The organism is Agrobacterium tumefaciens (assembly GCA_025559845.1).
Classification (GTDB): domain Bacteria; phylum Pseudomonadota; class Alphaproteobacteria; order Rhizobiales; family Rhizobiaceae; genus Agrobacterium.
In genome coordinates, this window is record CP048470.1 from 920,001 (window position 1) to 977,671 (window position 57,671).

Below are 57,671 nucleotides of genomic sequence, written 5' to 3' on the forward strand. Positions count from 1 at the left end.
CGCGCGCCGACATGGGCAACAATGCCACAGAAGCCGCCCGCCGTGGCGTTCGCCTTCTCGCACCCAATATTGCCGCGCGTCCCTCGGATCGCTCCATCATGGAAGTCTCGACCGTCATTCATGACGGCGACAAGGAAGTGGTCCGCAAGGTACCCTTCTCGCATGTCAAAATCCCGCTCGCGTCGAATTACGCGAAACAGGACGACTATCCGGCTTTTGACCCGCTCAATATCTTCGCAAGCAATGATGACAATGGCGCAGCCATTCCGCCTGCCAGCCGTACTGGCACGATCTACGGGTCCGAAGTGGAATCCGAGGTCAGCCTTAAGACGGTCGCCTTCCCGACGCAGCATTCCAAATATGCTTTTGCAGGGTCATTGAGTTTTGATGAGGTTGAAGAAGCGGTCCGTTCGAATGGTTCGATCCTAACGGACGGAAACGAGCAGCTTGCGGCTCTCTATTATATCGACCCGCGTCGTTTCGACGATGACGAAGGTGATGTCGACATTACGGCTGGACTTGCGGCACGCGTCGTAGAGCAGAACATGTCGGTGTCGACACCACAATCACCCTCCGCGCCAATCAAGGAATATGCCGACGACGTCATTCCCGCGCGCCAGGCCGAGTCCATCCAGGATGCTCTGTTCGGGGCCGGTTATTCGAAAGCGCAGGCTTCCGAAATCGCCGGTCTGCTTGCACCCGAAATTAGGTCGCAGAACGTTGAGAGCGGTGATGTGCTGCGTGTGGGCGTTCTGCAAGAGGATGAAAAGAGCGATATAGTCCGTGTCAGCCTTTATCGAAAAGGCCGACACATGGTCACCATGGCCGTCGACGACAAGAAGCGCTTCATCAAGGCAAGCGAACCCCCAAAACTTGATGCCGTTGCGACGGCTTTCGACAGCACCCCTGCCCCGGCTGCCGGGCGCGATCTGCCGAGCGTTTATGATGGCGTATATCGCGCCGCGCTTGCCTATGGCATGAACCAGAGCATGGTCTCGCAGCTCGTCAAGCTTCTTGCCAGCAGCGTCGATTTCCAGGCGCAGCTCAAGCCGACAGATACGCTGGAAGCCTTTTTCTCCGTTGAAGACACGGATGGCAAAGCAACCGACAAATCCGAGCTTCTTTATGTGAATGCCAAGTTCGGTGATAACGAGACACGGTTTTACCGTTTTCAGAACCCTGACGACAACAGCGTCGACTATTTCGATGAAAACGGGAAGAGCATCCGACAGTTTCTGTTGCGCAACCCGGTTCCGAATGGCCGCATGACCTCGGGTTTCGGCATGCGCCGTCACCCCGTTCTGAAGTTCAGCCGTATGCATACCGGCACGGACTGGGCTGCACCGCGCGGCACACCGATCATCGCAACCGGCAACGGTGTGGTGGAAAAAGCAGGTTGGGCTTCCGGTTATGGAAACCAGACCCTTTTGCGTCACGCCAATGGTTACGTGTCCTCCTACAATCATCAGAGCGCGATTGCTCGCGGGGTGACCGAAGGCGCGAAAGTGAGGCAGGGGCAGGTGATCGGTTATGTTGGCTCCACCGGCCTTTCGACCGGCGCGCACCTGCACTATGAGCTTATCGTCAACGGCACCAAGGTCGATGCGATGAAGGTTCGCCTCCCCGGCGGCAAGTCGCTCTCGGGCGACGCACTGGCTAGGTTCTCCGATGAGAGAAAGCGGATCGACAATCTTCTCAACATCGAGGACAAACCCAATCAGGTGGCTAGCCGCTAACGGCTTAATCTGTCGGACGACGTCCTGAATGAAAAAGGGCTCCGTCTCCGGAGCCCTTTTCGTTTTATGCCGCGTCAGCGGTATCGGCTTCAACCTGGTCCTTCAACGGTTTAACCTTGAAGAGCAGGCGATCCGTGCCGGACGTAACCTTGACGCGAGAACCGTCAGGAATTTCTCCGCCGAGGATCATCTCGGCAAGCCTGTCCTGGACAGCCTTCTGGATCACCCGCTTCAGCGGCCGCGCGCCGTAAGCAGGGTCATAACCCTTGTTGGCAAGCCAATTGCGGGCATCCTCGTCCAGTTGCAGATCGATCTTGCGCTCGCCAAGCAGCGACAGAAGACGCTTAAGCTGGATATCCACGATGGCACCCATTTCATCACGCCGCAGGCGATGGAAGAGGATGATATCGTCGATGCGGTTCAGGAACTCAGGCCGGAAATGGGACCGAACGCGTTCCATCACCAACTCGCGGACGGAGTCTACATCGTCATTGTCGCCCATCTGTGTCATGAATTCAGAACCAAGGTTCGAGGTCATGATGATGATGGTGTTCTTGAAATCGACAGTACGGCCCTGACCATCGGTTAGACGGCCATCGTCCAGTACCTGCAACAGAACGTTGAACACGTCCGGATGCGCTTTTTCGATCTCGTCAAACAGAACGACCTGATAGGGTCTGCGACGAATGGCTTCCGTCAGCGCTCCGCCTTCCTCGTAGCCGACATAGCCTGGAGGTGCGCCGATCAGCCGTGCAACGGAGTGCTTCTCCATATATTCCGACATATCCAGGCGAACCATCGCGGTTTCGTCGTCAAACAGGAAGCGAGCCAGAGCCTTAGTCAGCTCGGTCTTTCCCACACCGGTTGGTCCAAGGAAGATGAAGGAGCCGATCGGACGATTAGGATCCTGGAGACCGGCACGCGAACGGCGAACGGCCTTGGAAACGGCCTGAACAGCTTCACCCTGCCCGACAACCGACTGCGCGAGTTCATCTTCCATCCGAAGAAGCTTTTCACGCTGACCTTCCAGCATCTTGTCGACCGGAATGCCGGTCCAGCGAGAAACGACGTGGGCGATATTATCCGCCGTCACCACTTCCTGCACCATCGAACCAGCACCGTTGGCGTCACGGGTTTCCGCTGCCGACAGTTCCTTCTCGAGACCCGGAATGATGCCGTACGTCAACTCGCCAGCGCGCTGGAACTGGCCATTGCGCTGAGCGATCGCCAAGTCGTTACGAGCCTCTTCCAGGCGCTTCTTCAGATCAGCCGCGTGGCCGAGCTTCTGTTTTTCGGCCTGCCAACGGGCAGTCAAGGCGTCAGCTTTTTCTTCCGTGTCGGCGAGTTCATCCTCGAGCTTTCTCAGACGATCCGCAGACGATTGGTCAGTCTCCTGCTTCAGCGCCTCGCGCTCGATCTTCAGCTGGATGATGCGGCGATCAAGCTCATCGAGTTCTTCTGGCTTGGAATCCACCTGCATACGCAGACGCGATGCAGCCTCATCCATAAGGTCGATAGCCTTGTCCGGCAGGAATCGATCGGTGATGTAGCGGTTCGAAAGCGTAGCAGCGGCGACAAGAGCCGAATCCGAGATGCGGACCTTGTGATGCTGCTCGTATTTTTCCTTCAGGCCGCGCAAAATCGAAATCGTATCCTCGACCGTCGGCTCGTCAACCATGACCGGCTGGAAACGACGGGCAAGTGCCGGATCTTTCTCAACATGCTTGCGATACTCATCAAGTGTGGTCGCACCAACGCAATGAAGTTCACCGCGTGCTAGAGCAGGCTTCAGAAGGTTAGACGCATCCATCGCGCCATCTGCCTTGCCTGCACCCACAAGCGTGTGCATCTCGTCGATGAAAAGGATGATCCCACCATTTTCCGCCTGAACTTCGTTCAGGACAGCTTTCAGGCGCTCCTCGAACTCACCGCGATATTTCGCACCAGCAATCAATGCGCCCATGTCGAGCGCCATCAATTTCTTGTCCTTCAGGCTTTCCGGTACGTCGCCGTTGACGATACGCAACGCGAGACCTTCCGCAATCGCCGTTTTACCGACGCCGGGTTCACCGATCAGCACAGGATTGTTCTTTGTGCGGCGCGACAAGACCTGAATGGTGCGGCGAATTTCATCGTCGCGACCGATCACCGGGTCAAGCTTGCCTTCGCGTGCTTCTTCCGTCAGGTCGCGGGCGAACTTCTTCAACGCGTCAAAGCCCTGTTCGGCATTGGCGCTGTCGGCCGTCCGTCCCTTGCGGATTTCATTGATCACCTGGTTGAGAGCCTGCGCGGTAACACCTGCCTTTTTCAAAGAGGCAGAGGTCGATGCGGAACTTTCAATCGCGAGAGCCTGCAACAGTCGCTCGACGGTAACAAAGCTGTCATTGGCTTTCTTCGCCAGGTCTTCAGCAGTGGAGAAAACCTTCGCAAGCGGCGCAGTCAACGAGAGACCACCGTTGCCGCCGGACACTTTCGGCAATTTCGCAAGTGCGGCGTCGTTGGCAAGACGTGCTTCCTTAGCACTGCCGCCAGTCCGCTCGATCAACGAGGCCGCCATTCCCTGCTCGTCATCAAGCAGAACTTTCAAGACGTGCTCAGCGGAAAATTGCTGATGGTTTTCGGCAAGCGCAAATGTCTGCGCAGATTGCAGGAAACCACGAACACGTTCGGAATACTTCTCAATATTCATACTGTAACCTCCATATACCGGCCTGCCCGCATTCGGCACAGTTCCGGGTGCTTGGGTTGAGGCTCCCTTCAAGGCAAGCCCCGCTACGAGCGATGCGTTTCATGTGATTTCGCACCCTCGCCTCGTCTGCGAACCAAGCGCAACGATCATGAGACGCCGGTTCTTTCGAGAGAGATATGGGAGGCAATTTCTCCGGTTTAAAGGGGATAAAACATGCGCTGCGGAATTTTTCGGAAGACCCAAAACCTTCGGCAAAGCCTGCCCCCCAACGAATGGGTGTACGCCGATAGGGATCGCCCATCCAAACAACAAAAACAAAAAACTCCGGCAAGCCGGAGTTTTTCGATCGTATAGCTCTTTGGAAGACGTGCTTACTCCGCAGCGCTTTCCAACGTCGCCGGAGCAGCTTCTTCGCCAGCCGGCGCTTCTGCACCTTCAGCATTTTCATCTGCAGCGGCACGACGCGGACGACGCTGGCGTGGAGCAGCCGAACGACGGCTTTTCGTCGCGCGCTCTGCAGCCGGAGCTGCAGTTGCTTCAGCCTGCTGCTGCTCTTCCTCGACGGCAACCTCTAGAGGCGTACCCTCAATGACCGGCTGCGGTGCGGAGCTGGCGTCATAAACAGGCGCCGCTGCCTCTGCGGAAACCACCTGACGTTCCTGGCGCTCGCGGCGATCTGGCCGTTCGCGACGGTTCGGGCGCTGCTCGTTACGTTCGGTCCGCTCCTGGCGCTCCGGCTGCTCTTGGCGCTGAGCGCGTTCGGGCTGCTCGGATTGCTGTGAAGGCACGATTACAACGACGTCTTCGCCATCGTTCACATCCTCGTCGTCCGTATCGGCAGGGTTGTAGTCGGCTCGATCATCGCGCTGGAAGCGTTCCTGCATCTGCGCCTGTGCGGCGGCAATGATGCGGTTGTAGTGCTCAGCGTGCTGCAAATAGTTTTCAGCGATAACGCGATCACCGGAACTCTGTGCGTCGCGTGCAAGAGCCGCATATTTTTCCGCTATGTGCTGGGCGGTACCACGGATTTTAACATCAGGGCCGGAACTGTCATAAGTCCTGGTGAGCGGGTTCCCGCCTTTGCGGTTGAAGTTGTTGTTACCGCCACCATTGTTATTATTGTTGTTGTTATTTCCACGCCCCCGGCCGCGCTTGTTTTGCTGTCCTGGCCTCATCAATTGCTCACCTGAATTCTGTTTTGCTGACAATCTGGTTGTTTTCATGCAATTCCAAACACCAAATGCTTGCGCACTTTTCTTGAAATTGCTCCATCACGCGCCTTGCCGGACATAGCTCCGGCCGAAAACCTCGCGTATGACGCCCGACCGCGCAAATGCTGCACCGAGCCGCCTGCGAACAAAGTTTACTGATTCACATGCCGGAAACGCCCAGCCTCTCAGGGCTCTTAGAAGAACCCGCTTCGGGACTGACCAATACCCTGACGAATCTTTGTTCGTCCTCAGCCACCCGGCATGTGGCCGCAAACTAGCCCGCTTCATGCGGAAATCCAAGTCTTTTCTTTTGCTCTGCAAAATATCCTTGCAAAAAATCCGCAGACATATCGCGATTGACTATCTCCGGAAGGTCAAAACTCTGTCGTTACCGCCATAATCCTTGACGGCCTCGAGAAGAGTGAAGCCGTGCGATGTGAATATAGCGGAAACATCAAGCCTCTGATCGAACCCGATCTCTACACCGACAACACCGTTTTCCACAAGAAAACGACCCGCATCGGCAGCAATAAGGCGGTACGGGGCAAGGCCGTCCTGACCTCCGTCAAGCGCCGCCAAGGGATCGTGATAACGAACTTCCCGGTCAAGCTTTGTGACGACATCACTACGTATATAGGGTGGATTCGACACAATTATGTCGAAGCCACCAGAAATATTTTCAAACCAGTCGCTTCTTACCGCTTCAAAACGATCGGCAACACCAAGCCGCACCGCATTTTTGCTGGCCGTAGCGAGAGCATCAGCGGATATATCACTGCCAATGCCGCTGGCTGCGGGACATTCCTTCAAAAGCGTGAGGCAAATTGCCCCTGTGCCCGTTCCAAGATCGATGAGACGAGCATTGCCTTTTCGCGACGTCATGCGCCGCAAATGCTCAAGGAGCGTATCGACGAGAATTTCCGTGTCGGGCCTTGGCTCCAAGGTTTCTCTGGAAAGCAGAAAATCAAGTCCGTAAAACTCGCGATGACCAAGAATACGATGCACAGGCTCACCTGATGCACGGCGCTCGATCATTGCTGCAATCCGCTCGGCCTCATCCGCACCGACCAGACGTCCTGCCTTCAGAACGAAATCGGTCAAAGAAAATCCGATCGCTTCGCCGATCAGCATGCGTGCATCGAGCAGTGCATCGTTGACACCCGCATCTTCGAGCCGCCGCTTTGCCGCGGCGACCGCGTTTTCAACCGTGCAAGCGGAAGCGCGGCTCACTGCTGCTCGCCAAGCTGAGCAAGCTGGCCGGCCTGATAGTCAGCAATCAAGGCATCAACCACCTCGTCAATCTCTCCCTCTATCATTCGATCAAGCTTATAGAGTGTGAGATTGATGCGGTGATCCGTAACGCGACCCTGAGGGAAATTGTAGGTGCGGATGCGCTCCGATCGATCTCCGGAACCAACCTGGCTTTTACGATCGGCAGAACGCTCGCTATCGGCTTTTTGACGCTCTATGTCGTAAAGTCGCGAACGCAACACCTGCATCGCCTTGGCACGGTTCTGGTGTTGGGACTTTTCCGAACTGGTTACGATAAGTCCGGTTGGAATATGGGTAATGCGAACTGCGGAGTCAGTCGTATTGACGTGCTGACCGCCCGCACCCGACGCTCGCATGGTGTCGATGCGAATATCTTCAGGGCGGATTTCGATGTCAATATCTTCAGCTTCCGGCAGAACCGCAACAGTTGCTGCAGACGTGTGAATACGCCCGCTTGCTTCGGTCTCAGGCACGCGCTGAACACGGTGCACGCCAGATTCGAACTTCAGCTTTGAAAACACACCGCGCCCACTGATGGTCGCAATGATTTCCTTGTACCCGCCAGCTTCGCCCTCGCTGGCGGAAAGCACTTCAACCTTCCAACCCTTCGATGCGGCAAAGCGTTCATACATACGAAACAGGTCACCGGCGAAGAGAGCAGCTTCTGAACCACCCGTACCCGCGCGGATTTCGAGGATCGCGCTTTTTTCATCTGCTGCGTCCTTGGGGAGCAGCAGAATCTGCATTTCTTTTTCGATTTCTTCGATCCGGGCTTCAACGTCCGGAAGCTCCATTTCGGCGAGATCGCGCATTTCACGGTCAGTCGTCTTGTCGGCAAGCAAAGCTTCAAGATCGGCTGCTTCCGCGACTGCCTTTTCGTAGTCGCGGATCTTTTTGACGACGGGCTGAAGTTCGGAATATTCCGACGCCAGCTTCACATAGACATCTGCCGCCGGGCCAGCCGACATGCGCGCTTCGATTTCATCGAAACGCCTTTCCAATTCGCGCATTTTTTCGACGGGAAGCTTCGCCACCAGTCACTCCGATATGGTTTGTATCTTTATCAAATAGGGATGGAATGGGTCGCTGCAAAACGCAGCAGCACATCGCGCATACCTTCCAGCGACTTGTGATCGTCCAGGGCCGCATTCATCTCTTCGGCGAGATGCCCCGCGTCGAGACCCAGCAGCATGGCCTTCACAGGACCGATTGCGGTTGGCGACATGGATACCGAACGGAAACCAAGGCCGATCAAAGCCATTGCCGACAGCGGTTTTCCTGCCATTTCGCCACACAACGTCACCGACGTGTTGTGGCGCTCTCCTGCCCTGACGATATCCCGCAGAATCCGCAGGAACGGCTTGCCGAGAATGTCGAACCTGTCGGACACCCGGGCATTGCCGCGGTCCACCGCCATCGAGAACTGGAACAGATCGTTCGAGCCGACGGAGACGAAATCCACTTCCTGCATCAGTTCATCGAGCTGCCACATCAGTGACGGCACTTCGAGCATGGCGCCGAACTGCAGCTTCTTGGGGAGTGCATGGCTAAACTTCGACAGGTGCTGGACCTCTTTCTGGAAGAGATCACGCGCCGCGCGAATTTCAGAAACCTCTGTCACCATCGGCAACATCATGCGCAGCTCGGCACCCGCCGCAGCACGCAAAAGTGCGCGCATCTGCGTGCGCATCAGCCCTGGCCGATCCAGTGAGAGGCGGATCGCCCGCCAACCGAGCGCCGGATTTTCCTCTTCCTGGCCGCGCATATAGGAGACCACCTTGTCGCCGCCGATATCCAGCGTGCGGAAGGTAACCGGCCTGCCCTTGGCCTGACGCAACACAGAACGGTAGAAGGCTTCCTGCTCTTCCCCCTTCGGCATGTTCGACGCAATCATAAACTGCAGTTCTGTTCGGAACAGACCTATCCCGTCCGCACCGGATTCCTCAAGCTGCGGCAGGTCCACCAATAGACCGGCATTCATCTTGAGATTGACCTTCTGGCCGTCCTTTGTGACAGGTTCAACATTGCGAAGCGCGCGGAATTGCTCCTGCCGGCGGGCGCGCAAACGGACCTTTTCTTCATAGGCGCGCTGCAGATCCGCCATCGGGCGAAGATGCACCTGACCGTCCTCACCATCGATGATTATCGGGTCATTATTTTCAGCAAGCGCCACGACGCCCGCAGCCTGCCCGATGATGGGAATCCCCATGGCTCGGGCGACGATAACGACGTGGCTGGTCACAGCACCGTCTTCGAGCACGAGGCCGCGCAACTTCTCGCGCGGATAATCCAGCAGTTCGGCAGCGCCCATCGCACGCGCCAGAACGATGGCATCCAGCGGAAAGTCCTGCTCTGAACTTCGACCACCATAGCCAATCAACTGGCGAAGCAGACGATTGGCGAGGTCATCGAAATCGTGCATGCGTTCGCGAAGATAGGGGTCTGTCAGGCGCATCATGCGCGCCTTCGTGTCACTCTGAACCTTCTCGACCGCTGCTTCCGCCGTCAGACCGTTGCGGATTGCCTCTTCCATCCGCCGCACCCAACCTTGGTCGTGGGCAAACATGCGATAGGTTTCGAGAACTTCGCGATGTTCGCCCTCTGTGGGCACATCACGCCGCTGCAACATGTCGTCAATAGAGATCCGCAACGAACCAATAGCATCGGCCAGGCGGCGGATCTCAGTGTCAGCATCTTCATTGAGGAGATTGGTAACGACGATTCTCGGATCATGCAGCACGACGTGACCAAGACCAATGCCTTCGCCATATGCATCGCCATCGATGGAGACGGCGCGCGTCAAATCCAGCTCGACACCGGGACGGGTGATCTTCTTCAATTCACCGCTCGCCACTATTTCCGCAATAAGCATCGCGGTTGTCTCAAGCGCTTCAACTTCATCCTCCCGGTACGTTCGGCTGGCCTTGTTCTGGACCACAAGAACGCCAAGAGTGCGACCGGATCGCAAAATCGGCACGCCGAGGAAAGAATGATAAATTTCCTCTCCGGTTTCAGGCAGATAGCGGAAGGCTGGGTGTGCCTGGGCATCGGAAAGATTAAGGGGTTGGGCTGAAGCTGCGATGGTGCCGACAAGACCCTGCCCCATTTTGAGCTGGGCGAGATGGACGGCATCCTTGTTCAATCCCTCGGTGGCGTAAAGTTCGAGAACGCCATCGGAGCGAAGCACGTAGACCGAGCAAACCTCCGCCACCATATTGCTGGCAATCTGACGGACGATCTGGTCCAGACGCTCCTGCGGCTCAAGGTGCTCCGCCATCATTTCGCGCAGCCGCTTGAGCAGGACACGTGGACCTGCGGACAGGTCTCTCATCGCGTTTGCTCCCCGACTGTTTCGAACCGGCTTTCACACATCCGGGAATCGAAACGTCTTTTTAAAATTTATAGCGCGAGAAGCGCGCCCCGCAAGGGACGCGTTTTCGTGATACGCCACATCGGAAGAACGCGGCTCCGAAAAACGGAGCATCGGGTACCGACGTCTTATATCAGTTCTTATCGAGACCGTAGGCAGAATGCAAAGTGCGAACCGCCAGTTCGGCATAGGCACCATCGATCAAAATCGAAATCTTGATTTCGGAGGTGGTGATAGCCTTGATGTTGATGTTCTTCTCGGCAAGTGCCTTGAAGGCGCTTGCTGCAACACCAGCGTGGCTACGCATGCCGATACCGATAACGGAGACCTTCGCAAGTCCAGTCTCGTTCTGGGCAACATCAAAACCGATGGTGGTCTTGTTGTCTTCAAGAACCTTGAGCGCCTTGGCAACGTCGCCCGACGGGACCGTAAAGGTCATGTCAGTGCGCGAACCATCTTCCGAAATGTTCTGAACGATCATGTCGACGTTGATGTGCGCCTCGGCAAGCGGTCCGAAAATCGCGGCGGAAACACCCGGGCGGTCTGCCACGCGGCGCAGCGAAATCTGTGCTTCATCCTTGGCATAGGCAATGCCGGTTACGACTTCCTGTTCCACGATTTCATCCTCGTCACAAATCAAAGTACCGGGCGGGTTGATGAGGTCGCCCATGCCCGGTGCATCGGGATCCTCGAAACTGGAGCGCACAAAGGTACGAACCTTGTGTACCATCGCAAGCTCGACCGAACGCACCTGAAGAACCTTCGCACCGAGAGATGCCATTTCGAGCATTTCTTCGAAAGCAACTTTCTTCAGGCGACGCGCCTTCGGCACGATGCGGGGATCTGTGGTGTAGACACCATCCACATCCGTATAGATATCGCAGCGATCAGCCTTCACAGCGGCAGCGATGGCAACGGCCGACGTATCCGAACCGCCACGACCGAGTGTTGCGATCCGGTTGTCCGGGCCAAGACCCTGGAAACCGGCAACGACAGCAACCTGACCCTCACCCATGCGGCGAACGATATCGGTTCCGTCAATTTCGAGAATGCGGGCAGCGCCATGGGCATTGTCCGTGCGGATCGGGATCTGCCAGCCCTGCCAGGAACGGGCGTTGATGCCAAGCGACTGCAACGCAACAGCCAGAAGGCCGGACGTCACCTGTTCGCCGGACGCCACGATGGCATCATATTCGCGCGCGTCATAAAAAGATGCCGCGCTGGCACCAGCAACCTTGGGTGTATTCTGCACCCAGTCCACCAGCTCGTTCGTTTTGCCGGACATGGCGGAAACGACAACGGCCACTTCATGGCCAGCATCCACTTCGCGTTTCACATGCCGCGCGACATTGTGAATGCGTTCAAGGTTCGCGACGGACGTGCCGCCGAATTTCATGACAATGCGAGCCATAGCTTGACCAGTACCATCCCGTTTTCCCGCCGGCCCCTTTGTCGGGCGGGCGGACAAGAACAAACCCAATCGGTTCTTTCTGACAAAGAGCCTCAAGTTGCGGGTCTCTTACCGAAAAGGAGGGGGGCACGCAATGCCGTTTATGAACCAGGCGGTACGCCTTTTCCGGCGCGACGGCAGCGTCGTAGAATGCAAATATGGCCTTCAGTCACGAACCAGACTGAAAGAGCGTACCGCACTGCACTGTACAAATGCGCCCATTCGCAGTATGAGCGCGGCAATCAAACCGGCCACGTGGCCGAAATGGCCGGTATCGGCTGCTTTATGACCTATGGGTTTCGAGCGGGTGCAGGCAGTATTATATCCGAAAGACGGTAGATGACAGACACCCAGGGTATCGCCCCGGCGATTGCACAGGCGTTGGAGAAACGCGGTTATAAAGATTTGACGCCGGTACAGAAGGCGATGCTTGCGCCTGAGCTGGACGGACAGGACGCGCTGGTTTCCGCCCAGACGGGCTCTGGCAAGACAGTTGCTTTCGGCATTGCCATTGCGCCGACGCTGCTCCAGCAGAACGGCCGTTTCGGTTCGGCAGGCGCGCCGCTCGGCATCGCTATCGCTCCGACACGCGAACTTGCCATGCAGGTGAAGCGCGAGCTGGAATGGCTTTACGAATTCACCGGTGTTTCCATCGCTTCCTGCGTTGGCGGCATGGACATTCGCTCGGAGCGTCGGGCGCTGGAACGCGGCGCGCACATCATCGTCGGAACTCCTGGACGTCTTTGCGACCATATCAAGCGCGGTGCGCTTGACTTGTCGACTATCCGCGCCGTCGTACTCGATGAAGCAGACGAGATGCTGGACCTCGGTTTCCGTGAGGATCTGGAGTTCATCCTGGAAGAATCGCCGGCGGACCGCCGCACGTTGATGTTCTCGGCAACCGTTTCGCGCAGCATCGCCAAGCTTGCCGAAAGCTACCAGAAGAATGCGGTACGCATCGCCACTGCCTCTGAGCAGAAGCAGCATAACGACATCGAATATCGCGCCCTGCTGGTGACACCCGCCGACCGCGAGAATGCCATCATCAATGCGCTGCGGTTTTACGAAGCACGCAACACCATCGTGTTCTGTTCCACGCGCGCCAACGTGAACCACCTGACGGCACGGCTTAACAATCGCGGCTTCTCTGTCGTGGCGCTTTCGGGTGAGCTCAGCCAGAACGAACGTACCCACGCGCTTCAAGCCATGCGTGACGGCCGCGCTCGCGTCTGCGTCGCAACGGACGTTGCAGCCCGCGGCATCGACCTTCCTGGCCTGGAACTCGTGATCCATGCCGATCTTCCAACCAATTCCGAAACGCTGCTGCACCGGTCAGGTCGTACGGGACGCGCCGGCCAGAAGGGCGTCAGCGCCATCATCGTGCCCGTCAGCCAGCGCCGCAAGGCGGAACGCCTGCTGGAAGGCGCGAAGGTAAGCCCAACCTGGGTTCGCCCCCCATCGGTTGAAGAGATCATCGAACGTGACGGCACGCGTCTTCTGGCAGATCCCTCACTCAACGAGGCTGTGGCCGACGATGAACGCGATTTCGTCAACCGGCTTCTGGAACAGCACGGCGCAGAAAAAGTCGCTGCTGCCTTCGTGCGCCTCTACCACGCCGGACGCTCGGCACCGGAAGACATCACGGAAGTCTCGCTGGACAACAGCCGCAAACCGCGCCGAGACAGCTTTGAGCACGTCGAAAACAACGCGCCGCGTCGTGAGCGTTCCGATTTCTCGGACAGCGCCTGGTTCTCGCTCTCTGTAGGTCGCAAGCAAAGCGCCGAGCCGCGTTGGCTGATCCCCATGCTCTGCCGCTTCGGCAAGATCACTCGCCAGGATATCGGCGCGATCCGCATGCAGCAGTCAGAGACCTATGTGGAACTGGCAGCCGACGCCGTGGACCGTTTTACCTCCGCCATCGGCAAGGACATGACGCTCGAAAAGGGTATTCGTCTGAAGGCGCTGGAAGGCAAACCGGAAATGACCGGTGGACATCGTGAAGACACGCGCCCTGCCAAGGCGCAGCGCAAATTCGAAAGACCCGACTTCAAAAAGAATGAGTCCTCGGGCGACGATCGCAAAGGCGACGACAAGCCCTGGAAGAAGAAAAAGCCTTTCGGCGACAAGCCGAAATTTGAGGGCAAGAAAGACAAGCCTTTCGAAAAGCGCCCACCAAAGCACAAGAAAAGCTGATAAAAAAAGCCCCGCTTTCGCGGGGCTTTTTGTTTGCCGATCGGCGATCTTGAAGAAGACCGCCAATCATAAAAATGCAACCATCAGAACGTCAGGGCGCGGTCGCCGTTTTCGTCCTTGATGCGGTTCGGCAAGCCGATCTTGTTCAGGATGTTGAGGAATGGCTGGGGTGGCAGCTCTTCAACGTTTGCCATCTGCTTCACATCCCATTCGCCAGTGGCAATAAGCATGGCAGCAGCAACCGGTGGGACACCAGCCGTATAAGAAATGCCCTGAGAACCGACTTCCTCGTAGGCTTCCTTGTGGTCGGCTACGTTATAGATGAAGACTTCGCGCTCCTTGCCATCCTTGATACCCTTGACGATATCGCCGATGCAGGTCTTGCCGACGTAGTCCGGCGCCAGCGAGGACGGGTCGGGCAGGACAGCCTTGACCACCTTGAGCGGCACGACTTCCAGACCTTCCGCTGTCTTGACCGGCTTTTCGGACAACAAACCGAGGTTCTTCAAAACGGTGAAGACGTTGATGTAGTGATCTCCAAAGCCCATCCAGAAGCGAACGTCTGCGCCGTCCATGTTCCTGGACAGCGAATGCACCTCATCGTGACCGGTCATGTAGGCCTTCTGTTTGCCAACGACCGGCAGATCGAATTCCTGACCGACTTCGAACATCTGGTTCGTCTGCCACTGGCCATTCTGCCAGGAATAGACAACGCCGGTGAATTCACGGAAGTTGATTTCCGGGTCAAAGTTGGTCGAGAACCAGCGGCCATGGCTGCCGGCATTGATATCAACGATATCAACAGACGTGACCTTGTCGAAGTACTCATCCTTGGCGAGACGGGCGTAAGCGTTGACAACACCCGGATCGAAACCAACGCCGAGGATCGCGGTGATGCCCTTTTCCTTGCATTCCGCTGCGCGCTTCCATTCGTAGTTACCGTACCATGGCGGCGTTTCGCAGATCTTGGTCGGATCTTCGTGGATCGCGGTATCCATGTAAGCAACACCCGTATCCATGCAGGCACGAAGAACGGACATATTGACGAAAGCTGAACCGACATTGATGACGATCTGAACGCCGGTTTTCTTTATCAAGGCTTTCGTCGCCTCGATATCCATCGCGTCAAGCGCATGAGCCTCAAGTTTTACATCAGTCTTGAGGCTCTTCTTTTCGCGTACGGACTCGACAATCTTGCGGCACTTTTCAAGTGTGCGTGACGCAATATGAATGTCTCCCAATACATCGCTGTTCTGGGCGCACTTATGCGCCACGACCTGTGCTACGCCACCGGCGCCGATGATGAGAACGTTCTTCTTCATTTCAGGTGATGCCCCCTTTATCCCCGCAGGGATGAGCTTGGTTGGATTTGGGTTTTACAAGAACCTCTTTCAGAGAGGCCGTTGTTACGACAGACTTTGCTCGTAATCGGCAAAGTCGAATTCACGAACGGCGCGTACGGTGCCGTCCAGTTCCTTGATGGCGATTGCCGGCATCTTGACGCCGTTGAACCAGTTCTTCTTGACCATCGTGTAACCGGCAGCGTCCTGGAACGAAATCCGGTCGCCAACCGCCAGTGCCTTGTCGAATTTAAACTCGCCAAAAATGTCACCTGCGAGGCAGGACTTGCCACACACCATATAGGGATGGCTGCCATTGTTCGGCGAGACCTTGGCGCTTTCGCGATAGATCAGGAGATCGAGCATGTGCGCTTCGATAGAGCTATCGACGATGGCAAGGTTCTTGCCGTTGAACAGCGTATCGAGAACGGTAACCTCGAGCGTGGTGCTTTTGGTGATCGATGCTTCGCCCGGCTCCAGATAGACCTGAACGCCATATTTTTCGGAGAAGGCTTTGAGGCGATCACAGAATTGGTCGAGCGGATAGTTCTCGCCAGTGAAATGAATGCCTCCGCCCAGGCTGACCCATTCCGCACGCGACAGAAGCGAACCGAACCTCTCCTCGATCTGCGCCAACATCCGATCGAAGAGCGAAAAGTCGCTGTTTTCGCAATTGTTGTGGATCATGAAACCGGAGATACGGTCCATGACCTTTTCGACCTTGGCAACGTCCCATTCACCGAGACGGCTGAATGGACGAGCCGGATCTGCGAGGTCGAAGCTCGACGAACTGACCTGCGGATTGAGCCGAAGACCACGGGTAATACCAGACGCCTTGTCGGCAAAACGCTCAAGCTGACCGATCGAATTGAAGATGATCTTGTCAGCGTTGGCAATGACTTCATCGATTTCGTAATCGGCATAGGCAACGGAATATGCATGGGTCTCACCCGCAAACTTTTCCTTGCCCAGACGAACTTCGTAAAGCGAAGACGACGTGGTGCCGTCCATATATTGCGACATGAAGTCGAACACAGACCATGTGGCGAAGCATTTCAGCGCCAGAAGCGCCTTGGCGCCGGATTTCTCCCGCACATAGGCAATCTTCTCCATGTTGTGGAGGAGTTTTGTCTTGTCGATCAGGTAATAAGGCGTCTGGAGCATCTCGGTATCACAGATTGATTGGTGTCAAGGCACGTTTCGATTGATGGGCCTTATATGATGCTTGTTACAGGAAAACAAATGTCCGGCCCTTAAATCCTCGAAAAACCGAGTCTTGCGACAGATACTTCAAGAAACCACGCGACGGCATGGAACAAACGACACAACCGCGCGTTCAGTCGATCAACGGGTAGAGTAATGCTCAACCTGAACGCGGGCTCGGTCGAAGAGATTTTACCTGAGGAAACATGACAACCGTTTTGCAGACTGCCTCCGTCATTGACGAATGCCCAGCACCGGGCGTCTTATGATTTCCCACCTCCCACCGTTCCCGACACGCAACCTCACACCATAAGGAGCCTTCCCATGGCAAGCGCACGCGACGTAAACGACAAGATCCAGCAATCCCTCGAAAATGGCGACGCCGCCGATGTGGCAGCACAGCTTGCACAGCTTCGCGAGGACCTTGCCAATCTTGCCAAGAGCGTGAAAGCGCTTGGCGTTGGCGCCTCGCATGAATTGAAAGCGCAAGCGGCCCGTGTCGCGGACGATGCTCTTACGGCCTCTGGCGAGATGGCCGACAATGTTCGTAACGAGATTTCGTCGCTGAATGATAGCCTGACCGACCAGGTTCAGAAAAACCCACTTCAATCGCTCGGCCTTGCCGTTGCGGCTGGCTTTGTCCTTGCTTTGCTGACACGTCGATAAGGCTTCGCCATGCTTGAAGCATTGCTGGCCTATATGGGCGATAGTCAACGTGAAGGCCGCATGGTGACGCGACGGCTTCGCGCCACCATAATTCTCTGGATCTTAACTGGAATATTCTTCCTGATCGCCCTTGTTGCCGGGGTGGTTGCGGGTTCGATCTATCTTTCACATTATCTTGGCGCCGGCCCAGCCTCACTCGTCGTTGCTGGCACTGCCTTCCTGTTGGGCGTGATCATGCTGGTCGCGTTAGCGATTGTTAAGCGGCCCAGAGCATATCCCGTGGCAAGACCTGTTGCGCCGCCATTGACCGCCACAGTCGCGGCAGCACCGCTCGCAGTGCAGTCACTGTTGACACTTGCCATCCAGGCAAGGCCATACGCCACACTGGCGGTTGCTATGGCCGCCGGCTTTCTGGCAACCAGGGCCAACACCAAAAAAACCAAATAAGCAAACTGACAGTTCCGCCAAAAAATGACTGCGCATTCCCGCTAATGGATGCGCAGTTTTTTTTGTGTTACGCGCAACGGATAGTTTTGGTGGCTGGCACCTTGCGCCGGACCGCCCTTATTTGGACAAAGTAAATAAGAGTGTTGGCGCGTCTGTTTTTCTGAAAGGTCATTGATGAAGAAGAAAGTTCTTGTCGTCGGCGGTGCAGGTTATATCGGCTCTCACACATGCCTGCTTTTGTCGGAACGCGGTTATGAACCAGTTGTTTTCGACAACCTCACCAACGGCCATGAAGAGTTTGTCCGCTGGGGACCGCTTGAACAGGGAGATATCCGCGATCGAGCACGCCTCGATGACGTTTTTGCCAAACACCAACCGGTCGCCGTTCTGCATTTCGCAGCGCTGATCGAAGTCGGTGAATCGGTTAAGCAGCCTGTCGCCTTTTATGACAACAACGTCATCGGCTCGCTCAACCTTCTGTCCGCCGCCATCGATGCTGGCGTGGAAGCTTTTGTTTTCTCCTCCACCTGTGCAACCTACGGTCTCCCGGAGCAGGTTCCGATCGACGAGACCCACCGCCAGGCACCCATCAATCCCTACGGCCGCACCAAGTGGGTCGTCGAGCAGGCACTGAAGGATTACAGCACCTATAAAGGGCTACGCTCGGTGATGCTGCGCTACTTCAATGCCGCAGGTGCGGATTTCGAAGGGCGCATCGGCGAATGGCACACGCCGGAAACACACGCCATTCCGCTGGCGATCGAGGCCGCACTCGGACGGCGTCAGGGGTTCAAGGTGTTCGGCACCGACTACGATACACGCGACGGCACCTGCGTTCGAGACTATATCCACATCCTCGATCTCGCGGATGCACATGTGCGGGCTGTCGACTATCTGCTGGAAGGCGGCGAAACAGTCGAGCTTAATCTCGGCACCGGCACGGGAACGACAGTGAAGGAACTACTGGCGACAATCTCTGAAGTGTCGGGGCGTCCTTTCCCCGTCGAATATGCCGAGCGTCGCGATGGCGATTCCACAACGCTCGTGGCGAACAACGACAAAGCGAAGGAAGTCCTGGGATGGGAGCCGCGCTACACTTTGACAGATATAATCAAGTCCGCCTGGGCATGGCACTCTTCGCGTAACGCCCCGATCTGAAAAACTCCATACATACGAAGACACCGGCCTCCTCAGACCGGTGCCCTCCGGGGTGACCACCGTCACCCCGCTCCTGCTCCCCTAGGGGTTATGGCTTTGTAGCAGAGGTCGTCGTGGTGTCAGTCGCTGGCGCCGGGGCTGCCGCGTTCTGCTCGGAAGCCTTCTGTTCCAGCGTCTTGAATTCCGGCGCCGCCTTCAACGTTTCTGCGGTTTCTGTGGTCGTCAGACGGATCGTGCCGTTTTCGGCATTCCGCGTCATCGTGATCTTGTCCATCGGAACGGCGACGTCCTTTGCGCCGATACCAAGGAAGCCACCGACACCAACCACGGCCGCGACAAGCCCACCGTTTTCTTCCATGACAATATTTGTCACATTACCAATGCTTTCATCAGCGGCAGTGTAAACGGCCTTACCGATGTAGTCGTTTGCGCTGATCTGATTTTCAGCCTGCTCTGTCAGATAAGAGCCACCGGTGGTCGAAGCGGCTGCATTGGTATCAGCAGGTGGCGCTGTCGGAGCCATCGGCGTCGCGGATGGAGCCGCAGGTGCCTCTGTGCTGGGTGCAGCCGGAGCCGGTTGAGCGGTCTGCGCCATAGCAAGCGGTGCAAATGCGGTTGCACCCATCAGGGCGGCGGCGGTGATCGTGAGAAGTTTCTTGGTCATGTTGTCCTCCTTTCGATTTTTCCTATCCGGCCATTGGCGTTTATGCCGTTTGTTCATTGGGCCGGTCATGATTTGCAAACGGGCTGGCGATTGAAATGGTTCCGAATTTTCAGCCGAAAGCTGAATTGAACCCGCCATGGCGGAGCCTGAAACTATGCAAATCAGGAGTTGCTAAAGGGGCTTGGAGCGGTATTATCGCTTTGTAACAATGAGATGCCCGCCGGAGTTTTTGACATGCCTGGACCCGGCACGAGACTAAAAGACCTGATCAGCAGCATCCGCCGACGTGGTGCTCATTTCTTCCCGACAGCCTCTATCGGCACCTATCTGGTGGTGATGGCGACGGTGATCACGCTACCGCTTATCCTCTTTGTCGGATATCTGATGTTGCGGCTCGAAAACGAGAAACGCGACGATCTGCGCCGGGAAACCGTGGAAGACGTCAGGTTCATCAGCCGCAACATAGACCGAAGGCTTCAGGAAATAACCACCTCGCTGAACCTGCTATCGCAATTTCCCGAACTGGAAAGCGGCAATCTCTCCGCGTTTCAGACGCGTATAGGCGAAAGTATGAGCCGAGAGGGTCTTTACGCCATTCTGGCGACAAAGGATGGCCAACAGCGGCTCAATACCCGCGTTCCCTACGGTCAACCCCTGGCAAAAGTTGCTCAAGGCGCCGATCTTTCCAGTGCACTCGAGTCGCGGCGCATCTCTGTCTCGAACCTGTTTTTCGGACAGACGAGCAAAGAATGGGTGTTCAACGTCACCTTGCCGCTGGATCAGAAGCTCTCTTCAGCGGGAGACGCGCTGATCCTGACGCAGAACGCGAGTGATCTTGGCAGGCTGATTTCAACTGAAAACCTGCCACAGAACTGGGCGATCGCCATCATCGACGGCGCGAACCGCGTTGTGGTGTCCAGCAGTCAGGATATGCAGTCCGGCACGCCTTTTGCGGCGCCTGACGTCGTCTCCGAAATGACGGCATTCAGTGGAAACTTTTTTGACGACAAGGGGAATCTCTACGCCTATGCCCAGTTACCGGGCTGGCAATGGAAGGCCGTGATGTGGGGGCCTATGGCGGCAGGTCAGGCCGCACTGATCGACACATGGCGTCAGATGATGATCGGCAGTCTTCTGCTGGTGTTGATCGCGATTGGCGGCGCTTCTCTCGTCGGACGACAATTGCGTACATCCATCCGCGACCTAACGCGCATGGCTGAACGGATCGGCGAGGGAGAAATTGTCGCCCCTATCGACACGCGTATCAAGGAAGCAAATCAGGTTGCCGTCGCACTCTCAAATGCCTCATTCGACCGCAGTCAGGCAGAGGACCAGTTGCAGCTTCTGCTTCATGAACTCGTGCACCGGTCCAAGAATATCCTGACGCTGGTGCAGGCGATGATGCGGCAATTGGGACGGGAGAACACCAGCATACCCGAATTCCAGAAAGAGGTGGATCACCGCTTGCGCGGTCTCGGTATGTCGATCAGGGCCCTGGCGGAAGTGCAATGGCAAGGACTGCCAATCCACAAATTGATCGAAACCCATCTGGACGTTTTCGGCAGCGTCTCAGGGCGAGTCATCCTCGATGGCACCGACTTTATGCTGTCGCCGGAAGCTGCACAGAACTTCGGCCTCGTCTTGCACGAACTGACCACGAACTCGATCAAATATGGCGCACTCTCCACATCACACGGTAAGATCACCTTGCACTGGAAGACGTTTGAAAAAGACGGGCAGGACATGGTGCTGGTGCAATGGAGCGAATCCGGCGGACCACCGGCGTCGCAGCCCACCCGCAAGGGTTTCGGAACCACAGTTATCAAACGACACGCGGAGGGCGCGTTTGGCGGACAGGTGGTCACCGACTATCTCGCGACGGGTTTCGTCTGGACGCTGGAAGCACCGATGCGTTATTTCGTGCCTAAACAGTCAGAGCAATTCGGGACGCAATAAAAAAATCAAAAAGGATGGGAACCAAAATCTGGCGAGGCCGTTATCCATGCAGCCAAGCCATTCCCCGTCCCCGCCTGAAAGCTTGGCTGATATACGCAGGTTTCGCCCCTGAAGACCTGCAGTTAAAGTGGCACGGCTCTGGCAAGAGCCGTGCTGCTTTCATTTTAGATCCCTGAAAAGTCGATCATCGACGTCAACGGCCTTATGGTTCGGTTGTATCTGAGGCCGGGAACCTGAGCTTGTAGAACACGCGTTCTGGCGAAAGCTGATACTCTGCCGTTCCAGACAGAGCCGCGGGCACGACCTTTTCCAGCACAACACTGCCGAAGTTGCTTCGACGTGCTTCGACTGGCTCCTTGGAGGCCATGACGGGTTCAGTCCACTCGACGATATAGAACTCCCCGTCCCGCCGACACTGTAATGAGATGGGCAGGTGATAGGCGAGATTTCCACTGTGACTGACCGTGTTGACGACCAGTTCGTGAAAGGCCAGTCCGATATAAAGGGCACCATTTGGATTGAGAAGGAGGTCGTCTCCCTCCATGCGGATAAGGTTCGGGTACTCCGGCACATAGAGATCGAATTGCTGGCGAAGAAGCTCAAAGATACGAGCTCCACGCCAATCCGAGTCCGTAATCAGATCCTGGCTTTGGGCGAGCGCATGCAAACGCCCCCTGAACTTACGGAGGAAATCATCCTTAGTGAGACTGAAACGCGCCGTCTGCGCCGCAAGGCTCTGAATGATTGCAAGCAGGTTCTTGGAACGATGGCTGACCTCGCGTAGCAGCGACCTGAGCAGTTGCTCACGTCGCCGCTCCAGCGTCACTTCCCGGATCGTGGTCTTCAGCACAGCCTGGTTCGACTGGTTGACCGTGGAATAGACCTGGAATTGAAACACCCGGTTTGCACCCGCGTTCACTTCCAGCATCCCGCGACTTCCAGCAGCCACCATATCCTTCTTGAGGTCGGCAAGCCGCTCCGAAAGGTCGCTGCCAAACAGACTTTCATCCGTTGGCGGGGAATTGGCGGGCAAGCGCCATACGTCAGGCAAGTTGGCAACAAAGATATAGTCCCTGTTGCTATCCTGAAGCATGACTGTCTCACCGGAATCGAGCAATGCAAGAACGAGAGAGTCATGGAGTTCTCCCTCATCCCTGTCCGCATTGTGCCATGCCAGCCGATGCAAATTCGTCTCCTAGAAGAAAGCTGCACTCAAACATAAAACGTACCTGCCAACGCCCGGCCACGGAGGTGGTTCCGGAATTGACACGCAGGTCAGCGTTTTTATGCCGCGACGCGAGAGCTTTCATTAAAGAACAGGGCCTGGCTGATCAGCGCCTTAACCATATCCGGGTTGAAAGGCTTGGTAACAAGGAAGGTCGGCTCCGGACGCTCACCCGTGAGAAGCCGCTCAGGAAACGCCGTAATGAAAATCACCGGCATGGAGGTCATCTGAAGGATGTCCTTCATGGCGTCCAGACCAGAACTACCGTCGGCAAGCTGGATATCGGCAAGGATCATCTTCGGCTGCGTCTTGTGGAACAGCTCCAACGCTTCCGTGTGCGTCCGGGCGATGCCGGTCACCCGGTGCCCAAGATCGGTGACCATCTGCTCGATATCCATCGCGATCAACGGCTCATCTTCGATGATCATGATATCGGTCGCCACCTGACGGGCGATTTCCGAGGCGGCCTCGTCAATCAGTTCGCTGACCTCTTCTTCTGACACGTTCAGAACCTCGGCGGCTTCTGACGGCGAGAACTCTTCGACCGTGGTCAAAAGGAATGCCTGACGAGGAACGGCCGGCACGGCAGACAGATTAGCCGATGCGCGTTTTTCCCATCCAGAGAGATTTTCGTCCGTCTTTATGTTGATCGTAACGGAACTAAAAATCGATACAAACAATTGATAAAGCGAGACACGGTCACTGCTTGTCTTCGGAAAGATCTCGATATCGGCGATCAACGCTTCCAGCGTAGCAGCGACATAAGCGTCGCCCGTAGATTGTGAACCGCAAACGGCACGAGCGAACCTGCGAAGATAAGGCAGGTGCGGTGCGATGCGTGTAGAAACTGACATGGAAAACTCCCCTTTCATGCGGTCTGCACAGCAAACCGAAGTACGAACGCATGCATCGCAAAAATAGTTCCAACGGCGGGAACTATTTTTTGCGCGGTGCATTTAAAGCCGCGACACAAAAGGAATACCGGACGTTATGAGCATTTTTCAATCGGACCAAGATTCGCGGGACAATCCCGCCGCACCACAGGTTCCGCACTCCGGGCGGGCTGTGATCTCACGCAAGCTGCGTGAACTTTACGATGCCGTTCAGGATGAAGGCATTCCCGATAAATTCCTCGATCTTCTCGAAAAACTCGATGAAGCCGAAAACAAGGCAAAGAACGGGGTTTCGGAGGGATGATGGCGAAAGAGCCCGAACAGACTGAATACAATTTCAAACGGGAAATGCTGGCAGCGCTGCCAAATCTGCGTGCTTTCGCTATCTCACTCATCAGGTCCCGCGATCGCGCAGACGATCTCGTTCAGGACACCATCATGAAGGCCTGGGCGAAGCAGGATAGCTATCAGCCCGGCACCAACATGCGTGCCTGGCTCGTCACAATCCTGCGCAACGAATTTTATAGCCAGATTCGCAAGTCCGGCCGTGAAGTGCAGGATACCGACGGCGCCTACACGGCACGTTTGTCAGTCCCGCCGGAACAGCACGGCTCTGTCGACCTTCAGGATTTCCGGTCAGCGCTTGCGAAACTGCCGGATGACCAGCGCGAAGCAATCCTCCTGATCGGTGCCTCAGGTTTTGCCTATGAGGAAGCCGCAGAGATTTGCGGATGCCCTGTAGGCACCATCAAGAGCCGTGTCAGCCGGGCACGCATTCGCTTGCAGGAGCTTCTGGGTATCGAAAACGAAAACGAATTCGGCCCGGACGCGCAGACGACAGCGGCAACGGGAACGGCATCAGCAAGCATCCGCTGACGAGATCGCTCATTCGTCCTTCAAGGAAGCCGTCAAATGCCGGCTTCCTTGACCGACTGCATGACGACGAAGGTCGATGTATTTGCAACCGACGGAAGGCTGGATATTTTTTCACCCAGCACCCGCCGATATTTGCGAATGTCGCTTGTTCGTACTTTAAGCAAATAGTCGAAAGCGCCCGCAATCATATGGCACTCTTCGACCTCTTTGATCTTGCGGACCGCAGCGTTGAACTCTTCCAGCGCCTTTTCACGCGTGTCCGAAAGCTTGACCTCGGTAAAGGCGATATGGTCGACGCCGAGCTTGTGTTGATTGAGCATGGCGCGGAAGCCCAGAATATAGCCCTCATCCACCAGACGTTTGAGCCTGGTCTGGCAAGGGGTCTTTGAAAGTCCAACCTTTTTGGCCAGTTGCAGCACCGACATGCGTCCGTCTTCGCTCAGCGCCTCGATGATCTTGAGATCAAAGTGATCCAGATCGACTTCTTTTCTTGATATAGCCATTCTTATTGACGCCTTTCTGGCAAAACAAAAGTTCGTATTTCCTGTTTTATCGTAGAAATAAGGCCATATCAATTTCTGGGGCAATGATATTGTCGGCTCAGAAAAAATGATGGCCGAACCGCATAAGCAGGTGCCGTCAATTTTGGCGAAACAGCTTTTCAAGGATCATTCGGATGGCCGATGGCGTGAACACGACCGGTTTGAAAACATCAAAACACGCGGTTGGCATTTTTGAACAATTTGCACCGGCAGTCCGCGAACAGAGCGCGTTGCGCCAGGCGATCACTGCGGCCTACCGCCGATCGGAACCGGAATGCCTTGTCCCGCTTTTGCAGGCGGCAACCGTTTCGCCAGAGCAGGCAAGCGCCATTCGCACAACCGCTCGCAAACTCATCGAGTCTCTTCGTGCCAAAACCAAGGGCACCGGCGTTGAAGGACTGGTGCAGGAGTACTCGCTGTCCAGTCATGAGGGTGTCGCGCTGATGTGCCTTGCCGAGGCATTGCTGCGTATCCCCGACAAGGCAACCCGCGATGCTTTGATCCGTGACAAGATTGCCCGTGGCGATTGGAAGTCGCATATCGGTGGCGGCAAATCCCTGTTTGTGAATGCGGCAACCTGGGGTCTCGTAATTACCGGCAAACTCACCTCAACCGTCAACGACAGCGGCCTGTCTTCGGCGTTGACGAAACTGATCGCGCGTGCCGGCGAACCCGTAATTCGTCGCGGTGTAGACATGGCCATGCGCATGATGGGTGAACAGTTCGTCACCGGCGAAACGATCGCCGAAGCCATCAAGCGCTCGAAGCCATTGGAAGAACAAGGCTTCCAGTACTCCTATGACATGCTCGGCGAAGCCGCCACGACGGCGAAAGACGCAGAGCGTTATTATCGTGACTACGAAAACGCCATTCACGCGATCGGCAAGGCTTCTGCCGGGCGCGGCATCTATGGCGGCCCCGGGATTTCCATCAAGCTTTCCGCCCTGCATCCGCGTTATTCGCGAGCGCAGGCCGCACGCGTCATGGAAGAGCTTTTGCCACGGGTGAAATCGCTGATGCTGCTCTGCAAGCAGTATGATATCGGCCTCAACATCGACGCGGAAGAAGCCGATCGTCTCGAACTGTCCCTCGACCTTCTGGAGTCGCTGGCACATGATGCGGATCTTGCGGGCTGGAATGGCCTCGGTTTCGTGGTGCAGGCCTATGGCCGTCGCTGCCCATTCGTGCTCGACTACATCATCGATCTGGCGCGCCGCGCCAACCGTCGTATCATGGTGCGCCTCGTCAAGGGTGCCTACTGGGACGCCGAGATCAAGCGTGCGCAACTGGATGGTCTTGAAGACTTCCCGGTTTTCACACGCAAGGTGCACACTGACGTGTCTTACATTGCCTGCGCCCGAAAGCTGCTGGCAGCCCGCGATGTGATCTTCCCGCAATTTGCCACGCACAATGCACAGTCCATGGCGACGATTTATCATCTCGCCGGCCCGGACTTTAAGCTTGGCGACTATGAGTTCCAATGCCTGCACGGAATGGGTGAACCGCTCTACAGTGAAGTTGTTGGCAAGAAGAACCTCGACCGTCCTTGCCGCTTCTATGCACCCGTCGGCACCCATGAGACCCTGCTGGCCTATCTCGTTCGCCGTCTCCTAGAAAACGGTGCGAACTCGTCCTTCGTGAACCGCATTGCCGACCCTGCTGTTCCGGTAGACGCTCTCTTGGAAGATCCGGTTGCGGTTGTGGAAGCCATGCAGCAGCCCGGCGCGCAGCATGATCGCATCGCATCGCCAGCCGCATTGTTCGGCACCGAGCGTGCGAACTCAGCAGGCCTCGACCTTTCCAGTGAAACGACGCTGGCAACGCTGAACACCATTTTGAGCGAGAGTGCTGCGACCGAATGGAAAGCCGCCGCGCCTGAGGCAAACGGTGAGGCCCGCCCCGTCCTCAACCCTGGGGACCATGCCGATGTCGTCGGTTACGTCATCGAGCCGACCGCGGCCGACGTCGAAAAGGCAATGCAGAAGGCATCGACGTCGCACTGGTCCTCCACCGCCGTTGAAGAGCGCGCAGCTTGCCTTGATCGCGCCGCTGACCGGATGCAGGCCGAAATGCCAGCCCTGCTCGGCCTCATCATTCGTGAAGCCGGAAAATCAATGCCCAACGCAATCGCAGAAGTGCGTGAGGCGATCGACTTCCTGCGTTATTATGCGGGTGAAGCACGCAAGAACATTGGCGCCGAACAAGTGGCCCTTGGCCCGGTCGTCTGCATCAGCCCCTGGAACTTCCCACTGGCAATCTTTATCGGTCAGGTTGCTGCGGCACTGGTTGCCGGCAACCCAGTTCTGGCGAAGCCTGCCGAAGAAACCCCGCTGATCGCAGCTCAAGGGGTACGCCTGCTTCATGAAGCAGGTGTTCCGGCAGACGCCGTTCAACTTATGCCAGGCGACGGAAAAACCGGTGCAGCACTTGTCGGTTCACCGTTGACGGCAGGCGTAATGTTTACCGGTTCGACGGAAGTTGCCCGGATCATCCAGAGCCAGCTTGCTGGCCGCGTCCTGGCAAACGGACAGCCAGTCCCGCTGATTGCCGAGACTGGTGGCCAGAACGCCATGATCGTCGACTCCTCCGCCCTTGCCGAACAGGTCGTCGCCGATGTTATCGCATCGGCCTTCGACAGCGCCGGTCAGCGTTGCTCGGCGCTTCGTATCCTTTGCCTGCAGGACGATGTGGCCGACCGCACACTGACCATGCTGAAGGGCGCATTGCACGAATTGCGGATCGGACGGACCGATAGTCTGTCCGTCGATGTCGGCCCTGTCATCACGGCAGAAGCCAAGGGTATTATTGAGAAACACGTCGAGCAGATGCGAACGCTGGGCAATCGTATCGAACAGATCGATCTTGCTGGCGACACTGGCAAGGGAACCTTCGTTCCGCCAACGATCATCGAGATGAAGTCGCTCGCGGATCTGAAGCGTGAAGTCTTCGGACCGGTGCTGCATGTCATTCGTTTCAAGCGCAATGACCTCAACAACCTCATCGACCAGATCAATGCGACCGGTTATGGCCTGACCTTCGGCCTCCACACCCGCCTCGACGATACGATCAAGCATGTTCTGTCCCGTATCGAGGCCGGCAACCTTTACGTCAACCGCAACATCATCGGCGCGGTTGTGGGCGTGCAGCCGTTCGGCGGACGCGGCCTTTCCGGCACCGGTCCGAAAGCAGGTGGTCCGCTCTATCTTGGCCGCATGACGCAAAAGGCGCCGAAAATTGATCGGATCATCAGCCAGCAGGACGAAGCCGCAACGGATTTTGCACGTTGGCTGACTGAGAACGGAGAAACCGTGGCCGCCGAGGCAGCGCACGAGGCCGGTGCTCTCTCCGGCCTTGGCTTCGAAACGGAGCTGGCCGGTCCGGTGGGTGAGCGCAACGTGTATGCCCTGCATCCGCGTGGCAAAGTCCTGCTTATTCCGCAGACGGAACAGGGCCTCTATCGTCAGCTCGCCGCGGCGCTGGCAACCGGAAACAAGGTCGTCGTCGACAACACGTCCGGGCTCGAGAAGACGACCTATGGATTGCCGGCAACCGTGACCTCACGCATCAGCTGGGTCGATAACTGGGAAAAATCCGGTCCTTTCGCGGGTGCCCTGGTGGAAGGCGACGCGGAGCGTGTCGTGGAGGTCAACCGGAAGGTCGCAGCTCTGCCAGGACCGCTGGTTCTGGTACAGGCCGCGACAACGCAAGCGCTTTCCGGTGCAAGCCAGCCATACAACCTCGATTGGTTGGTGGAAGAGGTTTCCGTCAGCGTCAACACGACCGCTGCCGGTGGCAACGCCAGCCTGATGAGCATCGGCTGACAACAAGCATGGCAGGGCTCCGGCCCTGCCATTTCCTTACACGAACATTACTCAGGCGCCGTTTTCGCTTCGGCCAAAAAGCTGGTCAAGAACCTGCTCCTCCAGCCTTGCGAACTCCGGCGTACCGTGTCGGCGCGGCCGCGGTAATTTGACCTCGAGATCAAGCGCGATACGGCCCTCATCGATCACCACGATACGATCCGCCAATGCCACAGCTTCTGAAACATCATGTGTGACCAGAACGGCGGTAAACTTCTGTTTGCGCCAGATGCGCTCCAGAAGAAGCTGCATTTCAATGCGCGTCAGAGCGTCGAGCGCACCAAGCGGCTCGTCAAGCGCAAGGATCTGCGGGTGAGCGACCAATGCTCTTGCCAGTGCCACACGCTGTTTCTGTCCACCTGACAGCACATAGGGCCATTCTCCTGCCCTGTCCTTCAGACCCACCTCGTCGAGAATGGCGAAGGCCTGTTCTCTGGCCTGGTCCCCCTTGGCAATGCCTGTCAGGCCGACCGAAACATTGTCTGCGATCCGCTCCCACGGCAGCAGCCGAGGTTCCTGGAACATGATGCGGGTCCGGTCCTGCGGATCTTTCGAAACCGTACCGGAGGTAGGCGTTTCAAGCCCGGCCAGAATGCGCAGCAGCGTGCTTTTTCCGCAGCCGCTCTTGCCGATGACGGCGAGAAATTCACCCTGATGCACATCGAGATCAATCCCCCGCAGCACGGGTTTATCGCCAAAGGTCTTTGCAACGTTTCGAAGACTGAAGGCGATTTTGCCTTTTTCTTTGACGCCAGTTGATGGGACAGCTTTCGTTTCCACCGTGTCCGGCCGCCGCAAAGTTGTAACGTTCCCCGTCGACATTGAACTACCTCTCAAGCTTTTTTGAAGGCCGGATGCCATTGCAGGAAAATGCTTTCGAGGAAGCGTGCGAAACTATCCGCGAGCTTGCCGAGAAGCGCATAGATGAGGATCGACAGCACCACCACGTCGATCAGCAGAAACTCGCGTGCCTGCATGGCCATGTAGCCGAGACCGGAAGAAGATGAGATCGTTTCCGCCACGATGAGCGTTAACCACATGATGCCGAGGGCATAACGCAGACCCGTGAAAATGGCTGGCAAAGCGCCGGGGAGAATAACCCGGCGAAACAGGGTGAAGGGCGACATCCCGTAGGTGCGCCCCATCTCCACCAGTTGCGGATCAACGCCTTGGATGCCGAGCAGTGTATTGATGTAGATCGGGAAGAACACACCTAACGCGACAAGGAAGAGCTTTGCTTCCTCGTCGATACCGAACCACAAGATGACCAGAGGAATAAGCGCCAGATGCGGAATGTTGCGGATCATCTGCAACGTCGTATCGGTAAAGCTGCGGGAAAATTTCGACAGTCCGTTGGCGAGGCCGAAAATGAACCCGATGGCACCACCGATCGCAAAACCCGCCAACGCCCGCGCCGAACTCACGCCTATATTGTTCAAGAGTTCGCCGGAGAGCAGCAACCGCCAGAACGCCTCTGCCACCGCAGACGGCGCCGGCAGAACATTGGCCGAGATCAACCCTGCTCTGGCCGCAACTTCCCATCCAAGAATGATCAGCGCAGGCAAAAGCCAGCCGATAACGCTGCCGCTTGCCGTCTGGATTTTTTTGCTCATGAAGCGTCCTCCGGCGTTGCTATCAGTTTGTCGCGCCAGACCAGACGGCATCCTTGATGCTGATCTGTTTCGGGGTCAGCCCGAGCCGATAGAACCGGTCGGCAGTTTCCTGCTGGCCCGCAGTGATCTTGTCGTCGATCTTGGTGATACCGAATTCAGAACGGTTTGCAGCCAGCGTCTGCGCTTCAAGTGGCACGCCTGTCACCTCATGCAGAGCGGCAGCGACCTTGTCGCGGTTTGCCGCAGACCATTTCGCCGCCTCACCGAGCGCATCCACCGTGACGTTGATCGTTTCAACGTTGGACTTCGCATAGTCGCGGTTGGCGAGGAAATACGTGTTCACATCCAGCACGTCCGATGTACGAGCGAGCGTCACCGGCTTGTAACGGGTTTCGGCGATGGCAAAGAAAGGGTCCCAGACAGCCCAGGCATCTATCTTGTCACTGGCGAAAGCAGCCGCAGCATCAGCCGGGCTCAGATAGACCACCTCGATATCTGAGAACTTCAGGCCGTTTTTCTCCAGTGCCGCGACGAGGAGATTATGCGCACTGGTACCCTTGCCAACCCCGACCTTCTTGCCCTTGAGATCGGCAACAGACTTGATGCCGCTTGCTTCTTTGGCAAAGACAGCCTCACCCTTTCCGTTCGAAGGAAGCGCTGCGACATAAACGATCGCCGAGCCCGCAGCCTGTCCGAAAATTGGCGGCGCGTCGCCTGTCCAGCCGACATTGATCGAGCCGACGTTCAGAGCTTCGACAAGAGGCGGTCCGGCGGTGAATTCGACCCAGGAAACCTTGACACCCTTAGCCTCGAGCGCCTTTTCGATCACGCCTTGCTGGCGGGCGATAACCGGCAGGCCCGTCTTCTGGTAGCCGATTTTCAGTTCTTCGGCAGCGCTGGCCTGGAATGGCACGGTGGAAAAAAGCGCGGCAGCAAGAACGCTTCCAGAAAAGATACGACGGGTCAGGCCCTGCATTGGTGTCTCCTTGTCGCCGATCTTCCGGCCGATTTCGATATGGAGACATGCTAGATTTTTCCACTTGAACGATAGAGAAACAATCATTCAATAAATTGGCAACCCCGGAAATATCATTCTTTAGGGAGCGCCATTGCGGAGAACGCTAAAGGACGTTTCAAAATTCGACGCTTTTGAGCGCGGCAAAAACTGCGAAGCCAAGATGGTCGTTTTATTCTCCACAGCAATCAGATAAGACGCCGAAACGCCCTTTCTATTTGGGACTGCGGGCGCGTTGGTGCGAGGATGAAATGGATTCACGCAGAAGGCTGATCCCCGATATCGTCACCCTGCAGGCTTTCGAGTGTGCCGCAAGGCACGGAAACTTTACGCGCGCTGCAGAAGAGCTCAATCTGACCCAGAGCGCCGTTAGCCGCCAGATCAGCGACCTCGAAGCACAGACCGGTATGCAGCTTTTCGAGCGCATCCGCAGGCGTGTCGTTCTTTCCGAGGCCGGCCGAAAATTTCTGCCGGATGTTCGCCGCCTGTTGCAACAATCCGAACAGCTCATGGTCCGCGCCGTCTCTGCCGGCACCTCGCATGCATCTCTTTCCATCGCCACACTCCCGACATTCGGAAGCCGCTGGTTGATGCCACGCCTGCACAACTTCCTGACAGCAAACCCGCAGACGACAATTACTGTCGGCTCACGATCTCACCCCTTTGATTTCGACGAAGAGGGGTTCGATCTTGCGATCCATTACGGTCAGCCGGTCTGGGCGCATGGAACCTGCACCTTCTTGTGCGACGAGGTGATCGTGCCGGTTGCCAGCCCGGCGCTGCTGACATCGAACGGTATCACAGCGCCACAAGACCTCGCCGACGAACCGCTCTTGCATTTGACCACACGTCCAAAACTCTGGACGGAGTGGATGGAGATGAACGGCGTCATCACACAGCATGCCTACCGAGGCAGTCGCTTCGACCAGTTTTCGATGATCATAGAGGCCGCCATCAGCGGAATAGGCTTCGCGCTTTTGCCCAAATACCTGATCGAAGCGGAACTGGCCTCAGAACGCCTCATCATCGCTTTCGACGCGCCCTTGCAGACCGACAAAAGCTATTACGTTGCCCTGCCCGAAGGAAGGCAGGACAACATGCTGGCCCGTGCGTTTCAGAGCTGGCTGCTCGAACAGGTCGGCAAGCCGCTCTGATGTCTTTTCACGATCAGACGCCAAAGGCTCGTTGCAGGAACTTTCCGGCAATCACGGCGCCATCCTGAGAAATGCTGTGACCGAGGCCCGGCAAAACATGCAGTTCTGTCTCCACGCCGGCTGCCTTGAATATATCCGATGCCTTGACGCTCTCGGAGACCGGCATGATGTGATCCTCATCGCCATGAATGAGGGTCAGCCGTGTCGACGGTGATGGGCTGATGGGTTGCGGCGAAGCAAGGCGGCCAGAAAAGGCAGCGACGGCGGCGACCGGCAGTCGTCCCGATGCCAGGACGTCAAGCGCCATGATCGAGCCTTGCGAAAAGCCGACCAGTGCGACGCGCTGCGGATTGTCGGCAAGTCCGTGCTCGCTAATGATTTCGCCGATAACGCGATCAAAATCGCCCCTTGCAGCCTGCACCCGATCCGGACGATTTTGTTCGGTAACGCCTTCGATGCTGAACCATTGCCGTCCGGGACCGCGCCCGAAAGCAAACGGACCATCGGGGCTGACGAAGTCCGTATTGGGCAGCAGGCCATTCCATAGATTGGCGAGCGGAGCGAGATTGGCTCCATTGCTGCCAACGCCATGCAACAGAATGACGAGGTTGCGTGCGCCGACTTCAGTCATATCTTAGTCCTTTGAAAGGTTCACGTCATCGAGGCCAGGCAAATCGGGACCAACGGGAACGATTTGTGTCGGATTGAGTGCCTTGACCGAATAATAGCCACGCTTGATGTGATCGATGCTCACCGTCGAGCGGACACCGGGAATATCAAGCACGCGCATCATATAGGCCTGCAGATCGGGGTAATCCGCAATGCGCCGACGATTGCACTTGAACAGGCCGAAATAGGCCGCATCGAAGCGGACAAGGGTGACAAATAGCCTGATATCCGTTTCCGTTGGAACATCGCCAAACAGGAATGGGCCGCTTGAGGCAAGCCGCGCCTCCAGTTCGTCCAACGTCGCAAACACATCCGCAAACGCTTCTTCGTAAGCGATCTGCGTGGTGGCAAAGCCTGTTCTGTAAACGCCATTGTTCAGGCGCGGATAGATGTAGTCATTGAGTGCATCTATCTGCGACCGCAAATTCGCTGGGTAAAGATCGAGGGTATTGTCTGCCAGGTCACCGAAACCAGAATTGAGCATGCGCAGGATATCTGCGGATTCGTTGTTGACGATGGTCTTCGTCTTCTTGTCCCAGAGCACCGGAACTGTGGCGCGACCGGTATAATGCGGATCGGCGCGTGTATAGAGTTGGTGCATGTAGGTGACGCCGTTCAGCGTGTCGTGATCCGAACCCGGATAGTCCCCGAACTTCCAGCCTTCGTCGGACAGAAACGGCTCGACCACGGAGACAGAAATGACGTCTTCGAGCTTTTTAAGTTTGCGACCGATCAGCGTGCGCGACGCCCAAGGGCAAATCAACGCGACATAGAGATGATAGCGACCGGGCTCGGCGTTAAAACCGCCTTCACCTGTCGGTCCAGCCGAGCCATCCGGTGTAACCCAGTTGCGAAAACCGGATATCTGACGGACAAAACCGCCCTTTTTGTCCGTTGCCTGTACCGGATGCCAATCGGCTGTCCACTTTCCGTCCACGAGCATTTGCAGCTCTCCGTTCATCTATCGATGAACACCTTATGGGCCCCACGGCGCCGCTGCGGCAAGCCGCACTTCGGTTGACGCACTGTTTCCTAAGGCGCGACAACGCCGTTTTTAAACCTTGAGGTTGCCGTCAAAGACGATTGCGAAAAAAGGGATTCCAGCGAACTGTGCCAAGCCTGACTTTCTCTCGGATCATGGTGAGAAGACCTGAAGCTGCTATGACGCCTAGTCCCAAGATCGCAGTGGCATCGGGATATTCATGGAAGAAGGTCGCACCGATGGCGACGGCCCAAAGGATCTGCGAATAATGAGACGGCGCGATCTGGCTGGCAGGCGCAATCCGTGTTGCAACCAGCAGCGTGATCTGTCCGGTCGCAGTACAGAGGCCAATAAATGCAAACGCCAATATCTGATGCAGATTTGGCGCGACAAATTCGGGGACCGACGCAACGCCGTTGAAAACAAGACCATATGTCAGGAGCACACCCATGATGGACGTGCGCTTTTCCTTGCCTGCCAAAGAGCGCAGCAGAACTATGGTCATGGCCGCAAGAAACGCAACGCCGATTGCCGCAACATGCCCCAATTCAAGCGCCTTGAAGCCCGGCCTTACGACGAGCATCACGCCAACGATGCCGGCCAGCACCGCCGCCCAACGCCACGGTCCGATGTCTTCCTTTAGTACCACGGCTGAAAGCACGGTGACGAACAGCGGTGACAGGAAGATCAGAGCATAGGCTTCCGCCAGCGGAATGGTTGTAAATGCGTAGATACCGAGAATGCCTGCGAAGAGACCAGAGATTGCACGACCGTGCACGGCGAAAGGACGGCTCATGCGCCAGAAATCGCGCCATCTCTCGTCACGGGGTCTACTGAAATAGATAAAGATGCCGGAAAAGAGAATGCTGAAAAAGCCGATCTGGAAGACCCCGATCTGCGAGCCGAGCGACTTGATCGTCGCGTCCCCCCAGGAAAAGCTGGCATAGGCAAACAAGCCGAGCAAAAAACCTTTTTGCATTTCAGGAACCCCGAGCATCGGACAGGCGGGCAAGAAGCCAATCCGCAAAAAACCATGAGCAAACAACGACGCTCATCGAGCATCGCCGCCAGCACAATCGTTGCAGATTTTCTCCTCTGCTCCAGAGCTAGACCCGGCTACTTCCGAGTGCAAGCCACCAAACGGCAAAAATAAACCCGTTTACCCGCACCAGCGCGAATCACCGGAAGGTGCGACAAATTTATCCCAAACCCGCAACGATAGCGGACCGCGCAAAGCCTTTTTTAAGCTCGCACCCAACCACTAAATGGCGAATGCTGAACGTAATCACACAAGCTTCATGCAAAGCGAATAGGCCACTCTCACACCGGCGCTTGGCGACGGACGGGAAGGCGGCTAAACAACGTGTGGTGGAGATGTCACCGCTCCCCCGAGTCTTTACAGTGCACAGTTCGAACAAACGCGGGATATCCGAAAGGAAGACGAATGCGGATAGTCATGATCGGCTCCGGTTATGTGGGCCTTGTCTCCGGCGCTTGCTTTGCCGATTTCGGCCACGACGTCATCTGTGTCGACAAGATGCCGGAAAAAATCGAGGCTTTGAAAACTGGCCATATTCCGATCTTTGAACCCGGCCTGGAGACGATCGTCGCCAACAATGCCAAGGCTGGACGTCTAAGCTTCACCACCGACCTAACCGATGCCGTCAGCAATGCTGAGGTCGTTTTCATCGCCGTTGGCACGCCGTCGCGTCGTGGCGATGGCCACGCCGATCTCGGTTATGTCTATGCCGCAGCCAAAGAGATCGCTCACGCCATCACCGGTTTTACCGTCATCGTGACGAAATCGACTGTCCCCGTAGGGACTGGCGATGAGGTCGAGCGCATCATCCGCGAAGAAAATCCGTCAGCCGATTTCGCTGTTGTGTCGAACCCGGAGTTTCTGCGCGAGGGTGCGGCAATCGAAGACTTCAAACGACCAGACCGGATCGTGGTCGGACTTTCGGACGAGCGCGCCCGCCCGGTCATGACGGAGATCTACCGTCCGCTCTATCTCAACCAGTCGCCGCTGCTCTTCACGACACGACGCGCATCCGAACTGATCAAATATGCCGCCAACGCGTTTCTCGCGATGAAGATCACCTTCATCAACGAGATGGCGGATTTGTGCGAGAAAGTCGGCGCCAACGTTCAGGATGTGTCGCGCGGTATCGGCCTCGACGGTCGCATCGGCTCCAAATTTCTGCATGCTGGTCCAGGCTACGGTGGTTCGTGCTTTCCCAAGGACACGCTGGCGCTTGCAAAAACGGCACAGGACTACGACAGCCCCGTTCGCCTGATCGAAACCACCATCGCCATCAACGACAACCGCAAACGCGCCATGGGCCGCAAGGTCATCAATGCCGTGGGTGGTGATGTGCGCGGCAAGAAAATCGCCGTGCTCGGTCTGACCTTCAAGCCGAACACCGACGACATGCGCGACAGCCCAGCAATCGCCATCATCCAGACACTGCAGGACGGCGGTGCAAAGGTGATTGGATACGACCCTGAGGGCATGGCAAACGCGCGCCACGTGCTTGAGAACATCGAGTATGCCGAAGGGCCGTATGAAGCCGCAGAAGATGCTGATGCAGTGGTTATCGTGACCGAGTGGAACCAGTTCCGCGCGCTCGATCTACCACGCCTGAAAGCAATCATGAAAAGCCCGATCCTGGTGGATCTGCGTAACATCTATCGAACTGACGAGGTATCGGCGCACGGCTTCGCCTATGCCGCTATCGGTCGCCCATAAAGGTACTTCGGACTATGCGTTATCTGATAACCGGCACAGCTGGCTTCATCGGCTTTTACGTGGCAAAACGCCTGCTCGATCAGGGCCATTTCGTGGTCGGCTTCGACGGCATGACGAAGTACTACGATGTCAGCCTGAAAGAAAAACGTCACGCAATCCTCGCCCGGTCCAACGGTTTCAGGGCAGAGATCGGCATGCTCGAAGATGCCGATGCGTTGAAACGTGCTGCAGAGGCTGCCGAACCTGAGATCATCATTCATCTCGCCGCCCAGGCGGGTGTTCGCTACAGCCTCGAAAATCCCAAAGCCTATATCGATTCCAACCTCACGGGATCGTGGAATGTACTTGAACTGGCAAAGTCCATTGGTGTCAAACATCTGATGCTGGCTTCGACCTCGTCCATTTACGGGGCGAACGAGAAGGTGCCATTTGCTGAAAGCGACAAGGCCGACGAGCCGATGACGCTTTACGCCGCAACGAAAAAATCCATGGAGTTGATGGCGCATAGCTATGCCCATCTCTATAAATTGCCCATCACGGCATTCCGCTTTTTCACGGTCTACGGCCCCTGGGGTCGCCCTGATATGGCGCCAATCAAATTCGTGGATGCGATTTCGAACGACCGCCCGATCGATATATACGGTGAAGGCAATATGAGCCGCGATTTCACCTATATCGATGACCTGGTTGAAGGCATCGTGCGGTTGAGCCAGGTCATTCCATCCGAAGACAACCGTGTCACGCAGGACGGCGTCACCGACTCTCTGTCACGGCACGCACCGTTCCGCGTCGTGAATGTCGGCGGTGGTCAACCCGTCCAGCTGATGCATTTCGTCGAAACCGTGGAAAAGGCTGTCGGCAAACCAGCAATCCGCAACATGCTGCCCATGCAGCAAGGCGATGTGCCACGTACATTCGCCTCGCCAGACCTGCTGCGTGCGTTGACAGATTATGTGCCGCAAACGTCCGTCGAACAAGGCATTGAAGCGCTGGTAGCGTGGTATCGCGACATGCAATCAGGCCGGGTTTAACCCCGGCCTTGCAAAGATGCTGTTCGTGCTCCGCTACGGCAGCGAATATGCGATCACGTAATCGCCCGGTTTCGTTCCCACGGAACCGTGACCGCCAGCAACCATGACAACATATTGTTTGCCGTCGTCGAGTGCATAGGTCATCGGTGTTGCCTGTCCACCTGCCGGAAGCCGCGCATCCCAAAGCTGCTTGCCGGTGGTCAGGTCATATGCCCGCAGATAATTGTCGACCGCAGCACCAAGAAACGCAACGCCACCCTTGGTGATGATCGGTCCGCCAATGCCCGGCACCCCGATCTTGAAGGGAAGTGGCAGCGGCGTCATGTCGTAGACGGTGCCGTTCTTGCGCTTATAGGCAATATCTCCGGTACGCAGGTCGGCACCGGCGACGTAGCCCCATGGCGGCGCCTGGCAGGGAATTTTCAACGGACCGAGAAACGGCCCCATAAAGACACCGTAGGGCGCTCCATCATTGCGGTTCAGACCCTGCTCACTGCCCTTTTCATCCTGTCCTTTGGGTGGAATCTGATCACGCGGAACAAGACGCGAGGTGAAGGCAAGGTAGGTCGGCATGCCAAACATCACCTGCCGCTCAGGATCAATTGCCACGCTGCCCCAGTTGAACGTACCAAAATTGCCGGGATAAACGAGCGTACCCGTCAATGATGGCGGCGTGTAGCGCCCCTTGTAATTCAACTGATGAAAGCTGATACGGCACGCAAGCTGATCGAACATGGAAACGCCCCACATGTTCTTTTCCTGAAGCGGGGCGGGCTTGAATGTCAGTAGCGACGTCGGCTGCGTGGGCGCGCTGAAATCTTCCGGGATAGCACCTCCAGGTGCCGGTTCTTCGGTAACCGCCAGCAGGGGCTCACCGGTACGGCGGTCGAGAACATAGATGTCACCCTGTTTGGTCGGCCCCACCAGTGCGGGAACTAGGGTTCCGTCTTGTTTGGTGATGTCGAGAAGCACCGGCTGGGCAGGAACGTCCATGTCCCAGAGATCGTGATGGACGGTCTGGCGAACCCAGCGGTCCTTCCCGGTGTTGATATCCAGTGCGACGATTGACGACGAGTATTTCTCGACGCTCTCGCTGCGCCCCATGCCAAGCTGGTCAGGCACCTGGTTGCCGAGCGGGATATAAACGAGACCGAGGTCCTCATCATAACTGAACACGGACCAGCTATTCGGTGAGTTTGTGGTGTAAGTCTCACCCGGTCCAAGCGGTTCGGTTTTCGTCGGATTTCCCGAATCCCAGTTCCAGATCAACGCGCCCGTGTTGACATCAAACGCGCGAATGACGCCTGATTGCTCCTGCGTCGAATAATTATCGTTCACCGCGCCGCCGATGATGATCTTTCCCGCGACAATCACAGGCGGTGATGTGGAGTAATAATAGCCCGCTGGATTATATTGCATGCCCTGCTCAAGGTGCAGCACACCCTGATCGGCGAAGGAGGTGCATATCTGTCCGGTCTGCGCATCGAGTGCAATCAGGCGTGCATCCGAGGTGGGCAGGTAGACGCGCTGTGCGCAAGCGGTTCCCGGTGCAGCTGACGGTTCGGCATAATAGGAAACGCCACGGCAAGTCTGATGCTGCCGGTCCGGGTTGAGGCCGACGTTCGGATCGTACTTCCATTTTTCCTTGCCGGTTGCGGCGTCAATGGCAATCGCCCAATTGTGAGGCGTGCAGATATAAAGCAGCCCGCCAACCTTGAGCGGCGTGACCTGGTAGGTGGTCTCGCCCACGTCGTCCGGCAGCTTGACGTCGCCGGTCTGGTAACGCCAGACTTCCTTCAACTGAGAGACATTGTCGACAGTGATCTGCGTCAGGGGCGAATAACGCTGGCCGTAAGGTGTGCGACCATACTGATGCCACTCATTATCAGGCACATCGCCGCCATAGACCGGTGCAGACACCAGCTTTTCCTGCGGCAACTCTCCAGACTGATTGTGCGGGTCTTGCGTCATCGAGTAACCGGCGACGATGATCGCGATCAGAACCGAGAGCGCCAGCGGCCAGGCGTTCGGACCGTAAACCGTTCCCGTAGGGCTCGCAAACCCGAGCGGTTTCTTGATCCAGGGGGTCAGCAACCACAAGCCGATGAGAATGATGACACCGCCACGAGGCCCGAGCTGCCACCAGTCGAAACCGACTTCCCAAATTGCCCAGACGAGGGTGGCAAGGATGAGAACCGCGTAGACGTGAAGCGCAAACTTGCTGCGCTTGAACAACAAGACGGCGGTGAGCACGAAGGCCAGCCCCGACAAGGCATAATAAAAGCTTCCGCCCAGCATCACCAGTTGTGAGCCGAACCCGAACAAAGCAAGGCCGATAAGCGTGAGAATAACTGCAGTGACTGTAACTGCCATGAATTGCCCCCGATTCCCTGTCATTTTGCGTGCAACGAAGTCGCGGGCATTTGGTTCCGTCTGGCTCTCTTTTTTATTCAAGCCAAGCTTGAAGTGTCACTCATTTATGCAATCAAAAGCTTATTTTGCCGTCCATCCACCATCGATCGAGATGGTTGTTCCGGTGATGGATCGGGCCATGTCGCCACAGAGATAAAGCGCCATCTCAGCAATCTCTTCCGGCTGGACGAACCGCCTGGTCGGCTGAGGGGCAAGAATGACCTTTTTGATAACATCTTCTTCGCTCATGCCATGCACGCGGGCCTGATCGACAATCTGCGCTGCGACAAGCGGCGTCAAAACGTATCCGGGGCAGATGGCATTGCAGGTAATCCCCTGCTCGGCCACTTCCAGTGCCACGCTTTTCGTCAGCCCCACCACCGCATGTTTGGTCGCCACATAGGGTGCTTTGAAAGGCGATGCCCGCAAGCCGTGCGCGGATGCGATATTTATGATGCGGCCCCATCCCCTTTGCTTCATGCCAGGCAAGGCGGCATGGGTTGCATGGAAAGCACTATCCAGCGAGACGGCAACAATCCGCGAGAAATCTGCGAAATCAAACTCATCGATCGGGGCGACCTTTTGAATGCCGGCATTGTTGACCAGCACATCGATGCCGCCAAGTTTGCCAATCACGGTTTCGGCGAGATGGGCGCTTTCTTCATATTTGGCCAGGTTGGCGGAGAAATAGACAGGCGTATGCCGGGCGTTTTTTGCCACTGTTTCAAGCACCTGAGCCGCATCTTCAGGCTGTTCGATGCCGTGGAGCGCCACGAGATATCCTGCCTCCGCAAAACGTTTGGCAATTGCCAGCCCAATGCCGCTCGTCGATCCTGTGACAAGGACGATCTTCGGTTCTGTGTCTTCGCCCATAGCCTAGTCCTTCAATTGCGGCAGGTTGCGAAACAGTTCAAGCGCTTCCGGATTGGCCAGCGCATCGGCATTTTTAACCGGCCGGCCATGGATCGTGTCCCGGACAGCGATCTCGGAGATTTTGCCGGAGCGGGTACGCGGGATAGCCCCGACTGCAATGATCTTCGCCGGAACATGGCGCGGCGTCGCACCAGAACGGATACGCGTGCGTATGGTCTTTTCCAGCTCGTCGGTCAGGATTACACCGCCCTTGAGACGAAGGAACAGAATGACGCGCTGGTCGCCATCGATATCCTGTCCGACCGCAATTGCCTCCTCGACGTCCGGTACGGTTTCCACCTGCCGGTAAATTTCCGCCGTGCCGATGCGCACGCCGCCCGGATTGAGCGTTGTGTCAGAACGGCCGTGGATGACATAACCGCCGGACGGTCGTCTTTCAGCGAAATCGCCGTGCGCCCAGATGCCGGGGAAACGGTCGAAATAAGCCGCCTGATAACGCGAACCATCCTCATCGCCCCAGAATTTGACCGGCATGGACAGATGCGCATTGCGGCAGACAAGCTCACCCGGCACGCCGGAAACAGATCGCCCCTGATCGTCCAGTGTGTCTATTTCCATACCGAGCATGGCGCCCTGCAACTCACCGCGGTGCACCGCTTGCAACGGATTGCCACCGAGGAAACAGGCGCAGATATCCGTGCCACCGGAAATCGAGGCGAGATGCACGTCAGCCTTCCACTCTCGATAGATGTAATCGAAAGAGGCCGGGATCAGCGGTGATCCGGTTGAAAGAATGGTTCTGAGGGACGAGAGATTGTGGCTCTCCCGCGGCTTCACCCCTGACTTCAGGCAGGCGTCGATGAACTTTGCCGATGTCCCGAAAGTGGCGATGTTTTCCGCATCGATCAGATCGACCAGACGCGCGGATGACGGATAACCGGGATTGCCGTCATAGGTAACAAGGGTTGCTCCGAGGGCCAGGCCTGAAACCTGCCAGTTCCACATCATCCAGCCGCAGGTGGTAAAATAGAAAAACCGTTCGCCGGACTGGATATCGCATTGCAGCTTCTGTTCCTTCATGTGCTGAAGAAGCAGCCCACCACCAGAATGGGTGATGCATTTCGGTTTTCCTGTCGTGCCGGAGGAATAGAGGATAACCAGCGGCGCCTTGATCGGCAGACGATTAAAAGCGATCTCTCCCGCATCAAATGGCGCAACAAAATCTGCAATCGTTGTGCAGCCAAGGTCAGCAAGAACTGCCGGGACCCTGTCTCCTATCAGGACAATCTTTTCAGGTCTGGCGCTTTCCGCCACAGCTCGTATTGTCGGTGCGACATCGATGCGTTTACCAGCATAACCGTATTCCGCCACCGCGATCAGGATTTTCGGATCGATCTGCGACAGTCGGTCAGATGCCCCGGCCGGCCCAAAATCCGGTGAACAGGACGACCAGATCGCACCGATGGCGCTCGTCGCCAGATAACCGACTATCGCCTCTATATCGTGGGTGACGATCGCCCCGACACGATCGCCTTCTCCAACGCCTGCAGCGCGAAGAGCCTGAACCAGACGGGAAACATCATCGTATAGCTTGCGCCGGGTTACGGTCCGCCTGGTACCATCATCCCGATGCGCGATGATGGCCAAGCGGTCGTCGGCATCGCGTAGAAGGTTTTCGGCATAATTTACCCGTGCTTTCGGATAGAAGACGGCATCGCGGATCGACTTTCCCGCGACGAAGGACCTGTCTCCTCGCTCTCCGATGATATCGAGCTCATCCCAGAGAGCGTCATAAAAACCTTCGGGATCGCGGACCGACCAGCACAGGAGCGCTGGATAATCATCCGGCTCGGCTCCATGCCGCGGTTTCGTTTTTTCAGCAAACAGAAAGAGTGCCGACTGCCGCAGCCGGGACTGCGGCGGGCTCCACAGAATATCCGACGGTGTGACTGCGTTCATGCATCACCTCCCCGCAACATCTCGACGATTGCCGAAAAATCGCGATCACCGCTGCCCTCCCCCACAAACCCTTCATATAGCTCGGCGGCGGCTTTCCCGAGTGGGGTGGAGGCCCCCGCGCCATTGGCGGCTTCCTGTGACAGCTTCAAATCCTTTAACATCAGGGCTGCGGCAAAACCCGGCCTGTATTCATTGTTGGCAGGTGACGTCGGCACCGGACCCGGCACTGGGCAATAGGTGGTGAGCGACCAGCACTGTCCCGACGAGGTTGAAGCAACATCGAAAAGCGCTTGATGCGAAAGACCAAGCTTTTCGCCCAGCACAAAGGCCTCGGACACGGCGATCATCGAAATACCGAGGATCATGTTGTTGCAGATCTTTGCCGCCTGTCCGTTGCCACCCTTGCCGCAGTGGACGATCTTCTTGCCCATTGCCTCGAGGATCGGTCTTGCTGCTGCGAAAGCATCCGCCTCACCGCCACACATGAAGGTCAGGGTTCCAGCTGCTGCCCCGCCAGTGCCTCCAGAAACGGGCGCATCGATAGACGGGCAGCCTGCAGATACCGCCAGCGCATGGGCCTTCAAGGCGCTCTCCATATCAACAGTGGAGCAATCGATGAGAAGTGTTCCGGACGCGACCTTCTGCACCAGATCACCATAAACGGAAACCACATGTTCGCCCTTCGGCAACATCGTTATGACGACATCCGCACCATCTATCGCGGTCTCGGTCGCTGCCGCGACCGGTACACCCGCCTGCCTTGCGGCAGTGATGCAGGCCTCGGCAAGATCGAAACCTCTGACGGCGTATCCCGCCTTCACCAGATTGACAGCCATGGGCAGGCCCATATGCCCCAGCCCAATAAAAGCGACGGTTTGCATGGTCTTATCCTCTTATCGATTGTCCGCGAGGATCATGTCGGCGGCTTTTTCCGCAATCATGATGGTCGGCGAATTGGTGTTTCCTGAGGTGATCCGCGGCATGATCGACGCATCCGCCACCCGCAGTCCACGAAGTTTCCGAAATTGAAGGCGGGCGTCAACGACGCTCTCGAGATCGGAGCCCATGCGTAGCGTGCCGACCGGGTGAAAGATCGTCGTGCCGATATCCCCGGCCGCCTGCGCCAGATCATTGTCGTTTTCATAGGACGGACCGGGCTTGTATTCTTCAGGTCTAAACCGAGAGAAAGCCGGCTGCCCGACAATACGACGGGTCAGCCTCATAGCATCGATTGCGACCTGACGGTCGCCTTCCGTCGTCAGATAATTTGGCCGTATTTCTGGTTGCATGGCGAAATCAGGACCCTTGACGTGCACCGAGCCTCGACTTTCGGGGCGCAGGTTGCAGACGCTGGCGGTGATCGCGGGAAATGTGTGAACCGGTTCGCCGAACTTATCGAGAGATACAGGTTGCACGTGATACTCCAGATCGGCCGTCTCCTTTTCCGGAGAAGAGCGTGTGAAGACGCCAAGCTGGCTCGGCGCCATCGCCATCGGGCCGGAACGGCTCAGCGCATATTCGAAACCGATACGGGCCTTTCCAAACAACGTCGACGCCCTTTCGTTCAGCGTCGACACACCCGAAACCTTGTAGATCATCCGCAATTGCAAATGGTCCTGAAGGTTCTCGCCAACGCCTTCAACCTCCAACACCGAGTCGATCCCCGCCCTCTGCAGCACGTCTCCGCGCCCGACACCCGACAATTCAAGAATGTGGGGCGAACCGATCGCGCCTGCGGAGAGAACGGTCTCCCTGCGTGCGTGCGCTGTCTTCGACACGCCGTCATGATGGAACTCCACCCCCTTGACCGCACCTTCTTCGATAATAAGCCGTCGCACATGCGCCTTGGTGAGAACGGTCAGGTTGGCACGACCACGCGCCGGCTTCAGAAAGGCCTTGGCGGTGTTCCAGCGCCAACCCGAACGCTGGTTTACGTCAAAGTAGCCTGCACCCTCATTGTCGCCTCTGTTGAAATCATCCGTCGCGGGAATTCCAGCTTCTGCAGCGGCCTTTTGAAATGCGTCCAGCACATCCCAGCGAACACGTGCCTTTTCCACCCGCCATTCGCCGCCCGTCCCATGCAAGCTGCTCTTGCCGCGATAAAAATCCTCAGACTTCACGAAGTAGGGAAGTACATCATCCCACCCCCAACCCTCGCAACCCAGTTGACGCCACATGTCATAATCACGCGACTGGCCGCGCATATAGATCATGCCGTTGATGGATGAGCAGCCACCAAGAACCTTGCCCCGCGGATAGATCAACGACCGGCCATTCAGTCCCGGTTCTTCCGCCGTCTTGAAGCACCAGTCCGTACGCGGATTGTTGATGCAGTAGAGATAACCGACCGGAATGTGGATCCAGTGATAGTTGTCGCTACCGCCGGCTTCCAGCAAGAGCACACGATTATTCGGGTCTTTCGAGAGGCGGTTGGCGAGAACGCAGCCAGCGCTGCCCGCTCCGATGACGATATAGTCATATTCGCCCATGCTTTTCTCCGTGCAGTCCCGCTCTCGTGCCGAAAACGGCACGAGCCAGACCATTCATTCCGTTTTCACAAAACCTAGCCGCGATGCTGGAAACCGAGTTTCCGACCAATGCGTGAAGCGTAGAATTCGCCAATCAGGCCACGGCGGAAGACCAGCACGCAGGCCATGAAGACGAGACCGGTGATGATCGTCACCGGAAAATCAGATGTCGCCAGATAGTTCTGGAGGGTAACGACAAGACCAGCGCCGAAGATTGGCCCGATCATGGTTCCAATGCCACCGAGCAACGTCATCAAAATGACTTCGCCAGACATCTGCCAGGTCACATCGGTCAAGGTCGCGAACTGGAAAACCAGCGCCTTGAGACCACCCGCCAGACCCGCAAGTGTTGCCGACATTACAAATGCACCAAGCTTGTAGCGCTGGACACTGTATCCCAGTGAAATGGCACGCTGCTCGTTCTCGCGGATCGACTTCAAGATCATGCCGAAGGGCGAGTTGACGAAACGCCATATCACCAGCAATGCAATCACAAAAGCGGCCAGCACCGTGTAGTACATGCTGTTTGTCGCGTTGAGATCGAGAATCCCGAAGAGGTGGCCGCGCGGTACACCCTGAAGTCCGTCTTCCCCGTGTGTGAACGGCGCCTGCAGGCAGAAGAAATAGAACATCTGCGACAAGGCAAGCGTGATCATGGCGAAGTAGATGCCCTGACGCCGGATGGCAAAAAAGCCGATGACCAGACCAAGAAGGGCAGCCCCGGCCATGCCAATGACGAGACCGATCTCCGGTGTCACACCCCATTCCTTCACAGAATAGGCCGTGAAGTAGGCCGCGCCGCCGAAGAACGCCGCATGGCCGAACGACAGGAGACCCGTATAGCCTATCAGCAGATTGAAGGCGCAGGCAAACAGCGCAAAGCACAAGAGCTTCATCAGGAAGATCGGGTAGATGAACATCGGCGCGACAACCAGTACCCCAAGGCCGGCAACAATCAACGCCGTCCGGATGGTTCCAGCCGTTGTAGACACTTCCGTATGAGGCAAGGCAGCAGCAGAGTTCTGAATGGCTTTGGACATATCAGGCGTCCTTTCCGAAAAGTCCGGCGGGGCGGATGAGAAGCACAAAGGCCATGATGACGAAGATGACGATGTTTGAGGCCTCCGGATAGAAGACCTTGGTCAGTCCTTCCGCAATGCCTAGCATGTAACCCGTTACGATGGCACCCATGATCGATCCCATGCCGCCGACCACGACCACGGCAAACACCACGATGATGAGGTTGGTGCCCATGAGAGGCGACACCTGATAGATCGGTGCGGCCAGCACACCGGTGAACCCGGCAAGCCCGGCTCCAAGCGCGTAGGTCAGGGTCAAAAGAACCGGCACGTTGATGCCGAATGCCTGGACAAGCGTCGGGTTTTCCGTAGCGGCGCGCAGGTAGGAGCCGAGACGGGTCTTTTCGATCAGCGCCCATGTCGCGATGCAGGCGATAAGGGAAATGACAACGACGAAGGCACGGTAGTTCGGCAGGAACATGAAGCCCAGATTGGTGCCACCTGCTAACTGCGGCGGAACCGAATAGGGTTGACCGGCCGCGCCATAAAGCCAGCGAAAAGTCCCTTCCACCACAAGCGCCAGACCGAAGGTGAACAGCAGGCCGTAGAGCGGATCAAGATCGTAAAGGCGCGACAGCATGAACCGTTCGATGATGGCGCCGAACAGCGCCACAACGAGCGGTGTCACCACCAGTGCAACCCAGAAATTGATGCCGAAATATTGTAGCCCGAGGAAGGCCACGAACGCGCCGAGCATATATTGCGCGCCGTGGGCGAAGTTGATGACGCGCAGCAGGCCGAAGATGACGGCGAGGCCGAGCGACAGCAACGCATAAAACGAGCCGTTGATGAGGCCGACGAGCAATTGGCCCAACAGGGCCTGCACAGGAATGCCGAAGATCATCGTCATCGTTAAACCCCCAGCACTTTGTTAAGCTCGCCCATACGATGAGGCAGTTCGCCAACCGGAAAATCGCCGACCATATGTCCGTGATCCATCAGGTAGAAGCGATCGGCGATCTTGCTCGCAAAGCGAAAATTCTGCTCAACGAGAACCACTGTCATGCCGCGGCTCTTGAGTTTTTGCAGAACCTCGCCGATGCGCTGAACGATGACGGGTGCCAGCCCTTCCGTCGGCTCATCGAGAAGCAGAACCTTGACGCCGGTACGCAATATGCGCGCCATAGCCAGCATCTGCTGCTCGCCTCCAGAGAGTTTCGTGCCAGGGCTGCCCCGGCGTTCGTAGAGATTGGGAAACAGCTCGTAGATTTCGTCGAGGCTCATACCACCCTCGGACACAACCGGCGGAAGCTTGAGGTTTTCCTCGACGCTCAGGGTCGCGAAGATACCCCGTTCTTCAGGAACGAAGCCGATGCCATGTTTTGCGGTCCGATGCAGCGGCACTGGCATCATGTCCTTGCCTGCAAGCTTGATGGTGCCCTTGCGATTGCGGATGATGCCCATGATGGTGCGCAGCGTGGTGGTCTTTCCAACGCCGTTGCGCCCTAGAATAGTGATGGTCTCGCCTTCACCGACCTTGAGATCGACGCCATGAAGCGCCTGGCTTTCGCCATACCAGGATTTCAGATTTGAAACTTCGAGAAGTGCCACCATATCAGGCTTCCTCCGTACCCATATAGGCCGTGCGCACGCGCGGATCGGCGGAAACTGCGGTGTAGTCCCCTTCCGCAAGGATCTCTCCGCGTTGCAGCACCGTGACATGGTGGCAGATATCCGCCACGACCTTGAGATTGTGTTCGACCATCAAGACGGCGCGGGTCTTTGCGACTTCGCGGATGAGGTCCGCGACATGCGCAACGTCTTCGCCACCCATTCCTGCCATTGGCTCGTCCAGAAGCAGAACCTTGGGGTCGAGCGCCAGCGTGGTTGCGATTTCCAGCACGCGCTTGCGCCCATAGGAAAGATCGGCGGCGAGCGCGTCTTTTTCACGCGTCAGCCCGACCATGCTGATCAGTTCTTCAGCGCGTGCATTGAGCGTGTCGAGCGAGGAGAGCGGCAACCAGAACTGCGTGGCGAGATTGTTTGGCCTTTGCAGCGCGACCCGTACGTTTTCCAGAACTGTGAGGTGCGGAAACACCGCCGAGATCTGGAAAGAACGCACGAGACCGAGCCGCGCCACCTTGTCCGGTGGCGTTTTTGTTATATCCGTTCCCATGAAGGTGATCGTCCCGCCCGAGGGCTGGAGAAACTTGGTCAACAGGTTGAAGACCGTCGTTTTCCCCGCGCCGTTCGGACCAATCAGGGCATGCACGCGGGCATGTTCGACGTCGAGATCGACGTTCTTCACGGCCGCGAATGCGCCGAAAGTCTTGGAGAGCCCACGCGCCGAAAGCACGACGCGGTGGTCCTCCTGTCTGGCAAGGACGGGAGCGATCGTCATTGAATGTTCCCTTATTGCGTTACCAGAGAGCAACCGCTCTTGGCAGGGTCCATGAAGGCTTCCTTGCCGGGAATGGTGGCGAGCACCTTGTAGTAGTCCCAGGCCTGTTTGCTTTCCTCCGGTTTTTTCACTTCCATGAGGTACATGTCGTGAATCATCCGGCCGTTGGCAGCTACATGGCCGTCCTTTGCGAAGACGTCGTTGACAGGCATTTCCTTCATGGCCTTGGCCACGGCATCGGCATCATCCGTGCCGGCCTTCTCGATGGCCTTCAGATAATGGAGGACCGCCGAATAAGTACCAGTATGAACCATGTTCGGCATCGCGCCGGTACGCTCCTTGAAGCGTTCACCGAACTTGCGGGACTCGTCATCGCGATCCCAATAAAAACCTTCGGTAAGTGTCAGGCCCTGTGCCGCTTCCAGACCGAGACCGTGAACTTCTGCGAGGGTGAAGAGCAGGGCCGCAAGGCGCTGGCCACCGGCAACAATACCGAATTCCGCCGCCTGCTTGATAGCGTTGGACGTATCGAGGCCGGCATTCGCAAGCCCGATGACCTTGGCGCCAGAGGACTGTGCCTGCAGCAGGAATGACGAGTAGTCGGTGGTTGCCAATGGATGGCGTACCGAACCGAGCACCTTACCGCCGTTGGCCTTGACGAAATTGCTGGTGTTTTCTTCCAGCGAATAGCCAAAGGCGTAGTCAGCGGTCAGGAAAAACCAGCTATCGCCACCCTGCTTCACCAGTGCGCCGCCAGTTCCGACAGCCAGAGAATAGGTATCGTAGGCCCAGTGGAAACCATAGGGGCTGCACTGCTTGCCGGTCAGCTCCGTTGTTGCGGCACCGGTGTTGATCGTGATCTTCTTTTTGTCTTTGGACAGTGCCTGCACGGCAAGACCAACCGACGAGGACGTCAGTTCCATAATGGAATCGACCTGTTCGGTATCGTACCACTGACGGGCAATATTGGATGCAACGTCAGCCTTGTTCTGGTGGTCGGCGGTCACAACTTCAACCGGTGCGCCCAGCACCTTCCCACCGTAATCCTCCACCGCCATCTTGGCGGCCTCGAAAGAATACTTGCCACCGAAGTTGGCATAGACGCCGGATTGGTCGTTCAGGATGCCGATCTTGACCTTGCCATCCGAAAGATCGGCGGCATAAGCGGCAGTTCCCGCGGCCAACACCATGGCCGTAGACAAAATAATGCTCTTGCGCATTGACTTCTCCTCCCAGAGATCGATTGCGAGCCTCAGATCCAACTTGTGCAGTCGTGAACGGAGCACCAGCTCCGATCTGCACTGAAATGGTCACATCGCCCTCCTCAAAGCGATGCATCCTGAGCCTAGATTTCTCGAATTCGCGCATTGACACAAGACGGCTGCATCATCAAATTGCGAACAGGAACTGTTCATTTTTGAACAGAAGTCACTTCTTCGGGAACAATATGGCGACGCCTTTCACCTGGGACGACCTGCAATATTTTCTCGCTGTCGCGCGAACCGGTCAGCTTTCGTCCGCAGCCCGCAGCCTGCGGACCAGTCATGCCACCGTCTCCCGCCACATCGACCGCTTGGAATTCTCTCTTAAAACCAAGCTGTTCGAGAGAAATCCGCGTGGTTATGAACTGACGACTGTGGGGCGTCGGCTAGTCGATACCGTCGAGCGCATCGAGGCTGAAGCAGAGCGACTGCAGTCGGATATTTCCGAAAGCGGCAGCCTGTTGCGCGGCGTGGTACGGCTGAGTGCTCCGGAAGGTTTTTCCAATTTTTTCTTTGTTGAAAAGCTCAACGACTTCGCCGCGACCCATCCCCACATCATGGTGGAACTGGTGACGATCCAGCAGATCATGGCCCTTTCCAGAAAAGAAGCCGATGTGGCAGTGACGCTCGACCCGCCGAAAGCTGGTCCCTACGTCAATGAACAGATCATCGAATATACGCTGCACATCTACGCATCGCGCTCTTACCTCGCCGGCCGGCCAAAAATCACCCGCCGCGAAGACCTTCTCGACCACTTCTTCATTGGTTACGTACAGGATCTGATCTTTTCCCCGGGCCTCGATTACATGCGGGACGTGCTGCCGGGATTAAGGCCAAATTTTCAGTCTTCCAGCATCTTTGCGCAGCTGACTGCAACCCTCGGCGGTCGCGGCCTTTGCATCCTGCCAAACTTCATAGCGGCACGGTTCCCTGACCTGCAGATGGTTCTGCCGGAAGAGGTGGAGTTGCGGCGCGGCTACTGGCTGACAAGCCATCACGACTTTGCCGATGTGCCACGCGTACGGTCCTTGATGGACTTCATATTGAACACGGTTCGCGCTCACGAGAAACTGTTCGTGCTCGATCGTAAAACCCTCATCTGAGCATCCTGTCGTTCACATTTCAGCGACACCCTGTTTCCGATTGCTGGATTGGATAAGGGGGAGCGATGCCTATATGACAGGCAACAACGATACCGGCTTGCCGGTACTCCTCCAACGTTTCGAAGGCCATCATGAAAAAGATCGGATTTTTGTCGTTCGGGCACTGGACGCCCTCCCCCCAGTCGCAAACGCGCTCAGCCGCGGATACGCTGTTACAATCGATCGACCTTGCGGTTGCAGCCGAAGAACTTGGAGCTGACGGGGCCTATTTCCGTGTACACCACTTCGCCCGGCAGCTTGCCTCGCCCTTCCCGCTGCTTGCTGCGGTTGGCGCTAGAACGAAGACGATCGAGATCGGTACCGGCGTCATCGACATGCGATATGAGAACCCATTCTACATGGCCGAGGATGCCGGCTCCGCCGATCTGATATCGGGAGGGCGCCTGCAACTTGGCATCAGTCGCGGATCGCCGGAGCAGGTCATCGATGGCTGGCGCTACTTCGGCTATCGCCCTGCGGAAGGCCAGACTGAAGAGGATATGGCGCGCCAGCACACCGAAGTCTTTCTTGAACTTTTGAAAGGTGAAGGTTTCGCACAACCCAATCCACGGCCGATGTTCCCCAACCCGCCAGGCCTCCTCAGGCTGGAACCGCATTCGGATGGTCTGCGCGAGCGCATCTGGTGGGGTTCAAGCTCGAATGCGACCGCCGAATGGGCCGCAAAGCTTGGCATGAACCTGCAAAGCTCGACGCTGAAGACGGATGAAACGGGTCAGCCGTTCCACGTCCAGCAGGCCGAGCAGATCAGGGCCTACCGAGCCGCCTGGAAAGAGGCAGGTCACGAACACGAACCACGCGTCTCCGTCAGCCGTAGTATCTTCGCGCTCGTCAATGAGATGGACAGGGCCTACTTTGGTTATGGCAACAAGGAAGATGACTCAATCGGCTTCATTGACGACAAAACGCGGGCGATCTTCGGGCGCAGCTATGCGGCCGAGCCGGAAGCGCTTATAGAGCAACTGAAGGCCGACGAGGCCATCGCCGAGGCCGACACGCTGCTTCTGACCGTACCGAACCAACTCGGCGTCGCGTACAACACACACGTGATCGAAACGATCCTGAAGCAGGTGGCCCCGGCCCTCGGCTGGCGTTAATCGCCTGGTGGCGTCACCTCACCTGACCGGCTTGCCGTAACGCTCCATGCTTGCGGCAAGCGGCGTCGTGCTGGCGCCCGCTTGTTGCGGGCGTTTGTAGACACCATCAACCACATTGGCCGGCTCCTCAAAATGGTCTTTGATCCAGGGGATGTATTCGAGAATGGTCGAGGCCGGGTGCCAATAGCTCAGATGCACGTGCACCTGGCTCATTTCACCGGCATGCGGCACCACGGGCAACCGGTGAGCCAACGCCAGATCGGCGACCTGAATATATTCGGTTATGCCACCGAGCCTCGTCACATCCGGCTGAACGTAAGCGACCGCACCGGCATCGATGAATGAGCGGAAGGCATCCACGGTGTAAAGCTGCTCGCCAAGCGCAATGGGGATCGACGTGTTGCGCGCCAGCCGCGCATGGCTCGTCACGTCGTCATACCACATTGGCTCCTCGAACCAATAAATGTCGAGATCACGGGCGGCGGCGCAGAAACGCTGGCAGGTCGGCAAGTCCCATTTGCCGTTACCGTCGATAGCAATCCTGACCGATGAACCGACGCGCTTGCGGACAGCAGCAAGACGCTCGACATCAACATTCGGATCGTCGTGCCCGACCTTGATCTTGAGGCGTGTGAACCCGCCTTCTTCCACGGCCTTTGCGCTCCCGGCCAGCAAATTTTCCAGGTTGAAGGAGAGCCAGCCGATATCGGTATTGTAGGCTTCCAGCCGATCGGTTCTTGCACCGCCTAGATAGTGCCACAACGGAACGCCAGCCTTCTTGGCCTTCAGATCCCAAAGAGCCACATCGATGGCCGCCAGCGCAAGGTGCGTGATGCCAGCACGCCCAACCCACTGCAACGAGGGATAACGCGCCAGCTTCGTCCACAGTCGGGAATGATCGGATGCATCTTCGCCAATGAGCAAGGGAGCATAACAATCGCTGATGCAATAGGTAATCAGTCGATCGGAAGGCAGGTGCGCATGCGTTCCGGTAAAGCCATACCCCTCTAGGCCATCAGTGGTTACGATCTTGGCGCCAACGACGCCCCAGTGGGTGATGCTGTGGGTAGAATCTGAAATGGATGCCGAGGTTAACGGCAGGTGCAGGATAAACGGTTCGACCGACTTGATTTTCATAAGGCACACTCACTCCCTTGCGCTCAATCATCTCGGGAGGAGCATGGCGGACGTGAAAAGGCCGCGCCCGCAACGGGCCGCAAACCGTCAAACCAACCTCTTGACCAAACTCAGCAGCCTTCCTCCCAGAAGCCGTGAGCGTAGACATAAGAACTAACGCAAACTATCGACCATAGAAAATAAAAAATTTTTTATTTTTAATTTCGACGGATTGCCGATCTTTTATGGTTGAGCAATGATGTTTGCATGAACAGCTTGGTCAAAGTCACTCTTGCCGAACAGGCCCACCAGGAACTGCGTTCGCGTATCGTCAGTGGGCGGTTGCGTGGCGGGGAGCGACTGCTTCCCAACGAACTCGCCGCAGATCTCGGAATAAGCCCAACTCCGATCAAGGAAGCCTGTCTCAAGCTCGAGGCGGATGGGCTCGTGATCAATTCATCCCGCCGCGGCATGGTGGTGCGGGATTTCAGCATTGAGGATGTTGAGGAACTCTACGCCGCCAGAATGCTTATCGAAAAAGGTGCGGTCGAAGTGGCATTCGACGCCGGGCAGTTGAACGACACCCTCCATGCAAAACTTCTGGAAAGCCTCGAGAAACATCGTGCTTTCTCAAAAGGCACCAGCCTGGACGACCTATCACAGGCGCTTTTCTATGATCGTTCTTTCCACAGCCTGCTTGTCAGTGCTGCGAATATTCCCGTCATTTCCGGTTCGCATGAGCGCATCCTCGACCAGACGCACACCGTTTTCGTCTCGATTTTGGGTGACTACAGCCGTTCTGTCGATGAGCACCAGAATATCGCAGATGCGGTGGGTGCCAAAAGCAAGGCACAGATCGTCGATGCTTTGTGGCGCCACCTGGAGCGCAGCCGGCAAAACACGTTGCGCCAGATACGTCTGCTGAAGCAGAACGGAGGATAGCTGCCGGCAGCATGATAAAGACAACTGGGAGGAAACAGAATTGTCGTTTGAAAATCCGAAAGCCACGACGCTGCCAATGTCAGAACGGCTTTCCGCCAAAACCCTGTCCTATCTGCCTCAATCCATCGAAATCCCCCTTTATGATCGCGACGCGGTCACACCGGGTATCGTTCACCTCGGTGTCGGGGCCTTCCACCGCGCCCATCAGGCGGTTTTTATCGATGACTGCCTCGCGCGGGGCGAGACCGGATGGGGCATTGTGGCCGCATCGCTCAGAAGTGCAGACACACGCGATGCAATCGAACCTCAAGACAATCTCTACACGTTCAGCTTGCGCGATGCAGATGGCGAGAAGCTGCGCATCATCGGCTCCATTGTCGAAACGATCGTCGCGCCTGAGGCGCGCGAGACACTCATCGACCGTTTGTCCGATCCGGCTGTCCGGCTTGTCACGCTGACCGTAACTGAAAAAGGTTACGTTACAAATCTTGCCAGCAAGACCCTGCTGCGCGACCACCCGGATATCCTCCACGATCTTGCAAATCCCGACAAGCCGCGAACCATTTACGGCTTCATTCTCGCCGCCACACAGCGCAGGCTTTCAGAAGGTTCTGTGCCACTTACACTTTTGCCCTGTGACAATCTCCCATCCAATGGCCGTGTCTTGCAAAAACTGCTGCTGGAATATGCGAGATTGGCCAAACCCGAACTGGCGGATTTTATCGGCGAGAACATCGCCTGTCCCTGTTCAATGGTCGACAGGATCGTTCCAGCAACCACCAGCCTTGATCGCGAAAGCATCAAAGCGGCCCTTGGCGTTGAGGACGCCTGGCCCGTGGTCGCTGAGCCTTACTTCCGCTTCGTCATTGAAGATCGCTTTCCACACGGACGACCAGCGCTTGAAAAGTCCGGTGTGGAGTTCGTTGCAGACGTAGAACCCTATGAGCATATGAAGCTCAGAATGCTAAACGGTGCACACAGCGCCATTGCGGCAACCGGCCAGGTCGCCGGGCTCGCCACCGTCGCCGATGCATGGAGCGAACCTGCGATCCGGCGCTTTATTGATGCCTATTGGCATGCTGTGAAACAAACACTCAGTGCCGCCGTTGACGGAGAGGCATTTGCGGCCGGTTTACGCGAGCGCTTTGGCAACCCCGCGCTTCAACACAAGACCATGCAGATCGCCTCAGATGCCTCGCAGAAGTTGCCGCTGCGCATCCTCGCGCCGCTGCGAGAGCTGCTGGCGTTCAAGGCCGATAGCCGACCCCTTGTGCTCGCCGTCGCGCTCTGGGTCCGATCCTGCGCGACGATCGATGAAAACGGCGAGCCGATTACGATCCTGGATCCAGTGTTCAATGAATGGGATGCACCCGACCAGCTACGGATGGAGCCGGACGACGTCATCGACCGCTTCCTCAGCTTCACCCGTACATTCGGTAACGACCTTCCTGATAACACAGACTTCGTTGCAGAATTGAAAACTGCATATCGTCATGTCAGGGACAATGGTGCGCTTGCCGCTGTCAGCAGTTTTCTGAAAACGTGAATCGCTTGGAAATCAATGTGCAAAAAAACAGGCCGGAAAACCGGCCTGTTTCGTCTTCAAAACAAATGCTTAGGCTGTCGCGGCGATGCGTGCAGCCTTGCGGCGCTCGACGCGAGCGCGAATGGCATCGACATCGGTGATCGGCGTCGCCGCAAAAAGCTGGCGTGTATAGGGATGCTTCGGATCCGCGAACAGTTCCTCTCGCGTGCCCTGCTCCACGGCAACACCCTTTGAGATCACCATCACGTCATCGGCAATGTAACGCACCACGGAAAGATCGTGGCTGACGAAAACGTAGGTCAGCTCAAATTCTTCCTGAAGATCGGCCAGCAGGTTCAGAACCTGCGCCTGAACCGATAGGTCCAACGCAGAAACCGGCTCGTCCAGAACCAGCAGCGTCGGGTTCAGCATCAGGGCGCGTGCGATGGCGATACGCTGGCGCTGACCGCCCGAGAACATGTGCGGATAACGGTTGAAGTGCTCCGGGCCAAGACCAACCTTGACCAGCATGGCTTCTGCGCGTTCGCGACGCTCTGCGGCTGGGACGGACGTATTGATCACCAGCGGCTCCATCAACACATCGCCAACCTTCTGGCGCGGATTGAGGCTACCGTAAGGGTTCTGGAACACCATCTGCACCTTGGAGCGCATATCGGGACCAGGACGACGCTTGGCGATATCAACCGCCTGTCCTTCGATCTTCAGCTCACCGCCCGATGCCGGGTCAATGAGCGCAATGATGCGCGCAAGCGTGGATTTTCCCGAACCGGATTCACCGACGATGGCCAGCGTTTTGCCACGTTCAACGGCAAAATCGATGCCTTTCAGCGCTTGCACCATCTTGGAACCGCCGAACATGCCACCCGGAACGTGGTAATCGCGGGTAATCCCCTTACCTTCGACGACAACACTCATTGTACGCCCTCCTTGCCGAAGAAGTCTGATACCGTCGGCAAACGGTCACCGGTTGCATTTTCCGGCAGCGCGGCAAGCAGCGCCTTGGTGTAAGGATGCTGCGGTGCTTCGAACAGGCTCAGAACATCCGCTTCTTCCATTTTGCGACCCTTGTATTGCACCACGACACGGTCAGCCGTTTCTGCAACGACGCCCATGTCATGGGTAATCAGGATCAGCGCCATGCCGTATTCTTCCTGAAGCTTCATCAAGAGATCGAGGATCTGCTTCTGGATCGTCACGTCGAGTGCCGTGGTCGGCTCATCGGCGATGAGCAGACGCGGCTTCGATGCGATGGCGATGGCGATCATGACGCGCTGGCACTGACCGCCAGACATCTGGTGCGGATAGGCCTTGAGCTTGGTTTCCGGGTCAGGAATACCAACCGCCTTAAACAGTTCCAGAGCACGGGCGCGTGCCGCAGAACCGCTCATGCCG

The 57,671-nt window shown here is 56.8% G+C and carries 47 protein-coding genes (2 of these 47 cut by a window edge); 16 read left to right on the forward strand and 31 right to left on the reverse strand.

Translation table 11 applies throughout. The features are described 5' to 3' along the window. Positions 1-1,736, forward strand: the 3' portion of a protein-coding gene (locus tag FY156_20630) for a M23 family metallopeptidase (GenBank protein ID UXS03927.1). The gene continues 211 nt to the left of window position 1, outside the view; 1,736 of the gene's 1,947 nt are visible here — the last part of the coding sequence; its start codon lies off the left edge, out of view; the stop codon is at positions 1,734-1,736. Between the two features lie 64 nt (positions 1,737-1,800). On the opposite strand, the gene clpB is transcribed toward FY156_20630, so the two are convergent. The 6 genes from clpB to FY156_20660 form a co-directional block, all read right to left on the reverse strand. After that, complete coding sequence (gene clpB, locus FY156_20635) at positions 1,801-4,425, reverse strand: ATP-dependent chaperone ClpB (protein UXS03928.1); 2,625 nt, start codon at positions 4,423-4,425, stop codon at positions 1,801-1,803. Positions 4,426-4,796: 371 nt separating this feature from the next. Further along, on the reverse strand, positions 4,797-5,600 hold the full coding sequence (locus FY156_20640; protein UXS03929.1) for a DUF4167 domain-containing protein: 804 nt from the start codon (positions 5,598-5,600) through the stop codon (positions 4,797-4,799). A gap of 396 nt (positions 5,601-5,996) precedes the next feature. Further along, entirely contained in the window at positions 5,997-6,866 is an 870-nt protein-coding gene (prmC, locus tag FY156_20645; protein ID UXS03930.1) for a peptide chain release factor N(5)-glutamine methyltransferase, read from the reverse strand. Then, the gene (gene prfA / locus FY156_20650; GenBank protein ID UXS03931.1) at positions 6,863-7,942 is read right to left on the reverse strand and encodes a peptide chain release factor 1; all 1,080 of its coding nucleotides are present in this window, start codon (positions 7,940-7,942) and stop codon (positions 6,863-6,865) included. Before prfA ends, prmC begins: the two co-directional genes overlap by 4 nt. A 29-nt stretch (positions 7,943-7,971) precedes the next feature. Next, positions 7,972-10,239, reverse strand: coding sequence for a phosphoenolpyruvate--protein phosphotransferase (gene ptsP / locus FY156_20655; GenBank protein UXS03932.1), 2,268 nt, complete (start codon positions 10,237-10,239; stop codon positions 7,972-7,974). A gap of 172 nt (positions 10,240-10,411) precedes the next feature. Next, entirely contained in the window at positions 10,412-11,689 is a 1,278-nt protein-coding gene (locus FY156_20660; GenBank protein UXS03933.1) for an aspartate kinase, read from the reverse strand. 378 nt (positions 11,690-12,067) lie between these two features. On the opposite strand from FY156_20660, the gene FY156_20665 reads away from it, so the two are divergent. Next, positions 12,068-13,921 carry a DEAD/DEAH box helicase gene (locus FY156_20665; protein ID UXS03934.1) on the forward strand — a complete coding sequence of 618 codons (1,854 nt, stop codon included), beginning with the start codon at positions 12,068-12,070 and terminating at the stop codon, positions 13,919-13,921. Between the two features lie 83 nt (positions 13,922-14,004). Here FY156_20665 and FY156_20670 read toward each other — a convergent pair whose 3' ends face one another. Together FY156_20670 and nspC are read right to left on the reverse strand one after the other, a co-directional pair. Then, positions 14,005-15,243: a saccharopine dehydrogenase family protein gene (locus tag FY156_20670; GenBank protein UXS03935.1), complete on the reverse strand. Its 1,239-nt coding sequence runs from the start codon at positions 15,241-15,243 to the stop codon at positions 14,005-14,007. Between the two features lie 84 nt (positions 15,244-15,327). Then, positions 15,328-16,425 carry a carboxynorspermidine decarboxylase gene (nspC, locus tag FY156_20675; GenBank protein UXS03936.1) on the reverse strand — a complete coding sequence of 366 codons (1,098 nt, stop codon included), beginning with the start codon at positions 16,423-16,425 and terminating at the stop codon, positions 15,328-15,330. Positions 16,426-16,788: 363 nt separating this feature from the next. Here nspC and FY156_20680 point away from each other — a divergent pair, with 363 nt between their 5' ends. The 3 genes from FY156_20680 (at position 16,789) to galE (ending at position 18,735) form a co-directional block, all read left to right on the forward strand. Beyond that, positions 16,789-17,130: a DUF883 family protein gene (locus tag FY156_20680; protein UXS03937.1), complete on the forward strand. Its 342-nt coding sequence runs from the start codon at positions 16,789-16,791 to the stop codon at positions 17,128-17,130. A 9-nt stretch (positions 17,131-17,139) separates the two neighbouring features. Further along, a complete protein-coding gene (locus FY156_20685) occupies positions 17,140-17,577 on the forward strand; it encodes a hypothetical protein (GenBank protein ID UXS03938.1) in 438 nt (145 codons plus the stop codon). Positions 17,578-17,751: 174 nt separating this feature from the next. Further along, complete coding sequence (galE, locus tag FY156_20690; protein UXS03939.1) at positions 17,752-18,735, forward strand: UDP-glucose 4-epimerase GalE; 984 nt, start codon at positions 17,752-17,754, stop codon at positions 18,733-18,735. A gap of 88 nt (positions 18,736-18,823) precedes the next feature. On the opposite strand, the gene FY156_20695 is transcribed toward galE, so the two are convergent. Then, on the reverse strand, positions 18,824-19,399 hold the full coding sequence (locus tag FY156_20695) for a PRC-barrel domain containing protein (protein UXS03940.1): 576 nt from the start codon (positions 19,397-19,399) through the stop codon (positions 18,824-18,826). Between the two features lie 234 nt (positions 19,400-19,633). On the opposite strand from FY156_20695, the gene FY156_20700 reads away from it, so the two are divergent. Beyond that, positions 19,634-21,355: a histidine kinase gene (locus FY156_20700; protein UXS03941.1), complete on the forward strand. Its 1,722-nt coding sequence runs from the start codon at positions 19,634-19,636 to the stop codon at positions 21,353-21,355. Between the two features lie 202 nt (positions 21,356-21,557). On the opposite strand, the gene FY156_20705 is transcribed toward FY156_20700, so the two are convergent. Together FY156_20705 and FY156_20710 are read right to left on the reverse strand one after the other, a co-directional pair. Next, positions 21,558-22,541 (reverse strand): sensor histidine kinase, encoded by a 984-nt coding sequence (locus FY156_20705; GenBank protein ID UXS03942.1) that lies wholly within the window; start codon positions 22,539-22,541, stop codon positions 21,558-21,560. A 98-nt stretch (positions 22,542-22,639) separates the two neighbouring features. Then, positions 22,640-23,434 carry a response regulator gene (locus tag FY156_20710; protein UXS03943.1) on the reverse strand — a complete coding sequence of 265 codons (795 nt, stop codon included), beginning with the start codon at positions 23,432-23,434 and terminating at the stop codon, positions 22,640-22,642. Between the two features lie 136 nt (positions 23,435-23,570). On the opposite strand from FY156_20710, the gene FY156_20715 reads away from it, so the two are divergent. Both FY156_20715 and FY156_20720 read left to right on the forward strand, forming a co-directional pair. Next, the gene (locus FY156_20715) at positions 23,571-23,777 is read left to right on the forward strand and encodes a hypothetical protein (protein ID UXS03944.1); all 207 of its coding nucleotides are present in this window, start codon (positions 23,571-23,573) and stop codon (positions 23,775-23,777) included. Further along, complete coding sequence (locus FY156_20720; protein UXS03945.1) at positions 23,777-24,349, forward strand: sigma-70 family RNA polymerase sigma factor; 573 nt, start codon at positions 23,777-23,779, stop codon at positions 24,347-24,349. Before FY156_20715 ends, FY156_20720 begins: the two co-directional genes overlap by 1 nt. A gap of 32 nt (positions 24,350-24,381) precedes the next feature. Here the strand turns inward: FY156_20720 and FY156_20725 are convergent, their stop codons facing one another. After that, positions 24,382-24,852: a winged helix-turn-helix transcriptional regulator gene (locus FY156_20725; GenBank protein UXS05178.1), complete on the reverse strand. Its 471-nt coding sequence runs from the start codon at positions 24,850-24,852 to the stop codon at positions 24,382-24,384. A 173-nt stretch (positions 24,853-25,025) separates the two neighbouring features. Here FY156_20725 and putA point away from each other — a divergent pair, with 173 nt between their 5' ends. Continuing rightward, positions 25,026-28,712: a trifunctional transcriptional regulator/proline dehydrogenase/L-glutamate gamma-semialdehyde dehydrogenase gene (gene putA / locus FY156_20730; protein UXS03946.1), complete on the forward strand. Its 3,687-nt coding sequence runs from the start codon at positions 25,026-25,028 to the stop codon at positions 28,710-28,712. A gap of 51 nt (positions 28,713-28,763) precedes the next feature. Here putA and FY156_20735 read toward each other — a convergent pair whose 3' ends face one another. Genes FY156_20735 through FY156_20745 form a run of 3 tightly spaced genes read right to left on the reverse strand, consistent with a single transcriptional unit; the run spans position 28,764 to position 31,340 of the window. Further along, positions 28,764-29,573, reverse strand: coding sequence for an ATP-binding cassette domain-containing protein (locus FY156_20735; protein ID UXS03947.1), 810 nt, complete (start codon positions 29,571-29,573; stop codon positions 28,764-28,766). A gap of 11 nt (positions 29,574-29,584) precedes the next feature. Then, positions 29,585-30,364, reverse strand: coding sequence for an ABC transporter permease subunit (locus tag FY156_20740; protein ID UXS03948.1), 780 nt, complete (start codon positions 30,362-30,364; stop codon positions 29,585-29,587). 22 nt (positions 30,365-30,386) lie between these two features. Continuing rightward, positions 30,387-31,340, reverse strand: a complete 954-nt coding sequence (locus FY156_20745; protein UXS03949.1) for an aliphatic sulfonate ABC transporter substrate-binding protein — start codon at positions 31,338-31,340, stop codon at positions 30,387-30,389. Positions 31,341-31,630: 290 nt separating this feature from the next. Here FY156_20745 and FY156_20750 point away from each other — a divergent pair, with 290 nt between their 5' ends. Then, the gene (locus FY156_20750; GenBank protein ID UXS03950.1) at positions 31,631-32,533 is read left to right on the forward strand and encodes a LysR family transcriptional regulator; all 903 of its coding nucleotides are present in this window, start codon (positions 31,631-31,633) and stop codon (positions 32,531-32,533) included. A gap of 13 nt (positions 32,534-32,546) precedes the next feature. On the opposite strand, the gene FY156_20755 is transcribed toward FY156_20750, so the two are convergent. The 3 genes from FY156_20755 to FY156_20765 form a co-directional block, all read right to left on the reverse strand. Then, a complete protein-coding gene (locus tag FY156_20755) occupies positions 32,547-33,164 on the reverse strand; it encodes a prolyl oligopeptidase family serine peptidase (GenBank protein ID UXS03951.1) in 618 nt (205 codons plus the stop codon). A gap of 3 nt (positions 33,165-33,167) precedes the next feature. Beyond that, complete coding sequence (locus FY156_20760; GenBank protein UXS03952.1) at positions 33,168-34,145, reverse strand: glutathione S-transferase family protein; 978 nt, start codon at positions 34,143-34,145, stop codon at positions 33,168-33,170. A gap of 130 nt (positions 34,146-34,275) precedes the next feature. Continuing rightward, complete coding sequence (locus FY156_20765; GenBank protein ID UXS03953.1) at positions 34,276-35,163, reverse strand: DMT family transporter; 888 nt, start codon at positions 35,161-35,163, stop codon at positions 34,276-34,278. Positions 35,164-35,628: 465 nt separating this feature from the next. Here FY156_20765 and FY156_20770 point away from each other — a divergent pair, with 465 nt between their 5' ends. Continuing rightward, positions 35,629-36,933, forward strand: a complete 1,305-nt coding sequence (locus FY156_20770; protein ID UXS03954.1) for a UDP-glucose/GDP-mannose dehydrogenase family protein — start codon at positions 35,629-35,631, stop codon at positions 36,931-36,933. A 14-nt stretch (positions 36,934-36,947) separates the two neighbouring features. Continuing rightward, positions 36,948-37,964: an NAD-dependent epimerase gene (locus tag FY156_20775; protein ID UXS03955.1), complete on the forward strand. Its 1,017-nt coding sequence runs from the start codon at positions 36,948-36,950 to the stop codon at positions 37,962-37,964. Positions 37,965-37,997: 33 nt separating this feature from the next. Here FY156_20775 and FY156_20780 read toward each other — a convergent pair whose 3' ends face one another. From FY156_20780 to FY156_20825, 10 genes are all read right to left on the reverse strand, one after another. Continuing rightward, positions 37,998-40,337 (reverse strand): glucose/quinate/shikimate family membrane-bound PQQ-dependent dehydrogenase, encoded by a 2,340-nt coding sequence (locus FY156_20780; protein UXS03956.1) that lies wholly within the window; start codon positions 40,335-40,337, stop codon positions 37,998-38,000. 120 nt (positions 40,338-40,457) lie between these two features. Continuing rightward, positions 40,458-41,249, reverse strand: coding sequence for a 3-hydroxybutyrate dehydrogenase (locus FY156_20785; GenBank protein ID UXS03957.1), 792 nt, complete (start codon positions 41,247-41,249; stop codon positions 40,458-40,460). 3 nt (positions 41,250-41,252) lie between these two features. Continuing rightward, a complete protein-coding gene (locus FY156_20790) occupies positions 41,253-43,208 on the reverse strand; it encodes an acetoacetate--CoA ligase (GenBank protein UXS03958.1) in 1,956 nt (651 codons plus the stop codon). Further along, positions 43,205-44,089, reverse strand: coding sequence for a 3-hydroxyisobutyrate dehydrogenase (gene mmsB / locus FY156_20795; protein UXS03959.1), 885 nt, complete (start codon positions 44,087-44,089; stop codon positions 43,205-43,207). The genes FY156_20790 and mmsB overlap by 4 nt, the downstream gene beginning before the upstream one ends. Before the next feature lie 12 nt (positions 44,090-44,101). Next, positions 44,102-45,697 (reverse strand): choline dehydrogenase, encoded by a 1,596-nt coding sequence (locus FY156_20800; GenBank protein UXS03960.1) that lies wholly within the window; start codon positions 45,695-45,697, stop codon positions 44,102-44,104. A 74-nt stretch (positions 45,698-45,771) separates the two neighbouring features. Further along, the gene (locus FY156_20805) at positions 45,772-46,776 is read right to left on the reverse strand and encodes a branched-chain amino acid ABC transporter permease (GenBank protein UXS03961.1); all 1,005 of its coding nucleotides are present in this window, start codon (positions 46,774-46,776) and stop codon (positions 45,772-45,774) included. Position 46,777: 1 nt separating this feature from the next. Beyond that, positions 46,778-47,665 carry a branched-chain amino acid ABC transporter permease gene (locus FY156_20810; protein ID UXS03962.1) on the reverse strand — a complete coding sequence of 296 codons (888 nt, stop codon included), beginning with the start codon at positions 47,663-47,665 and terminating at the stop codon, positions 46,778-46,780. A gap of 2 nt (positions 47,666-47,667) precedes the next feature. Further along, the gene (locus FY156_20815; GenBank protein ID UXS03963.1) at positions 47,668-48,369 is read right to left on the reverse strand and encodes an ABC transporter ATP-binding protein; all 702 of its coding nucleotides are present in this window, start codon (positions 48,367-48,369) and stop codon (positions 47,668-47,670) included. A 1-nt stretch (position 48,370) separates the two neighbouring features. Next, complete coding sequence (locus FY156_20820) at positions 48,371-49,156, reverse strand: ABC transporter ATP-binding protein (protein ID UXS03964.1); 786 nt, start codon at positions 49,154-49,156, stop codon at positions 48,371-48,373. 11 nt (positions 49,157-49,167) lie between these two features. Beyond that, positions 49,168-50,376, reverse strand: coding sequence for an ABC transporter substrate-binding protein (locus FY156_20825; protein ID UXS03965.1), 1,209 nt, complete (start codon positions 50,374-50,376; stop codon positions 49,168-49,170). Positions 50,377-50,603: 227 nt separating this feature from the next. Here FY156_20825 and FY156_20830 point away from each other — a divergent pair, with 227 nt between their 5' ends. Both FY156_20830 and FY156_20835 read left to right on the forward strand, forming a co-directional pair. Continuing rightward, positions 50,604-51,521, forward strand: a complete 918-nt coding sequence (locus FY156_20830; GenBank protein UXS03966.1) for a LysR family transcriptional regulator — start codon at positions 50,604-50,606, stop codon at positions 51,519-51,521. Between the two features lie 131 nt (positions 51,522-51,652). Continuing rightward, positions 51,653-52,675 (forward strand): LLM class flavin-dependent oxidoreductase, encoded by a 1,023-nt coding sequence (locus FY156_20835; protein ID UXS03967.1) that lies wholly within the window; start codon positions 51,653-51,655, stop codon positions 52,673-52,675. 18 nt (positions 52,676-52,693) lie between these two features. Here the strand turns inward: FY156_20835 and FY156_20840 are convergent, their stop codons facing one another. Next, entirely contained in the window at positions 52,694-53,812 is a 1,119-nt protein-coding gene (locus FY156_20840; GenBank protein ID UXS03968.1) for a mandelate racemase/muconate lactonizing enzyme family protein, read from the reverse strand. A 246-nt stretch (positions 53,813-54,058) separates the two neighbouring features. Between FY156_20840 and FY156_20845 the strand changes: the two genes are divergently transcribed. After that, the gene (locus tag FY156_20845) at positions 54,059-54,733 is read left to right on the forward strand and encodes a GntR family transcriptional regulator (GenBank protein ID UXS03969.1); all 675 of its coding nucleotides are present in this window, start codon (positions 54,059-54,061) and stop codon (positions 54,731-54,733) included. Positions 54,734-54,809: 76 nt separating this feature from the next. After that, entirely contained in the window at positions 54,810-56,279 is a 1,470-nt protein-coding gene (locus FY156_20850) for a mannitol dehydrogenase family protein (GenBank protein UXS05179.1), read from the forward strand. A gap of 69 nt (positions 56,280-56,348) precedes the next feature. Here FY156_20850 and FY156_20855 read toward each other — a convergent pair whose 3' ends face one another. Both FY156_20855 and FY156_20860 read right to left on the reverse strand, forming a co-directional pair. After that, a complete protein-coding gene (locus FY156_20855) occupies positions 56,349-57,194 on the reverse strand; it encodes an ATP-binding cassette domain-containing protein (protein UXS03970.1) in 846 nt (281 codons plus the stop codon). After that, on the reverse strand, positions 57,191-57,671 hold the 3' portion of the coding sequence (locus FY156_20860) for an ABC transporter ATP-binding protein (GenBank protein ID UXS03971.1). Its footprint extends 359 nt past the window's final position; the window shows 481 of its 840 coding nt (coding positions 360-840); its start codon lies off the right edge, out of view; it ends in the stop codon at positions 57,191-57,193. The genes FY156_20855 and FY156_20860 overlap by 4 nt, the downstream gene beginning before the upstream one ends.

Coding starts and splice junctions, on each gene's coding strand:
- mmsB (UXS03959.1), bottom strand. CDS start 44,089: ATGCAAACCGTCGCTTTTATTGGGCTGGGGCATATGGGCCTGCCCATG.
- FY156_20700 (UXS03941.1), top strand. CDS start 19,634: ATGCCTGGACCCGGCACGAGACTAAAAGACCTGATCAGCAGCATCCGC.
- FY156_20735 (UXS03947.1), bottom strand. CDS start 29,573: ATGTCGACGGGGAACGTTACAACTTTGCGGCGGCCGGACACGGTGGAA.
- FY156_20775 (UXS03955.1), top strand. CDS start 36,948: ATGCGTTATCTGATAACCGGCACAGCTGGCTTCATCGGCTTTTACGTG.
- ptsP (UXS03932.1), bottom strand. CDS start 10,239: ATGAGAGACCTGTCCGCAGGTCCACGTGTCCTGCTCAAGCGGCTGCGC.
- FY156_20750 (UXS03950.1), top strand. CDS start 31,631: ATGGATTCACGCAGAAGGCTGATCCCCGATATCGTCACCCTGCAGGCT.
- FY156_20855 (UXS03970.1), bottom strand. CDS start 57,194: ATGAGTGTTGTCGTCGAAGGTAAGGGGATTACCCGCGATTACCACGTT.
- FY156_20805 (UXS03961.1), bottom strand. CDS start 46,776: ATGTCCAAAGCCATTCAGAACTCTGCTGCTGCCTTGCCTCATACGGAA.
- FY156_20835 (UXS03967.1), top strand. CDS start 51,653: ATGAAAAAGATCGGATTTTTGTCGTTCGGGCACTGGACGCCCTCCCCC.
- FY156_20850 (UXS05179.1), top strand. CDS start 54,810: ATGTCAGAACGGCTTTCCGCCAAAACCCTGTCCTATCTGCCTCAATCC.
- FY156_20695 (UXS03940.1), bottom strand. CDS start 19,399: ATGACCAAGAAACTTCTCACGATCACCGCCGCCGCCCTGATGGGTGCA.
- FY156_20660 (UXS03933.1), bottom strand. CDS start 11,689: ATGGCTCGCATTGTCATGAAATTCGGCGGCACGTCCGTCGCGAACCTT.
- FY156_20765 (UXS03953.1), bottom strand. CDS start 35,163: ATGCAAAAAGGTTTTTTGCTCGGCTTGTTTGCCTATGCCAGCTTTTCC.
- FY156_20715 (UXS03944.1), top strand. CDS start 23,571: ATGAGCATTTTTCAATCGGACCAAGATTCGCGGGACAATCCCGCCGCA.
- FY156_20840 (UXS03968.1), bottom strand. CDS start 53,812: ATGAAAATCAAGTCGGTCGAACCGTTTATCCTGCACCTGCCGTTAACC.
- FY156_20800 (UXS03960.1), bottom strand. CDS start 45,697: ATGGGCGAATATGACTATATCGTCATCGGAGCGGGCAGCGCTGGCTGC.
- FY156_20725 (UXS05178.1), bottom strand. CDS start 24,852: ATGGCTATATCAAGAAAAGAAGTCGATCTGGATCACTTTGATCTCAAG.
- putA (UXS03946.1), top strand. CDS start 25,026: ATGGCCGATGGCGTGAACACGACCGGTTTGAAAACATCAAAACACGCG.
- clpB (UXS03928.1), bottom strand. CDS start 4,425: ATGAATATTGAGAAGTATTCCGAACGTGTTCGTGGTTTCCTGCAATCT.
- FY156_20720 (UXS03945.1), top strand. CDS start 23,777: ATGGCGAAAGAGCCCGAACAGACTGAATACAATTTCAAACGGGAAATG.
- FY156_20790 (UXS03958.1), bottom strand. CDS start 43,208: ATGAACGCAGTCACACCGTCGGATATTCTGTGGAGCCCGCCGCAGTCC.
- FY156_20770 (UXS03954.1), top strand. CDS start 35,629: ATGCGGATAGTCATGATCGGCTCCGGTTATGTGGGCCTTGTCTCCGGC.
- FY156_20670 (UXS03935.1), bottom strand. CDS start 15,243: ATGAAGAAGAACGTTCTCATCATCGGCGCCGGTGGCGTAGCACAGGTC.
- FY156_20745 (UXS03949.1), bottom strand. CDS start 31,340: ATGCAGGGCCTGACCCGTCGTATCTTTTCTGGAAGCGTTCTTGCTGCC.
- FY156_20680 (UXS03937.1), top strand. CDS start 16,789: ATGGCAAGCGCACGCGACGTAAACGACAAGATCCAGCAATCCCTCGAA.
- FY156_20785 (UXS03957.1), bottom strand. CDS start 41,249: ATGGGCGAAGACACAGAACCGAAGATCGTCCTTGTCACAGGATCGACG.
- FY156_20665 (UXS03934.1), top strand. CDS start 12,068: ATGACAGACACCCAGGGTATCGCCCCGGCGATTGCACAGGCGTTGGAG.
- FY156_20830 (UXS03966.1), top strand. CDS start 50,604: ATGGCGACGCCTTTCACCTGGGACGACCTGCAATATTTTCTCGCTGTC.
- galE (UXS03939.1), top strand. CDS start 17,752: ATGAAGAAGAAAGTTCTTGTCGTCGGCGGTGCAGGTTATATCGGCTCT.
- FY156_20710 (UXS03943.1), bottom strand. CDS start 23,434: ATGTCAGTTTCTACACGCATCGCACCGCACCTGCCTTATCTTCGCAGG.
- FY156_20825 (UXS03965.1), bottom strand. CDS start 50,376: ATGCGCAAGAGCATTATTTTGTCTACGGCCATGGTGTTGGCCGCGGGA.
- FY156_20640 (UXS03929.1), bottom strand. CDS start 5,600: ATGAGGCCAGGACAGCAAAACAAGCGCGGCCGGGGGCGTGGAAATAAC.
- FY156_20845 (UXS03969.1), top strand. CDS start 54,059: ATGAACAGCTTGGTCAAAGTCACTCTTGCCGAACAGGCCCACCAGGAA.
- FY156_20760 (UXS03952.1), bottom strand. CDS start 34,145: ATGCTCGTGGACGGAAAGTGGACAGCCGATTGGCATCCGGTACAGGCA.
- FY156_20815 (UXS03963.1), bottom strand. CDS start 48,369: ATGGTGGCACTTCTCGAAGTTTCAAATCTGAAATCCTGGTATGGCGAA.
- FY156_20810 (UXS03962.1), bottom strand. CDS start 47,665: ATGACGATGATCTTCGGCATTCCTGTGCAGGCCCTGTTGGGCCAATTG.
- FY156_20820 (UXS03964.1), bottom strand. CDS start 49,156: ATGACGATCGCTCCCGTCCTTGCCAGACAGGAGGACCACCGCGTCGTG.
- FY156_20755 (UXS03951.1), bottom strand. CDS start 33,164: ATGACTGAAGTCGGCGCACGCAACCTCGTCATTCTGTTGCATGGCGTT.
- nspC (UXS03936.1), bottom strand. CDS start 16,425: ATGCTCCAGACGCCTTATTACCTGATCGACAAGACAAAACTCCTCCAC.
- FY156_20780 (UXS03956.1), bottom strand. CDS start 40,337: ATGGCAGTTACAGTCACTGCAGTTATTCTCACGCTTATCGGCCTTGCT.
- FY156_20685 (UXS03938.1), top strand. CDS start 17,140: ATGCTTGAAGCATTGCTGGCCTATATGGGCGATAGTCAACGTGAAGGC.
- FY156_20740 (UXS03948.1), bottom strand. CDS start 30,364: ATGAGCAAAAAAATCCAGACGGCAAGCGGCAGCGTTATCGGCTGGCTT.